Source organism: Streptomyces sp. NPDC005402 (genome assembly GCF_040606575.1).
In the GTDB taxonomy this organism is placed as follows: domain Bacteria; phylum Actinomycetota; class Actinomycetes; order Streptomycetales; family Streptomycetaceae; genus Streptomyces.
Window position 1 is genome coordinate 1 of record NZ_JBEXFB010000041.1, and the last position, 47603, is coordinate 47603.

The following is a 47603-nucleotide window of genomic DNA, read 5'->3' on the forward strand; positions in this document are numbered from 1 at the left end:
GATTCGAGGGCGGGCGGCAGGGCTTTGGGCTGGTCGTCGGTGGTCCGCTGAGCCACGGCTTGTGTCCCTTCGTCGGCCGGTTGATGGCAGCTTAGGCCAGCGCTTCGCGTGCGCGGCGGGCGAGTTCGGCGGCTCCAGGCACCTTGCGGCGCTGGTAGATGGAGAGGGTGGAGCGGAGTGAGGTGATCGCCTTGCGGGTGCGGTCGGAGGTCATGCCCTCCATGAGGGCCAGGGCCTGGGACCAGGCTGCTACGGCCTCGTCGGCGCGGGCCTGGGCGGCGAGGCTGTCGCCCAGGTCGGCGTAGGTGAGGGCGTGAACGCGCTTGTACTTCTCGGGGTCCCAACGGATCAGGGCGTCGCGGTGCTGCTGTTCGGTGCCGACGTGGTCGGCGAGGTCGGTGAGCGTGCGGGCGGTGTGGCTGGCGACGGTGCCGGCGGCGGGGCCGCTGACGCGGGAGTAACTGGGCTGGGGGCCGTCGTCGCGCAGCAGGGCGTCTTCGGCGGCGAGCAGGGCGCGGGCCGCTGCGGGATTCTCACCGACGGCCGCGTAGGCGCGAGCGTGGGTGATGTGGAGGAGGGCTTCGGTCTGCCCGTCGACGTTGCCGAGACCCCGCTGTAGAGCGCCTTCTACGAGGTCGACGCAGTGGTGGGGCTGCTTGAGGCTGAGTGCCTGGTGGGCGAGGGCACGCATCATCCAGGCAGCGTGGCCGTGCGGGTCGGCTTGGCAGGCGAGCTGGTAGCCGACCTGGTAGTAGCGCTGGGCGGCGCCTTCCTGGCCGAGGTCGTGGTGCTTCCAGCCTGCGAGGTAGGCGAGTTCGGCTACGGCGCCGAAGGCCGCTTGACGTAAGGCTTCGCTCGGGAAGCGCCCGCGGAGCATGGGGGCAGCGGTGTCGGCGAGATAGGCGGTGACGGTGGTCAGGCCGTGGCCGCCGCCAAGGCGTTCGTCTGCCGCGCTGAAGGCTGCGGTGATCTGCCGCACGACGTCCACGTCCTCCGCCCCGACCACGGAGGTGCCGGTGCGGGCGCGGAGCATGCGAGCGGTCGCCTCGTGGTCGTGGGCGAGGGGCATGGCAACGCCGGTGGTGGTGAAGGCGGCCACTGCGAGGAAGCGGCGGCGCTCGACATCGGCGCGGCCCAGGTCGGTTGCGGCCAGGACAGGATCGTGCTCGTTCGGCCCCTCGGCATCTGCTCCTCGGAGCCCGATCTCGGTCTGGGTGACGGTGCGGCCTGCCCGACGAGACAGCGCCTCGGCGAGGTACTGCCCGGTCCGGCCGGTCGGCTGGCGTGTGCCGTTCGCCCAGTGCGAGACGGCCGACTTGTTGGTCTGGAGGATCTCGCCGTTCTCGACCGCGATACGCCGGATGTCCTTCGCCAGCGCCTCGTACGTGCAGCCGATCGCCTCGATGACGTCACGCAGACGGGAGTTGGGACCCCTCGGCGCTGCTGCCACGATCGCCTCCACTCAGGAGATGTAAACCACGTATACCGCTTCAACTGCCTCTCACCGTACCCACTGTGCGTGACGGAGGGTTCACTAATCATTAGCCGCCCGGCCCCGGTCCGACACCGTGACCAGGCTCCCCCCTTCGGCCGGGCGGCCCCCGAAGTTCCGTACACCTACACCGGGTTCGGACATTCCTATGCCTGTGCCCGGCCGATCAGAGACGGAGACACGGTGACCACCATCGACACCGCGGCCATCACGGTCGTACTGCCCGAGGCGTTCGACGAGCGCTGGAGCCGCCTGCCCGGCATTCAGGTCAACGGCCAGCGCATCACCATCGCCCCGGCCGAGTACTTCTTCCGCTTCGAGTCCAACACCTGGCTCGTCGCCGACTGGGAGCTGGTCAAATCCCAGCTCCTGGACGTGGAGGAGACCACAGAGAGTGCGGTCGAGCAGCTGGCGCTGGACTTCATCAAGGCCCACGCCACCTCCACCTCGGACGCGGCCCGGGTGCTGTCCACCGCCTACGAGGTGTACGCCTACCTCTTCCGCGACGAGCACCTCGACACCCTGGGACTGCCGCAGATCACCGCCGAGCACCTGCGGATGCTGCGCGAGGCGGCCACGCTGATGGCGCTGAACAAGGTCGAGCTGGACGGGCACATCTCCAACGTCGGCCCGTGCTGGTTCTTCCCGGCCGCCACCTCCGTCGTCTTCGACCTGGACGACGAGATGGGCGGGACGCTCGACGAGGTCTACCACGGCGGCTGGTTCAACGAGCACCGCCGCATCGAGTCCATCAAAGCCCACGCCGCCCTCGGCGGTCGGCTCGTGCACGGCTGCCAGTCCGTGCCGGACCAGTCCGGTGGCGTCATCGCGCCCTACGGTGCGTCGATGACCGTCTTCCGCGACGACCTCGCGGCCTTCAAGTCCGGCTGGATCGAGCAGGTCTACGCCCACCGCGTGAGCCCTGGCGCGTAACACCACACCGCACGCCAGGCTCCGGGGCGGGCCGGCACCTCTCGCCCGCCCCGGTCGCCTTCAACCTCTCTGGAGCCCCCACGTGACCGCGAACCCCAGCGCCGAACTCCTCGACAACCTGCTCACCATGGCCGACCGGGCCACCGCCGTGCGCGCGGAGGTGCGCGTGTGGTCCATGTCCGGTGTCGAGCGCCTGACCTTCCCCGACGCCACCACCGCGATCTTCAAGTATGCGAAACGGCCCTTCGACAGTGAGGACCAGGCTCTTCGGCTGGCGCACACGCTCGGCGTTCCAGTGCCGCAGGTGCACGCCTCCGCCGTCCTCGATGGCTGGCTCGGCATGCTCATGGAGGACCTCGGCCCCGCCGTCCGTGACGCCGACGACCTCGACGGCACCGCCGCGGCCGTGGTCCTGCACGGCACGCGGACGGCTCCCGCCCTGCCCGTCCTTGACCAGGCCCGCCTCTGCACCCTGCCGAACCGGTCCCTGGAACACCTCGCGCTGCTGCGCAAGGCCGAGCGGTGGCAGGAGACGGACGACGTCGAGGACGCGCTCGATCGGATCGCCCAGGCCGCCGAGGCGCGCTCGGCCGGTACGACTGTCGCCCCGTTCGGCTGGGTGCACTCCGAGTTCCACCCCACCAGCCTCCACATCAGCCAACACGGCTGGCGGATGCTGGACTTCGCCCGCGCCTTTACCGGCCCCGGCCTGCTCGACCTCGCCAGCTGGCACGGCACCCTCGATACCCCCGATCCCCTGCGCCTGCGGGTCTTCCTGGAGCAGTACGTCACCGCCGGCGGCACCCCCGACGCCCTCACCCCGCGCGGCGGACTCACCGCCGAGAACTGGGCCCTGGGCTGGCACCGCATGTGGGCCGTCGAGTGGTTCATGGAACAGTCCGTCCGCTGGATCAACGACCCGGCCACCGACCCCGCCTACATCAAGGCCGTACGCCGCCATCTCACCGACGTCCTCCACCTCCTGGAGGTCTGACGTGCTCGCCCAGGCATCCCCCTGGTACGTCCACGCCCTCCAGCGCACCACGGCCAGCCCTGCCGAGCCGCTGTCGGTACCCGCGCGTATGGAATGGACCACGCGGCCCGGCAGCGGGCCCGGCGCCGAGATCCTCGGACCGGACCTGCGCCGCAAGCGGCTGCTGGAACTCGGCTGCGGCCCAGGCCACAACGCCGCCCATCTCGCCACCTGCTATGGCGCCCAGGTCACCGGCGTCGACCTCGTCGGCCTCCAGGTCCGCCGAGCCCGCTCCCACTACGGCCGCCTCAACAACCTGACCTTCGTAGCCGGACACGCTCTGCACTACCTGCAAGCCTGCGACGAACACTTCGACGCCATCTACTCCGTCTTCGGAGCCATCGGCCTGGTAGCCCCCGAGCTTCTGCTCCCGGCCATCGCCCAGCACCTCAAACCCGGGCGCACCCTCGCCTTCTCCGTCCTCCACCCCCAGCGCGGCGGCCTGCGTCCCACCACCGACGACCGGCCCCGCCGGGACTACGTCACCCTCCCTGACCGCACCCGACTACCCATCGCCCGCTGGGACTTCGACGCCATCCGCTGGGAGAAACACCTCGACCGCGCCGGCCTCTGGCTCACCTCGGCACAGGAGTTCCATGACGCCCGTCGCGGCCTCTGGCCCACCACCCTGCTGATCACCGCGCGCAAGCTCTGACCCCCACCCCACCCAGAGGGAGAACCCATGCGCCAGCCCTATTTGCTTCTCGACGTCGACGGCGTCCTCATACCCTTCCCCGCTGCCGATGGGAGCACCCCGGCCACCCACGACCGCCACAATGTCGTTCCTGCCGGCCGCAGCGCCGACAACCCGGTCACCATCTGGCTCAACCCCGCACACGGCCCCCTGCTCGTGCACGTGATCCGAACCGGCCTGGTCGCCCCCGCCTGGTGCACCAGCTGGCGCCAGGACGCCACCACGCTGATCGGGCCGCTCCTCGGTCTCCCGCCTCTGCCCTACGTCGATCTCCCACGTCCACAGATCACGACCAGCCACCCCAACGGCTATCTCTGGAAACGAGACCATGTCGATGTCTGGTTGGGCGACACACCTGTCGCTTGGGTCGACGATGACTTCACCGCCCTCGACCACGCCTGGGCAGCAGAGCGCACGGCGCGTGGAGTGGCGACTCTCCTGGTCCAGCCCGATCCCCACGTCGGGTTGTTGACCGAGCACCTGGCTGAGGTCATGGGATGGGTTGGTCGACTTTCCGACCTGCGAGCCAGCGATCCCTCTCCTGCGTCCGGAGCCGAAGCAGCCTGACGCGATCACAGAGCAGGACGTCAGCACCGGCCGACAGCCAAGTGCTTCATCTATCGATGCCGTCCGCGTTCCCCGGACTTGGAGGTCAGCGCCGTGACCGAGGGCTTGGACGTCATGGGCGCAAAGGATGCTCCGGTGGTGCTGCTTCGCTTTCGTGCCGCCTGTGCTCGCTTGTTCGGTTGGACGGCAATGCGCCAGTTGAGGACTTCGGCGGGCTGTTCGGCGGTGTCGAGTTCTCGCTGGGCAGCGACTTCGGCCAAGAGGCGCCGGGTGTTGTGACCGGTGGTCTCGGAGCGGGCGAGGGTTGTGGTCAGGGCCGGCCAGGCGGGGTCAGCGAGGATACGGTCGGCGTGGTCTGGGAGGGCTGCGCGCAGGTCCTGCTCGAAGCGGCGGACGGTGGAGGCGCGTGGGGCACGTCGGGTGAGATCCGCCAGTACCGGCTCGCTGGCCTGCTGGTAACCCGCCTGCAGATGGTGGAAGGCTTCCTCGGCTGCTGCCGCCTGCTGCTCATGGCCGCGTTGTTCGTGCCACTTGGCGGCTGCCCGCGCCAGATGGAGCGCGGCGAAGATCAGGGCTATGGCGAGTCCGCCCGGATCGTGTGTGGCGTAGGCGACTTCCTTGGCGGCTTCCCGCAGTGCGGTGGCGGCTTGGTGGTCGGCCCGGATCGCCGAGCGGCGGGCCCGGTCGAACACCCTTGCTGCAGCCTGCAGTTCGACCCGGTGCGAGCCGTGAGTGGTGCGGGCCAGGTTGTGGAGGGCGTCGCCGAAGGCATCCAGGTGGCCCTGGGCCACAGCATCGTCGTCCACATCGAGGGTGCCGTGGGCATGGTGGATGGCGCTTTCGGCGCGGTTCCACGGCTCGGCTGGGTCGGCCACCGGTCTAGGACGGTCGGCCAGGTCCTGGGAGGGGAGACGTTCGCACAGGCGGTTGTAGGACAGGTCGGGGGCGAGCTTCGAGCCGCCGTACCAGACCGGCTCGCCGCTGGTCGTGTCGCCGGGCGCGGCCAGGCTGTAGCCGGTCACCTCGCCGGTCTCGGGGCCGATGCGCGGCCTGACCTGGATGCCGAGGGAGCGCAGCACGGTGAAGTACTCGTCGATGCTGCGTACGGCGGCGGCGACCGCGTATGCCTGCTCGCGCAGCCACTCCCGTGCGGCCTGCTCCCGGCCCTGGCGCTCGGCCTTGGCCCGCTCGGCGCCGGTGGGGGTGCGCGGGGCGGTGAGATCGCCGGACTTCAGGCGGCGCAGCCCGAACTCGGCCTCGATCTTGCGGCATTCCCGCTGGGCCCGCCAGCCGTCCCGGTTCGTACGGGGGCGGCGGCCGTCGGCCCGAATGGTGGTCGCGAGGATGTGGATGTGGTCGTCGGCGTGCCGTACTGCGATCCACCGGCACGCCTTCTCGTCCCCCTCGGGGGCGATGCCCGTGGCAGCTACGACCCGGCGGCCGACTTCGGCCCATTCGCTGTCGGTGAGGTAGCGGTCGCCGGGCGCGGTGCGCACGGGGCAGTGCCACACGTGCTGCTGTGGCTTCTCACCGCCCAGTTCACGGGTGCGCAGGTCGACGTGATGGTCCAGGCGCCGAGTCAACTGGGTGTACGTAGCCTCGGGGTTGCGGCCGGGGTCCGGGGCGCCAGCCATGTCCCAGGCGGCCACGATGTGCGGATCGGTGTGCTCGTCGCGCCGCCCCTTGCCGAACAGGTAGTTGATCAGGCCGAGTGTGCTGGAGCCGGTGGAGACGTCAGGCACCATGCGGGATTCCCTCCGTCAGGAGCCGGTCGATGAGCTGGTAGCTGTTCTCGGCTGCCTGCTCGACGAGGGCCAGCACGGCCTCGGCGTGCTCGGGAACAGTTCCGCGGTGGATGGCCCCAGTGATCTGGTTGAGGTTGTTGCCGGTGCGGTTAAGCGCGACCGTGTGAACCTCGATGGCTTCGATCAGCGGGCGTATGGGATCGTCCTCCGGGCTACCGACCAGACCTGCCTTGCCCAGGGCGACGGCCAGAGCGGCGTCGCCGACGAACCCTGCGAACTTCTGGCCACGCCGCTCGGCTTCCTCGGTGATGATCCGGACCGCGGTCGGGGTGAAGCGGACGGTCTTCTCCTGGTCGCGCTTCTCGGTGGTGCGCTTGCGGTTCATCAGCGCGGGGAGCGTCGGGACTTCGGGTTCGCGCCAGGAGGGCTGCTCGATAGGCGGGGGTGTGTGGGCGGGCGCCTCGACGGGGGAGGGCGCGGGGTCGGCGACGGGTGTGGTCATCTCCTTTCCCGGCTCGTGCGCCCGCTGGCGCCCGGCCTCCTCCTCCGCCACCCCTGGGGCGGGGGCAAGCGCGGACGAAGCCTCGTTAGAGGCTCGTTCGCTCCAGCTTGCTGCTGTTCGTCGGGCCAGGCCGAACAGTCCCCTGCGGCGGCTGCTGTGGGCGCGGTTGTCGTGCATGGTGGTGCTCCGATGGCGTGTAGGCGGGGCGGCGTCGCGGTCCGTCGCGTCCGTCGCATGCCTGGTCAACACAGGTACGGACACGGGCGGAGGTACGGAGAGATCCGTATCGGCCAGGAAATCCGTCCCCGCGCTGACCTGCGCGGGGACGGATGCGACGGAGTGCGCCGGGCCCCGCGGAAGGTGGGTTAGCGGGCGCGCTTGGGTCCTGCGGCGCCGCCGGGCGGGCCGACAGGCAGGGTTCCCGTCGCAGTGGCGGGCGGCAGGCCCTTGGCCCGAGGTACGGGGGCACCCTTCTGCATGGGCGAGGTGGCCGGTTGGGCGGTGTCGGGGCAGTAGCGAGCCCAGGCATCGAGGAACCGGTTGCGCATGTACGCCTTGGCCTGCCTGCCCTCCTCGAAGCGGTAGTTGGCCGGGCTGATGTTGAAGTCCCGCAGCAGATTGGCCAGGTGGTAGGCGTTCAGGCCCTTGGTGCCGTACTCCGCCCAAGGCGCTTCCGCATCCACGGTGAGTTCATGGACCAGGTCATGCGTGCGTAGGGCCTCGGGGTTGTCCCGCTCAGCGAAGACGCGGCGGATGTCCCGCAGCAGCCGCGTCTTCAGGCTGCTCTGCTCGTCCTGGACGACCTCGTTGCGGGTCATCGCCACACAGGCTGCCCGAGCACTCGCGGGCCAATGACGACCGCCCATGTCGGCGACGATGACCAGGGGCTCCCAGGTGTCCGCGGCTCGGTCCTCGACCGGCATCGTCGGCACCAGGCGGGCAGCGGTGGCATGCAGTGGGGTCAGCCATGCAGCCAGCTTGTCCCGCAGCGCGTTCAGATCCGGTACGGCGTAGCGCGAGCGGAACGGGGTGACCTTCTCGCCCGGCTTGCGCTTTTGCATCCGCAGCACGACCGCCCGGTCCATGATCGTGTCGGGCAGGTCGCCGATCGCGGCCAGTGCTGCCATCGCGAAGGTCGGATACGGGGTCGGCTTGTGCTCCGGACCGGAGATGCGCCAGGCGGGCCGGTTGCGTTGGTGTCCGGCGTTCAGCAGGCCGCGCAACTCCTCGTTCTCTCCGGCCTTGGGGCCGAATATGGTGTCGGCCTCGTCCACCAGGATCGTGCGCGGGACCTTGCCGATGACCCGGAAGAGCACCGCCGTGGACATGTTCACCGTCATGATCGGCTTGTGGACAGTCTCGTGGAGCACGTCCAGGACGCGGGACTTGCCGCACCCCTTGGTCGGCCCGACCACCGCCAGGCGGGGAGCGTGCTGCAGCGCGGGCTGGATGTGGGTGGCCGCCACCCACAGCGTGACCGCGTTCAACGCCTCCTCGCTCGGCAGCACCACGTACTTGGCGATCGCCGCCCGCAACTCGTTCAGCAGCGCGGCACCGTCAGCAGCCGACGCGGTGTCGGAGCCTTTGTGGTCTCCGGCGCCCGACCCGTCATCGGGGACCGGGGCGTCATGCTGCACGGTCCCCTCCACGGGACCGTCGGTCCCCATCGACCGGCGGGGACCGCGATCACGGTCCCCATTGCGGTCCCCTGGTGCAACTTCCGTGTCTTGGGGGCCGGTCCCCGTTGTCACGTCGCTGGCCTGCACGTTTCCGCCGGATGCAGATATCGGGACGACGGCTTGCGGGGACGGGGGCCCGGGCACATCGCGGGGACGGTGCCCAGCCGTCGCGTCAGTGGGGCGTCGGTCCCCGCGGTGCCAGGGGATGCTCTGGCCGGGGACCGCGGCGGGAGGCCAGGCGGTGGTCAGGGATGTGTTCGTGGTGTTGGGGGACGTAGAGTCCTCCATAGACGTTCCTCTCCGGTGGGGGTAGGGCGGGCAAGGCCCCACCCCTCACCAGCTCGTTCGTTCAGGGATGGGCGATCAGTTGGGGAATCTCCGGCCCTCGGCGTTGGCGCGTCGAGGGCCGTTGTCGTGTTCGGGTCTTCCGGCAGCTCAGGAAGCCAGACCCCACTCGTCTCGGCCGTCGGCCAGCGTGCGCTCGTACCGGAGCAGCTCGGCCTCGGGGTACAGCACCCGCTTGCCGATCTTGATGCCGCGCGGGCCTTTGCCGATCTGGCGCCAGTAGCGGACGGTGCTCTCGGCCGTGCGGTAGCGCTCGGCGACCTCGGCGGTGGTCAGGTATCGCATGCTTTCCAATTCGACTAGGTGGCAATCCGTTCTGCATAAAGTGTGCTCGATGATCGCCAGTTAGCCAAATCGCATAGCGTGTGTTTCAATATGGATAGGGATGGTCATGCTGGAGGTGTGATGACAGGCGACAAGCGCGACGGCGGTGAAGTGCCGCTGCTCTACAGCGAAGGCAACATCGCCGGGCGGGTGGCACTGGAGCGTGAGGTCAGAGGGTGGAGTACGACCGAACTCGCAGACCGGGTGTCCAAGGCCGGCGTCAAGATGAACCAGACCGCGGTCTGGCGCATCGAGAACGGCACCCCTCGTCGCCGCATCAACGTCGACGAGGCGCTCGCCTTCGCCCGCGTCTTCGAACTGCCCCTCGAAGAGCTGATGTCCCCGCCCCTGGAGGGGCTGGACCTCGACAGTAGACGGCTCGTCCAGGAGGCCGTCGAGGCGTACTACGAGACCCGCGACGCCGAAGACCGCCTGCATCACGCCGTCGTAGGCATCGCCGAGCACGTCCAGGCCCGCCCCGACAGCTCACGGGCCATCCACGAACAGTGCCTTCGTCTCATGGGCGACGAGCGCGACGCCCGCACCCTCACCGACTACATCGAGGGCGGCGGCTACCACCGATAACCAACCAAGGGAGAAGCCACTTGGCGAACATCCAGAAGCGCCCCAACGGCAAATGGCGTGCCCGCTACCGCGACCTCGACGGCAAGGAGCACGCCCGCCACTTCGACCGCAAGCTCGACGCCCAGCGCTGGCTCGACGAGGTCACGACCAGCATCGTCATGGGTCAGTACGTCGACCCCCGCGCCGGACGGACCACGTTCGAGACGTACGCGAAGAAGTGGGAGGAGTCGCTCATCGCCAGCGAGGCGGGCGAGCGCATCACCGACAACGCGCTCCGGCTCCACCTGGTCCCGGCGCTCGGCTCCCGCGCCATGGCGGCGATACGCCGCAACGACCTCCAGGTGCTCTTCAAGAGCCTGTCGGAGCAGCTCGGGCCCGGAAGCGTGCGCAACGTCTACGACGTCCTCGTACGCCTCATGACCGCGGCCGTCGAGGACAAGGTCATCGCGTCCAGCCCGTGCCGCCGCATCACTCTCCCGCCCATGCCGGACGAGGAGGTCACCCCGCCCACGGTCGCGCAGGTCGAGGCCATGGCCCGCGTGATGCCGCCGTACATTCGCGCGGCGATCGTCATGCTCGCCGGATCAGGATTGCGCATAGGCGAGTTGCTCGGCCTCAAGATCTCGGACGTCGACTTCAAGGCCGGTACCATCCGCGTCGAGCGGCAGCGCCTCCAATCCGGGAAGATCGGGCCGCCGAAGACCGCCAAGTCCCGGCGTACCGTCCCGGTAGGCGAGGTCGTCACCGATGTGCTGCTCGCGCACCTCGCCGCACGCCCCTCCAAGGAGTGGCTGTTCACGATGGAGGAGGGCGAACCCCTCAATTATCGCCGCTGGAAGACGGAGTGGAACTGCGCCCGCAGGGCGCTCCAAGCAGCGGAGAACGACGCGGCCGAGCGCGAGGGTCGCAAGCCCGTCGAGCTGCCGCACATGGTGACGCACGACCTGCGCCACTTCTACGCCTCCGCCCTCATTGCCGGCGGGGCGAGCGTCAAGCAGGTCCAGATGGTCCTCGGTCACGCGTCCGCCGTCATCACGCTGCGGATCTACGCCCACCTGTGGCCCGGCGAAGAAGACCGCACCCGGACCGTCATGGACGCCGTGCTCGGCGGCCTGCGGACCGGGTGCGGACCGGAAGACCAAACGACCAAGGAAATCGCAGGTCAAACGGCATGATTAAAGATCAAGCCTTCTTGGTCTCCCAGAAGATCTTGTCGATCTGGGCGATGTAGTCCAGGGCCTTCTGACCGGTGGCCGGGTCGGTCGAGGCCTTGGCGGCCGAGAGGGCCTTGAGGGCGTCGTTGACCAGCTGGTGCAGCTCCGGGTACTTCTCGAAGTGCGGGGGCTTGAAGTAGTCGCTCCAGAGCACGGAAACGTGGTGCTTCGCGAGCTCGGCGCGCTGCTCCTTGATGACCGTGGCACGAGCCTGGAAGTGCGGGTCGTCGTTGGCGGCCATCTTCTCCTGCACGGCCTTCACCGACTCCGCCTCGATGCGGGCCTGGGCCGGGTCGTACACACCGCAGGGCAGGTCGCAGTGTGCGCTGACCTTGACCTTGGGGGCAAACAGGCGGGAAAGCATGGAGCGTTCCTTCCTCGTGATCGTCTTCTCAGGTGCGACATTACTCCCTGCGAGAGGCGAAAAGGCGGGTGCCCCCATGGGCTTAGGACAAAAGTCCGGGGTCAGACTGAGACTGGTGGATGAACGTACCGGGGAGGTGCCGGGGATGCCGGAGCTGTCGCAGGAGACCGAGCGGGAGAGGTCGTTGCTGCCCTTCGTGGGGATGGCCGAGGTGACCGGGCCGTCGATGGTGCCCACGCTCCAGCACGGCGACCAGCTGGTCGTGCACTGGGGGGCCAGGGTCGGCCCCGGCGACATCGTGGTCCTGCGGCATCCGTTCCAGCAGGACCTGCTCGTCGTCAAGCGGGCCGTGGAGCGGCGCGAGGGCGGCTGGTGGGTGCTCGGGGACAACGCGTTCGCGGGCGGCGACAGCACGGACTACGGCGTCGTACCGGAGGATCTCGTGCTCGGCAAGGCCCGGCTGCGGTACCGGCCCCTCAAGCCCGGTCAGCGCTCGCCGGTGGCCGCCGTGCGCTGGGCACTGTCCGCCGTGCGGCCCGTCTTCCCCGACCGGTCGGCCTCCAGGCGCTTGCGGGCCCGGTAGGCGGCCACGTTGGCGCGGGTGGCGCAGCGGTCCGAGCAGTAGCGCCGGGAGCGGTTGGTGGAGGTGTCGAGGTAGGCGTTGCGGCACGGGGCCGCCTCGCACAGGCCCAGCCGGTCCACGCCGTACTCGGTGAGGTGGAACGCCAGGCCCATCGCCGCGATGGCCGCGTACCCGGCGGTGGCGTTGGACGGGTGGTCCGCCAGGTGCATGTGCCACAGCGGGCGGCCGTCGTCGTCGCGGAAGTCGTGCCCGGAGATCTGCGGGCTCACCGGGAACTCCAGGAGCAGGGAGTTCAGCAGGTCCACGGCGAGGGTTTCGTCGCCGCCGTCCGCCGCCTCGAAGACCGACCGCAGCCGCGCCCGCACCGACCGGAACCGGGTGACATCGGCTTCGGTGGCCCGGCGAGCGCCCGTGCCGTTGCCGCCGAACAGGTCGCGGACGGCCTCCACCGAGGTCAGCGTGTCCTTGCCCCGGGCCGGGTCCTCGCTGTTGACCAGACGTACGGCGTAGTCCGAGTAATAGGCCAGTTCCACTTGTAGTCCTTACGGAGGCGTTCTATCGTCGTGGTGCGGTCGGGTAACAGCTGATCGTGCTTCCAGGGTATTACGACAGTAAGTGGACAGGGGGCTCCCATGACAACCCGTGTCGGAACCGACTGGCAGGCCTGGCAGGAGAGCTGGGACCGGCAGCAGGAGTGGTACATGCCGGACCGCGAGGAGCGGTTCCGCGTCATGCTGGACATGGTCGAGGCTCTCGTCGGTCCCCGGCCACGCGTGCTCGACCTCGCGTGCGGCACGGGAAGTATCACGGCCAGGCTGCTGGCCCGGTCCCCGGAGGCCACCAGCACCGGCGTGGACCTCGACCCCGCGCTCCTCGCCATCGCCGAGGGCACCTTCGCGGACGACGAGCGGGTCACCCTCGTGACGGCCGACCTCAAGGACCCGGACTGGCCCGCGAAACTGCCGTACGACTCCTACGACGCCGTCCTGACCGCCACGGCCCTGCACTGGCTGCACAGCGAACCCCTCGCGGCCCTCTACGGACAGATCGCGGAACTCGTCCGCGACGGGGGTGTCTTCATGAACGCCGACCACATGATCGACGAGAGCACACCCCGGATCAACGCGGCCGAACGCGCGCAACGTCACGCGCACATGGACCGGGCCAAGCGGGACGGCGCCCTCGACTGGGCGGCATGGTGGCAGGTCGCCGCAGAGGATCCCGTCCTCGCCGGGCCGACGGCGCGCCGCTTCGAGATCTACGGCGAACACGCCGACGGAGACATGCCGTCCGCCGCGTGGCACGCACGCGTGCTGCGCGAGAAGGGCTTCGGGGAGGCCCGGCCGGTGTGGTGCTCGCCCTCGGACACCCTGCTGCTCGCCCTCAAGTAGACGCCCACGCGAAAGGGGCGGTACGGGAAGCCCGTACCGCCCCTTCGTCGTCGTACCGCTAGAGGACCTTCGACAGGAACGCCTGGGTGCGCTCGTGCTGAGGGTTCGTCAGCACCTCGCGCGGGTCGCCGGACTCCACGACCACGCCGCCGTCCATGAAGACCAGGCTGTCGCCGACCTCGCGGGCGAAGCCCATCTCGTGGGTGACGACGACCATCGTCATGCCGGACTCGGCGAGGTCGCGCATGACGTCGAGGACGTCACCGACCAGCTCCGGGTCGAGGGCCGAGGTCGGCTCGTCGAAGAGCATCAGCTTCGGCTCCATCGCCAGGGCCCGCGCGATCGCCACCCGCTGCTGCTGGCCGCCGGAGAGCTGGGCGGGGTAGCTGCCCGCCTTGTCGGCCAGGCCCACCCGCTCCAGCAGCTCCCGTGCGCGCTCCCGGGCCTGGGTCCGGCTCTCGCCCTTGACCTGGACCGGAGCCTCCATGACGTTCTCGACGGCCGTCATGTGCGGGAACAGGTTGAACCGCTGGAACACCATGCCGATGTCCCGGCGCTGCAGCGCGACCTCGCTGTCCTTGAGCTCGTACAGCTTGTCGGCCTTCTGGCGGTAGCCGACCAGCTCGCCGTCGACGTACAACCGGCCGGCGTTGATCTTCTCCAGGTGGTTGATGCACCTGAGGAAGGTCGACTTGCCCGAGCCCGAGGGGCCGATGAGGCAGAAGACCTCGCCCTGCTTGACCTCCAGGTCGATGCCCTTGAGGACCTCGACCAGGCCGTAGGACTTGTGGACGCCCTCGGCCTTCACCATGGCGGTCATACCGAGCCCCTTTCACGGCTGAACGCCATCATGTTGACCCTGATCCGCTGCCACGGCGTCGGCGGGAGACTGCGGGACGAACCGCGGGCGAAACGGCGCTCCAGGTAGAACTGGAAGACGCTGAACACGCTGGTCATGACCAGGTACCAGATGGACGCCACGAACAGCATCTCCATCACGGCGTACGACGTCGAGCCGATCGTCGAGGTGGCGCGCAGCAGTTCGTTGTACGTCACCGCGTACACCAGCGACGAGGTCTTCAGCATGTTGATGAACTCGTTGCCGGTCGGCGGCACGATCACCCGCATCGCCTGCGGGATGACGATCCGGCGCAGCGTCCTGCCGTGGCTCATGCCGAGCGCGTGCGCGGCCTCCGTCTGGCCCTCGTCGACGGCCATCAGGCCGGCGCGGCAGATCTCCGCCATGTACGCGGCCTCGTTGAGGCCGAGGCCCAACAGGGCGCACATGAACGGGGTCATCACGTCCGTCATCTCGTCCTTGTAGATCGGACCGAGATTCAGCATCGGGAAGATCAGCGCCAGGTTGAACCACAGCAGCAGCTGGACGTAGACGGGGGTTCCGCGGAAGAACCAGATGTAGGCCCAGGCCACCCAGCTCGTCACCGGGTTCTTGGAGAGCCGCATCACGGCCAGCACGACGCCGAGGACCACGCCCACGATCATCGCGAGGACGCTGATCAGCAGGGTGCGGCTGGCGCCCGCGAGGACCGTGGAGTCGAACAGCTTGTCGCCGACCGCGCTCCACTGGATCTTCTCGGCGGTGGCGAACGCGTTGACCAGCAGGGCCACCAGTGCCAGCACGACGACGGCGCTGACGTAGCGGCCGTAGTGGCGGACCGGGATGGCCTTGATGGTCTCGGGCGCGAGGGAGGAACGCGGCGGGGTGTCCGCCGGCTCCTTGTCGATCTTGTCAGTCACCGTGACTGCCCTTCAGTGGTGCCGGGTCCGTCACTTGCCGCCGTTGACCGCGGCCGCGTCGATGGCACCGGTCTGGGCGCCCCACTTGTCCAGGACCTTCTTGTACGTGCCGTCCTTGATGATGGCGTTCACGGCCGCCTCCAGGGCGCTCGTGAGCTCCTTGTTGTCCTTGTCCACAGCGATACCGAACGGACCGGCGTCAACCTGCTCGCCGACGACCTCGAAGGCGTTGCCGCCGTCGGCCTTGCGGGCGATGTCCACGGCGACCGGGTAGTCGTTGACGCCCGCGACGGCGCCGCCCGACTTCACGCGGGTCTGCGCCTCTGTGTCGTTCTCGAAGGGCTCGATGTCGATCTTCTTCTTGCCGGCCTCCGTGCACTTCTTGGACTGGGCCTGGAGAGCCTGCTCATACGTCGTGCCGCGCTGCACGGCGGCCGTCTGCCCGCAGAGGTCCTCGATCGAGCCGATCTTCTTCGGGTTGCCCTTCTGGACGTAGATGGCGGTGCCGGCCGTGAAGTAGTCGACGAAGTCGACACCCGGGCCGAGCTTCTTGCCGTCCTCGTCCAGGCCTTCCTGGCGCGCCTTGGTGTCCGTGATGGAGGACATGGCGACGTCGTAGCGCCCGGAGTTCAGGGAGCTGATCAGGCCGTCGAAGGAGCCCGAGGTGAACTGGAACTCCACACCCAGCTGCTTGCCCAGCGCGGCCGCGATGTCGGGGTCGACGCCGACGATCTTGCCGCCCTCCTGGTACTCCATGGGGGCGTACTCGGCGTTGGTACCGACCTTGATGACGCCGGCCTTCTGGATCTTCGCGGGCAGCTTGTCGAACAGTGGAGCGCTGCTGGACGACGAGGATTCCTTGGTGCTGCCGCCGCTGTCCGTCTGGTCACCGCAGCCGGTGAGAATCAGGGCGCCGGCGACCGCGATCGCACCTACCGCGGCTGTCCTGGTGCGCGCGACGGTCGTACGACGGGTGGAGCTTGCGGTCATGGTGGGTTCCTCCGGCGGATGGGTGGAGTTGCCGATGGGCGGGGCGGCTGCCGATCGGTTCGGCAGCGCTGCCTTCATTCCATAGGTCGACGAGAGCACACGCCTTCGAGTGTCGCGACCTCGTGTGATGACGGCATCTTGCCATTCGGACTGGACCATTCAGGGGGCCGGTCATGTCAAAATCGCATAACGGGTGACCCCCGAACCGCACCATGTCCGTACATCACGACCGGACCATCTGCGGGAATCTGGCATTCCGGCCGGAAGATCTTCGGTGCGGGTCGCGGAGCGGGTGGCCCGGCCGGAGCGGCCCGCGATCACCCGAGTGGCTCTCCTGTGATCGTCAAGGGCCTGCCGATGGTTTGTCCGGATGGCGTTTCATGATTCATGTCACCGGTCTCCGGTGATCGATGATCGATTTCCGTTCCGGCATGTGACCTTGGACGTATTGGACTCGTCCTCGACGCCGGTCGTCCGGTAAGAAGGTTCTTTACACCCCTCATCCGGGGCTCAGGGCGCGTGTGCGGCGCGCCCGTCGTGTACCGGCCCGTACGCATCAGTGACCAGGGCCGTACGCGGTGCCCGCCCACTTCTCAACCAGGAGTGGCCACCCTCAAAAGCATGAAGACCTAAGGGGTAAGACAAAGTGGCAGCGGAGATCGTCAATCCTCGCAGCGACAGCAATACGGGACAGGACGGAGGGGCCGAGCCCCTCGATTCCTTCGACCCCGCGTTCGCGCTGCACCGCGGCGGCAAGATGGCTGTGCAGGCCACCGTGCCGATCCGCGACAAGGACGACCTGTCCCTGGCGTACACGCCCGGCGTGGCGAAGGTGTGCAGCGCCATCGCCGAGCAGCCGGACCTCGTCCACGACTACACGTGGAAGTCGTCGGTCGTCGCCGTCGTGACGGACGGTACGGCCGTGCTGGGGCTCGGTGACATCGGGCCCGAGGCCTCCCTCCCGGTGATGGAGGGCAAGGCGATCCTGTTCAAGCAGTTCGGCGGGGTGGACGCGGTTCCGCTCGCACTGGCCTGCACCGACGTCGACGAGATCATCGAGACCGTGGTCCGTCTCGCGCCGTCCTTCGGCGGCGTGAACCTCGAGGACATCTCGGCTCCCCGGTGCTTCGAGATCGAGCGGCGGCTCCAGGAGCGCCTCGACATTCCCGTGTTCCACGACGACCAGCACGGGACCGCGGTCGTGACGCTGGCCGCCCTGCGCAACGCCGCCCGGCTGAGCGGGCGGTCCATCGGAGATCTTCGTGCGGTGATCTCCGGTGCGGGCGCGGCGGGCGTGGCCATCGCCAAGATGCTCGTCGAGGCGGGCATCGGGGACGTCGCCGTCGCCGACCGCAAGGGTGTCGTGTCCGCCGACCGGGACGACCTCACGTCCGTGAAGCGGGAGGTCGCCGGGTTCACGAACAAGGCGGGCCTGTCGGGATCGCTGGAGGGTGCGCTGGCGGGCGCGGACGTCTTCATCGGCGTGTCCGGCGGTACGGTCGCGGAGTCCGCGGTCGCCTCCATGGCGGAGGGCGCCTTCGTGTTCGCGATGGCCAACCCGACCCCCGAGGTGCACCCCGAGGTCGCGCACAAGTACGCGGCCGTGGTGGCCACCGGGCGGTCCGACTTCCCGAACCAGATCAACAACGTGCTGGCGTTTCCGGGGATCTTCGCGGGGGCGCTGCAGGTGCGGGCCTCGCGGATCACGGAGGGCATGAAGATCGCGGCGGCGGAGGCGCTGGCGTCGGTGGTCGGTGACGATCTTGCGGCGGACTACGTGATTCCGTCCCCGTTCGACGAGCGGGTGGCTCCGGCGGTCACGGCGGCGGTTGCCGCGGCGGCTCGGGCGGAGGGTGTTGCTCGCCGCTGAGCTGTGTTCGGCGTGAGGCGGTCCCGTCCGGGTGGGGTTCCGGGCGGGGCCGTGTCTTTGCCGTGGGGGGCGGCTGATCGGGTTACTTGCGGCGGGTGTGTCTGCGGGTGTGTCTGCGGGTTCGGTGGGGGCGGGCGTTTTGCGCAGTTCCCCGCGCCCCTGGGTGCCTGCGGCGGCCTCCGGCGGTTGGGCGGGGGTTTCGGGCCGGGTTGTGGGGTGTCTGCGGGCGGGTGGGGGTGATCGCGCAGTTCCCCGCGCCCCTGGGTGCCTGCGGCGGCCTGGTTCGGCTTCGGTGGGGGCTTGTGTAGCGCGTTGGGTTCGGTGGGTGGGTCGGGGCCGGGGTGGGGGGTATCCGTCCTCGGTCCGGCGGCTCGGTTGCTTCAGTTGTGCTCGGTGACGGACGCCGGCCGCTGCGGGCGGACACCCCCCACCCCGTCCCCTTCTCGCCGTACGCGGCTGACGGCCCCTCATGGCGCACGGCGGGGAAATGAACGGTCCGTCATAGCGCAGGTACCTGCAACTCCCCAGGGGCGCGGGGAACTGCGCGACCGGCCCCCACTGTCCCGCGGCCGCCCGACTACCCCATCTGGCACCCCCTAGGCGCCCCGCCCAAGCCCAGCGCAGCGGCCCGGTGCTTTTGCAAGTGGGTATGTGTCACAACGCGTCCCGGTTCCCCTGTGCCGTCGGCGGACCCTATCGTCAAGGTCATGTTCGCTGTCTATGCCGCCCGGATCGACCGCGACAACCCGCTTTCGGGACTGGAGTCGGGGGAGCGCCCAGCCCCCGTAGCCCGCCCGGGTTGGAGCGTCGTCGACGTCAAGGCCGCTTCCCTCAATCACCATGACCTCTGGTCCCTGCGCGGCGTGGGCCTCGCGGAGGACAAGCTTCCGATGATCCTCGGCTGTGACGCCGCCGGTGTCGACGAGGACGGCAACGAGGTCGTCCTGCACTCCGTCATCGGGCAGAGCGGGCACGGGGTGGGTCCCAAGGAGCCGCGGTCCATCCTCACCGAGCGCTACCAGGGGACGTTCGCCGAGCAGGTGGCCGTGCCGACCTGGAACGTGCTGCCCAAGCCGAAGGAGCTGTCCTTCGCGGAGGCCGCCTGTCTGCCCACGGCCTGGCTGACGGCGTACCGGATGCTGTTCACGAATGCCGGGGTCCGGCCCGGTGACTCCGTGCTGGTGCAGGGCGCGGGCGGTGGTGTCGCCACGGCCGCGATCGTGCTCGGGAAGGCCGCGGGGCTGCGGGTCTTCGCCACGAGCCGGGACGAGGCCAAGCGGAAACGTGCCCTGGAGCTCGGGGCCGTGGAGGCGCTGGAGTCGGGCGCGCGGCTGCCGCAGCGGGTGGACGCCGTCATCGAGACGGTGGGTGCGGCCACGTGGTCGCACTCCGTGAAGTCGCTCAAGCCCGGCGGCACGCTGGTCATCTCCGGTGCCACGAGCGGCGACCGCCCCTCACACGCCGAACTGACCCGGATCTTCTTCCTGGAGCTCAAGGTCGTGGGCTCGACGATGGGCACCAAGGACGAGCTGGAGGACCTGCTCTCGTTCTGCGCGGCCACGGGTGTGCGGCCCGTCATCGACGAGGTGCTGCCCATGGACCGAGCCCGTGAGGGCTTCCAGCGGGTCGAGTCCGGTGAGCTGTTCGGGAAGATCGTGCTCAGCAACGGCTGATCCCCTCCTTTCCTCTTTCGTCAGCGGCCGGTCCGGGTGTGGACCGGCCGCTGACGTTTGTCAACCATGGTTGACTTATGGGTCTTGTCAACATAGGTTGACATCATGACCGAAGCAACGGATCTCGCCGAGCGCGCCGGTGATCGCGATCCCCGGGTCGGACTGCGCGCCGTCGCCGCACTGCGCAGGCTGCTGGAACAGCTGGAGTCGGTGCAGGTGCGCAGTGCGCGCAATCAGGGCTGGTCGTGGCAGGAGATCGCCGCGGAACTCGGAGTGAGCAGGCAGGCCGTGCACAAGAAGTACGGGAGGCATTGATGTTCGAGCGGTTCACGAAGGACGCCCGCGCGGTGGTCATGGGCGCGGTCGAACATGCCGAGGGGGCGGGGTCCGTGGACGCCGAGCACCTGCTGCTCGCCCTGCTGGACCAGGAGGCCGGCCGGGCCTCCTTCGCCCTGGCCGCTCTCGGGCTCGCCGACCGCGGGGACGCCGTACGGGAGGCGCTGGGTGAGGCGCGGCGGCGGGCCGGGCTGTCCCAGGCGGACACAGAGGCGCTGGCCGGGCTCGGTATCGACGTCTCGGAGATCGTCGCCCGGGTGGAGGAGGTGCACGGAGTCGGAGCGATGTCCGGCGACCGGAAGGACAAGGGGTGGTGGTCCGGGAGGCGCTCCTTCGGACGGGGCGCCAAGGAGATCCTGGAAAAGGCTCTCCGGATCGCGATGGCCCGACGGGACCGCCATATCGGCGACGAGCACATCCTGCTGGCCCTCACGGTCAGGCCGGGGGTGTCCGGGGAGGTGCTCGCCGATCACGGGGTGACCTACGAGTCGGTCGTGCGCGTCCTCTACGGCGGGGGAGAGGCGAAGGCCGGCTGAGCGGGACGACGGGGATCCGTGTGACGGGTGCTCCGGGTGTCCGAGGGCCGTCCGCTCCGGCAGTACGGCCCGATCCGGTCGGGCCGGAAAGCTGTCGTACTGCCGGAGTCCGGTCGGTTCACGCTCTCGGTGTCCGCAGGAGTGCCCCTATGTGCGCCGCTGCCGTCGACAGGTGGCGGCGGGCGTCCCGGAACTGGTCCGCCGTGACGCCGTGGTCACGGGCCGCGTCACGGATGTCGTCGCGGAAGCGGTCGAGCAGGCGGTCCAGGTCGCGGGCCGGATCCCCGGTCGGGTCCTCATGGGCCCACGAGGGCTCGTACTCGGCGGGGAAGTCCTCCGGGGTGTGCGAGTACTGGGGGCCGGGTGACATCCCCTCGGCCTTCTCGGACCTCGCGCCGCCCCGGCCGAAACCGAAGTCCTTCCCGAACTCCTTGCCGTAGTCCTTACCGAACTCACCGAACTCCTTGGCCAGTTCGGTCAGCCCCTCGCGCACTCCGGTCGGCCAGTCGCCCCGCGCGAAGTGGTCCTGCACCTGCTCCTGCACCCGCCGGGCGATCCGCTGCACCTCCTCCTGTGCCTGCTCCCGGGCCCGGTCCTGGGCCTCCTTGGCCTGACGGCGGGCCCGCTGGGCCTCCTCCCGGGCGCGGCGGCTCTCGTCCTTGGCGCGCCGGGCCTGCTCCTTCCACTCCTGCTTGACGCGGCGCATCTCCTCCCTGGCGGCGCGCCACGCCTCCTTGTCGGCGTACTCCGTGAAGTCCCCGAAGGGACCCTCCGGTTCGCTCTTCCCGCCGCCGCCCCGGCGGGCCTCGGTGGCGGCGGCCCGCACCTCGCGCCGCAGATCACCCGCCGCGCCCCGCACATCTGCCCGGATCTCGGCGGCGAGCTCGGCGACCGACTCGCGGATCTCCAGCTCCAGGTCGGCCAGTTCACCGCTGCGGTCGGCCAGCTCGGCGCGGCCCGCGTCCGTGATGGCGTACACCTTGCGGCCGCCCTCGGTGGTGTGGGTGACCAGGCCCTCCGCCTCCAGCTTGGCCAGCCGGGGGTAGACGGTGCCCGCGGAGGGGGCGTACAGGCCCTGGAAACGCTCCTCCAGGAGCCGGATCACCTCGTAGCCGTGGCGCGGGGCCTCGTCCAGCAGCTTCAGCAGGTAGAGACGGAGGCGGCCGTGGGCGAAGACGGGGGGCATGTCAGAGCACCTTCTTGTCGGTCGTGCCGTCGGCCGGGCCGCGGGTCGGATCGTCGGTGGGGCCGTCCGTGGAGCCGTCCGTGGGGTGGGGGCCGTCGGCCGGGCCGGAAAGGGAATTGTCCCCCGAGGCGCCGCGCTCGCCGTCCACCGGGTCGGCCGCGTCGGCCGGTCCGGTGCCCGTGTCACCGTCCTTCACGAAGGGATCCGTCTCCCATGGCTCCTCCTCGTCCTCCCGGGGTGGGCGGCGCAGGAGGGCGATGGAGCCGGAGACGGTGGTCGCGCGGAGCTTGCCGGTGCCGGCTCCGAGGCGGCCCGTGACTTTGTGGGCGCCCCACTGGCCGTGCACGCGCAGGCCGTCGAAGGCGTTGGAGATCGTCCCGCTCGCGGTGTTGGCCTCCACCTCCGCGTCCGCGGGCTGGGGGAGCCGGATGGCGATCTCGCCCGAGACACTGGTCAGCCGGACGTCGGTGGGGCCCTCCGGGTCGAGGTCGACGATCATCGAGCCGCTGACCGAGTCGGCCCGCACGGACGGGCCGGAGCCCTCCACGACGGTGAGATCCCCGGAGACCGAGTTGAAGCGCAGGTCGCCGGTGACGGCCTGGGCCTCCAGGTTCCCCGAGACGGTGTCGGCGCGGACGGGGCCGGAGAGGCCGACGAGAGTCGTGTCGCCGTTGATCCCCTTCACCACGGACGGGCCGCGCACCCCCGACACGACGGCCGCGGCGCTGACCACCCCCACCTCGACGCGGGTGTCGGCCGGTACGGCCAGTGAGACGACCGCGCTGCGCCGCCAGCCCTTGCGATCGAGCCACTTGAGGAAGCCCTTCCAGGGCAGGTCCTCGTAGGCCACCGTGAGGGTGTCGCCCTCCAGCGTGACGACCAGGGGCGGGCCCTCGATCTCGGAGACCTCCAGGCGGGTGGAACCTTCGTCGATGCCCACGACGTTGACTGTTCCGTTGACGATGCGGACGTGCAGATCGCTCAGAGGGACGTCGAATTCGAGCTTGTTGGGCTCAGCGACGAACCACTCGGACTTGGGCATGGTGCGGACCTCCCCGTAGTAACGCGCCATATCGCGTCTCTTGTCATTCACGATATATCGTGGCGAATGAAAGTCAAGACACTCTTTCTGGGGACCTCCGACGCTGCGAATATGACCAATCGCGGCATATCGCCCTAGCGTGTGACCATGTCGACGGAAGCCACCTCCCGTACCGGTCGCACCGGCCCCGCCCCTGGTGCCCTGCTGCTCTGCCGGGCCGAGCCGGATTCCGTCGCCTCCGCCGCCCAGCTGCTGCGTGAGCGGATGCTGCTCACGCGCGCGGGGGAGGGGTGGAGCGTCCTCGTGCCGGAAGGCAGGCCGTGGCTGGACGGTGCGGAGCCGGTCGACCGTGTCTTGACCGGATGGGCCACCGCCCTGGCCGTGGGCGCTCCCTGGCCCGTCCTCGCCCTGTGGTGGGACGCCGACCGCGCCGGCTACACCCTCGCCTCCGGCTTCCGTCGCCCGGTCGGCTACATCTGGCTCACCAACGGCACCCCGGCCGGCGAGGACGAGGCGATGCGCACCTTCGCGGCCCGCCTGGCCCTCGACCCGGTCCTGGACGTCCAGTCCCTCGACCGGCTCACGAAAGTCGACCCCGCCTCCGACGCCCGCGCCCGCCTGCGCGGCCTGCTCGCGGTCCTCACGCGCGTGGGCCTGGACCTCCCCGCCGGCCTCGCTCCCGGCGAACCGGCCGACCGCCTCCGCGACGCGGTCCGGGACCTGCCGGACACCCGCGCGGTCGAGGGGGAGGGGCAGCAGGAAACGGTCCGCGGCGAACTCGAAGTGGTCGCGGGCCGCCGGCTGACGCCCTGGCTCCCCTGGTCCGGAGACCCGAAGGCCTACGCCCTCGCCCTGGCCCAGCTGGCGGCCGGCCTCCCCCTGGCCGCCTGGGGCCTACGACACCGCAGCGCCGGCTGGCTCACGGCGGGAGCGCTGCTGCTGGCGCACGGGGCGTTCGGGCTGTCGTACGGCTTGACGCACCCGCGCGACTGAACACGAGCGGGCGCAGCACAGGGGGCGCTCCGGGGAGTGCCCTGCACGGCGTTGGCTCTCTTCGGCGGTGGCTGGCTCACGGGGCGGGAGCGCTGCTGCTGGCGTACGGCTTGACGCGTCCGCGTGAGTGACCCCGAGCGGGCGCAGCACAGGGGTGCCCCGAGGAGTGCCCCGTACGGTGTTGGCTCTCTTCGTCGGTGGCTGGTTCACAGCGGGGGCGCTGCTGCTGGCGCAGGGCGCGCTCGGGCTGTCGTATGGCTGACGCATCCGTGCGACTGAACACGTGCGGACGCGGCGCAGGGGGGTGTCCCGAGCAGTGCGCGCGGCAGACACATGAAGGGCGTCGGCGGCAGCGAGGGGCGGACGCACAAAGGGCGCCCCCGAAGGAGCGCCCCACACCCCATGGGCCCTACTCGTCGTCCTCGTCGTCCAGCCGGGCCAGCCACGTGGCCAGCCGCTCCACCGGTACCTCGAAGTCGGGATTGAGGTCGACGAAGGTCCGCAGCTGCTCGGCGAGCCACTCGAAGCTGACCTCCTCCTCGCCGCGCCGCTTCTCCAGTTCCTCGATGCCACGGTCCGTGAAGTACATGCCGTCAAGGATAAGTGCGCCGAAACGGCCGGGCCGCACCCCTCCGAAGAGGGATGCGGCCCGGTCACGTACTGCCCGCGCAAGCGGTTACGCCTCGAACACCTCACGCACCAGCTGCTCCTGCTCCGCCTGGTGCCGCTTGGCGGAACCGACGGCCGGGGAGGAGCTGTGCGGGCGGGAGATCCGCCGCAGGCGCTCGCCGTGCGGGACCTCCGCGCCGACCGCCAGGTCCAGGTGGTCGATCAGGTTGAGGGCGATGAAGGGCCACGCGCCCTGGTTCGCCGGCTCCTCCTGCGCCCACAGGTACTTCTCGGCGTTCGGGTACTTGGCGATCTCCGCCTGGAGCTCGGTACCCGGGAGCGGGTACAGGCGCTCGATGCGGATGATCGCCGTGTCCGTGATGCCGCGCTTCTGACGCTCGGCCTCGAGGTCGTAGTACAGCTTGCCCGCCACGAAGACGACCTTGCGGACCGCGGCGGCGTCCACGGACGTGTCGCCGATGACCGGGCGGAACTGACCCGACGTGAACTCCTCCGTCTTCGACGCGGCGGCCTTCAGGCGCAGCATCGACTTCGGGGTGAAGACCACCAGCGGCTTGTGGTGCGGGTTGTGCACCTGCCACCGCAGGAGGTGGAAGTAGTTCGACGGCAGGGTCGGCATCGCGACCGTCATGTTGTTCTGGGCGCAGAGCTGCAGGAAGCGCTCCACCCGGGCCGAGGAGTGGTCCGGGCCCTGGCCCTCGTAGCCGTGCGGGAGCAGCAGGGTGACGCCGGACGTCTGGCCCCACTTCTGCTCCGCCGCCGAGATGTACTCGTCGACGATCGTCTGCGCGCCGTTGACGAAGTCGCCGAACTGCGCCTCCCACAGCACGAGCGCGTCGGGGCGGGCCAGCGAGTAGCCGTACTCGAAGCCCATGACCGCGTACTCGGACAGCAGGGAGTTGTAGACGTTGTAGCGGGCCTGGTCCTCGTTGAGGTACTGGAGCGGGGTGTGCTCCTCGCCCGTCTCACGGTCGATGAGGACCGCGTGGCGCTGGCCGAAGGTGCCGCGCTGGGAGTCCTGGCCGGACAGGCGGACCGGGGTGCCCTCCAGGAGCAGGGAACCGACGGCCAGCGTCTCGCCCATGCCCCAGTCGATCGTGCCGTCCTCGACCATCGACGCCCGGCGCTGCAGCTGCGGCAGCAGACGCGGGTGGACGTGGAAGGTGTCGGGGATGTTGACCTGGGACTCGGCGATCCGCTTCACGACCTCCGCGGAGATCGCGGTGTTCACGGCGACCGGGAACTCGGCCTGCGGGTCGGAGACGGGACCGGCGGCCGACTGGGCCGTGACGGCCTCGCGGACCTCGGTGAAGACCTTCTCCAGCTGGCCCTGGTAGTCCTGCAGCGCCTGCTCGGCCTCTTCCAGGGTGATGTCGCCGCGACCGATGAGGGACTCGGTGTACAGCTTGCGCACCGAGCGCTTCTTGTCGATCAGGTCGTACATCAGCGGCTGGGTGAACGCCGGGTTGTCCGACTCGTTGTGACCGCGGCGGCGGTAGCAGATGAGGTCGATCACCACGTCCTTGTTGAACGCCTGGCGGAACTCGAAGGCCAGCCGCGCGACGCGGACCACGGCCTCCGGGTCGTCGCCGTTCACGTGGAAGATCGGGGCCTCGATCATGCGGGCCACGTCCGTCGCGTACATGGAGGAACGCGAGGACTCCGGGGCGGCCGTGAAGCCGACCTGGTTGTTGATGACGATGTGGACCGTGCCGCCGGTGCGGTAGCCCCGCAGCTGCGACATGTTCAGGGTCTCGGCCACCACGCCCTGGCCCGCGAAGGCCGCGTCACCGTGCAGGGCGACCGGCAGGACCGTGAAGTCCGTGCCGCCCTTGTTGATGATGTCCTGCTTGGCGCGGACGATGCCCTCGATGACCGGGTCGACCGTCTCCAGGTGGGAGGGGTTCGCGGCCAGCGAGACCTTGATCTGCTCGCCGTCCAGGCCGGTGAAGGTGCCCTCGGCGCCCAGGTGGTACTTCACGTCGCCGGAGCCGTGCATCGACTTCGGGTCGAGGTTGCCCTCGAACTCGCGGAAGATCTGCGCGTACGACTTGCCGACGATGTTCGCCAGGACGTTCAGCCGGCCGCGGTGGGCCATGCCGATGACGACCTCGTCCAGGCGGGACTCGGCGGCCGAGTCCAGCACCGCGTCGAGCAGCGGGATGACGGACTCGCCGCCCTCCAGGGAGAAGCGCTTCTGGCCGACGTACTTCGTCTGCAGGAAGGTCTCGAAGGCCTCCGCGGCGTTCAGCCGGCGCAGGATGCGCAGCTGCTCCTCGCGCTCCGGCTTGGTGTGCGAGCGCTCGATGCGGTCCTGGATCCACCTGCGCTGCTTGGGGTCCTGGATGTGCATGAACTCGACGCCGGTGGTGCGGCAGTACGAGTCGCGCAGCACGCCGAGGATGTCGCGCAGCTTCATCAGGGACTTGCCGGCGAAGCCGCCGACCGCGAACTCCCGCTCCAGGTCCCACAGGGTGAGGCCGTGCTCGGTGATGTCCAGGTCGGGGTGCTTGCGCTGGCGGTACTCCAGCGGGTCGGTGTCGGCCATGACGTGGCCGCGGACCCGGTAGGAGTGGATCAGCTCGAAGACGCGGGCGGCCTTGGTGACGTCGTCGTCGTGCGAGGCGTCGATGTCCTTGAGCCAGCGGACCGGCTCGTAGGGGATGCGCAGCGCCTCGAAGATCTCGTCGTAGAAGCCGTTCTCGCCGAGGAGGTAGTTCGCGACGACGCGCAGGAACTCGCCGGACGCGGCGCCCTGGATCACCCGGTGGTCGTAGGTCGACGTGAGCGTCATGACCTTCGAGATGCCGAGCTTGTTCAGGGTGTCCTGGCTGGTGCCCTGGAACTCCGCCGGGTAGTCCATCGAGCCGACGCCCATGATGACCGACTGGCCGGGCATCAGACGCGGGACCGAGTGGACGGTGCCGAGGCCGCCCGGGTTCGTCAGGGAGACCGTGACGCCCGAGAAGTCGTCCATCGTCAGCTTGCCGTCACGGGCGCGGCGGACGATGTCCTCGTAGGCCTGCCAGAACTCGAAGAAGTTCAGCGTCTCGGCCTTCTTGATGCCCGCGACGACGAGCTGGCGGTCGCCGTTGGGCTTCACCAGGTCGATGGCGAGGCCGAAGTTGACGTGCGCGGGCTTGACGAGGGTGGGCTTCCCGTCCTTCTCCGCGTAGTGCCAGTTCATCGACGGCATGGCCTTGATGGCCTGCACCATCGCGTACCCGATGAGGTGCGTGAAGGAGATCTTCCCGCCCCGGGCGCGCTTGAGGTGGTTGTTGATGACGATGCGGTTGTCGAAGAGCAGCTTCACCGGGACCGCGCGCACGGACGTGGCCGTGGGCAGCTCCAGGGAGGCGTTCATGTTCTTCGCGACCGCGGCGGCCGGGCCGCGCAGGGTGACCATCTCGGGGCCCTCCGCGGAGGCACCCCCGGCGGCCGGCTTCGCGGCGGGCTTCGCAGCGGCCGGCTTCGCGGCCGGAGCGGCCTGAGCCGGAGCGGCGGCCTTGGCCGGCGCGGGAGCCGCGGCGGCCGGCTGGGCGGCCGGAGCAGCCGCCGGGGCCTGCGCGGGAGCCTGGGCCGGGGCGCTGGGTGCCGGGACGGCGGACGGAGCGGTGGTGGTCTCCGCGGCCCCCGCGGCCGCGGTACCCGCCGCAGCCGGAGCGGCGGCCCCCGACTTGTAGTCGGCGAAGAAGTCCCACCAGGCACGGTCTACCGAATTCGGGTCCTGGAGGTACTGCTGATAGATCTCGTCGACGAGCCACTCGTTCGGCCCGAACGCGGCAGCGGGGTTCTTGCCCGCTTGGTCTGCGTCGGTCGAGATGCTGGAGTTACTGGGGGACTGTGGCGACACGGCGGCAACCGCCCTCTTCCGCTTCACAAGGTGATGGACAGCGGAAATAAAGGCTACGCCCCCCAGACGGTGAAGGTCAGGCCGGGCCCGTCCATCGTCGTGTAAGTCACATCAAAGAGCGGGTTTCGGGGGTGAAAATGGCGGGAAACAAGCGGGGTTCCGGTAGGTGAACCCGACCGCGGGAAACGCCGAGCGGGGCTCTGCGCGACTGCGGCGCGGCCCTCTGCCTGATCACACGTGTCCGTCAGCGCGGAACAGAGATGGATCTTGTGGCTCCGCTTCGCACTTTACGTCAACTTGGCAGAGATGGAAGGCCCGGCAGGGTGACAAGAATCCTGCAGCCCCGCTCGGATTCGGCCACTCCGATCCGGCCGCCGTGCAGATCCACCGCCCAGCGGGCGATCGCGAGCCCGAGCCCGGTGCCGCCGTCGCTGCCCGGACCGTGCGGCCGCATGACCTGACCGCGGTTGAAGCGCTCGAAGACGCGGTGCCACTCCGAGCGCGGAATGCCGGGGCCCTCGTCGAGAACCTCCAGCAGCAGCGACTCGGGCAGCGCCCCGCGCCGCGCCTTGACCGTCACCCGTCCGTGTGCCGGGCTGTGCTTGACGGCGTTGTCGATCAGGTTGGCGACGACCTGGTGGATGCGCTCCGGGTCGGCGTGCGCGGTGAGCTCCGGCGGGGACACGTCCAGGTGCAGATGGACGTCGTTGCGGGTGTGACTGCCGGACCCGGACGCGATGCCCGCGCGCGCGGTGGCGACCATGTTGGCCTCCTTCAGCACGCCCGACAGGTACGGCCACACCTCGAAACGGCGCTTCTTCAGCGGTACGACGCCGTTGTCCAGGCGGGACAGGTCCAGCAGCGTCTCCACCAGCCGGCCGAGCCGCTCGGTCTGCTTCAGGGCCGTGCGCATGGTCTCGGGGTCGGCCTGGGTGACCCCGTCGACGATGTTCTCCAGCACGGCGCGCAGGCCCGCGATGGGCGTGCGCAGCTCGTGGGAGACATTTGCCACAAGTTCCTTGCGCTGGCGTTCCTGGGCCTCCAGGTCGTCCGCCATGCGGTTGATGGTCTGGGCCAGGTCGCCCAGCTCGTCCCGGCGGTTCTCGCGGACCCTGCGGGTGTAGTCGCCGTGCGAGATGGACCGGGCGACCGCGTTCATGTCGTCCAGGGGCGCGGTGAGCGAATGGGCCACGAACTGCGTAATGAGCAGTGTGGCGATCATCGAGAAGACCGTGATGAAGCGCAGCTCGGTGGCTGTGCGCATCGCGATCATCATCAGCCCGGTGGTGATGAGGACCGCGATGACGACCAGCGCGCCCAGCTTGGTCTTGATCGAGAACGGGCTCACACCGCCCCACGGTTCCCTGGCGCTTCTCCGGCCGGCCGGACCCTCGCTCATGGCGTCGGCGTCTCCAGCGCGTAGCCCACGCCGTGCACCGTGCGGATCCGCTCGGCGCCGATCTTCCGGCGCAGTGCCTTGATGTGGCTGTCGACGGTCCGGGTGCCGGAGGCGTCCGCCCAGTCCCACACCTCGGCCAGCAGCTGCTCACGGGAGAGCACCGCGCGCGGGGTGTTGGCCAGGCACACGAGCAGGTCGAACTCGGTCGGAGTGAGGTGGACGTCCTCGCTCCGCACCCGCACCCGGCGCTGCGCGTGGTCGATCTCCAGCTCGCCGAGCCGCAGGATGCCGCTTCTGGGCGTCGCGGCGGCCAGCGCGGCCCGCTCGACGCGGCGCAGCAGCACGTGCACACGCGCGGCCAGCTCACGCATCGAGAAGGGCTTGGTCATGTAGTCGTCGGCACCGACGCCGAGCCCGACCAGCATGTCGGTCTCGTCGTCACGGGCCGTCAACATCATCACCGGCACCGGACGGGCGGCCTGCACACGGCGGCAGACCTCCAGACCGTCGAAGCCGGGCAGCATGATGTCGAGGATCAGCAGGTCCGGCTGCCAGGCCTCGGCCGTGTCGACCGCCGACGGACCGTCGACCGCCGTTTGCACGAGGAATCCCTCGGCGCGCAGGCGGGTCGCGATGGCGTCGACGATCGTCGGATCGTCCTCGACGACCAGGACCCGGCGCTGTGCGCCCGGGGTAGCCGTCGAACCGTTGTGGGAGGTGTGTGTCTGCTCCATCGCCCGCCCCTGGGGAGTGCTTTCCGGAACCATGTGGGGTGATTCCTTGTCTGCGCATGACTGCGATTGACGCTTGAATGATCGGCGTAGGGGAGCAGAGTACGGGGAGACATCACCCCTTTGCTATCCAGGTCGGACGCCGAGATGCACGACGTCGGGTACGCCCCGGGCAACCGGGATCTCCTCGGTACGTACCTGTTGGAACCCGGCATTTGCTAGGGATTGCTCAAATTCCGCAGAAGGTTTCGCCGACCACACGGCCAGTACCCCGCCCGGCTTCAACACCCTTGCGCAACTTGTGAGTCCGGTACGCGCGTAGAGCCCGTGGTTGCCGTCCGTGACCGTCCAGTCGGGCCCGTTGTCGATGTCGAGGCACAGCGCGTCGAAAGTGGCGCATGTCTCATTGACGAATCCGACTAGATCCGTTTCCAGAATGTTCGTCCGGGGATCGGTGAGCGCCTCGGCCGAGAGTGCCGAGAGCGGGCCCGCGCGGTGCCAGTCGATGATCGCCGGTTCCCGCTCGACGACCGTGATCCGGCCCCAACGCGGGTTCGCGGCCGCGTGTGCGAGCGAGAAGCCGACGCCGAGGCCGCCGATGAGGACGTGCGGTGCGGGGCGGTCGTCGAGCGCGGAGAGCGCCGCGTCGACGAGCATCCGCTCCGAGCGTCCGTCGGAGGTGTCCATCAGGAAGCAGCCGTTGGCGATGATCTGGAGCAACTCGCCGTGGCGCCGCAGGACTACCTCTCCGTACGGGCCCTCGCGACGGTCCAGGACTTCGGGAATGTCGTACGAGGTGGGCACCGGCCCATTTTGGCAGCTTCGGCGTCCGGTCCGGGGCTCCTTGAGAAGTCCCTGTGAATCGGGGCCCGGGTGGCGCAGGTCACAGACAAGGGGCGGGTGGGGCGCGAAGGGTGGGGTGCGACGGAAGGAGCAGCTCACCTTGGAACGGACCGTGCCCCCAGCCCCTTCCGACGCACCCCCACCGGAAGCACCTGTCTCCGACGCGTGTGTTCCGGACGTGGCCGGACTGCTCGACGGGATGCCCCGGCAGCGGGCACGGTGCGCGACGGGTGCCGCCGGGACACCGGTGACACCACCGGCAACGGCCGCCCCGGACACCCGACTTCGCGTCCCCCGGCTCCAGCGGCTGCTCCCCACACCCACCGGGACACCCGTCACCTTCGTCTACGGTGCCGTCCTGGCCGTCGTCTCACTGGGCACCGCGCATCTGGACCCCGCCCTCGTGCACACCCTGCACCAGGGCTCCAGCACCGATGTCGCGCACCTGGTGCGGACGCCCGTGCTGGTGCTGGTGGCCAGCGCGTTCTGGATCGCCGGCGGGATCCTCTCGCCGTACGCCCTCGCCCTGTTGTTCGTCCTCACCGCGCTGGAACGGCGGATCGGCGGCGCGCGCACGGCCGGTGTCTTCCTGCTCGGGCATGTCGGGGCGACCCTCGCCACGGAGGTACCCACAGGCCTCGCGGTCCTGGTCGGGCATCTGCCCGCCAGCTCGCTGCACCGACTCGACTACGGCGTCAGCTTCGGCGTGGCCGCGAGCCTCGGCGCGCTGGCGGGACTGCTCCGGCCGTGGCTGCGCTGGCCGTTGCTCGCCCTGTTCGGCTGGCTGCTGGTGACCGACCTGATCGCGTTCACCGACCCGCTGACCGACTGGGGCCATCCGATCGCCCTGACGATCGGTGTCGCGACCTGGCCGCTGGTCCGGCGCGGGCATCGGGCCCGGCAGCTCCTCCCGGCCGGTTAGCCGGCCGGTGGGGTCCAGACGTACGGCGTGATCGTGGTCACCGCGTGGAAGCCGAGCCGGCGCAGGATGGGCGCGCTGTCGTCCGACGCGTCCACGTGCAGACAGGTGACCCCGCGGGAGACGGCGAGAGCGGCGCGTACGGCGACCAGGGCACGGTAGATGCCCCTGCCCCGCCACTCGGCGAGCGTGGCACCGCCCCACAGGCTCGCGAACTCCGTGCCCGCGCGGAACACCAGCCAGGCGGCGCACACCACTTCGCCGTCCGCCTCGGCCACGTACACCGCGATGTCGTCCGGCGCGGTGGCGACCCGGCCGATCAGATCGTCGGCGAGCCAGCTCCGGTCCTGGCCCCACACCACCGACTCCATCGCGGCGATCCGGCGCATGTCCGCGTCCGCCGTGACCCGGCGCACGGTGACGCCGTCCGGCACCGTGGGCTCTCCCACGGCCATCCCGGCGGCCCGGGCGACCAGTACCGTCTCCCGCTCCTCGGGCACGAAACCGGCCGCGCGGAGTCGTGCGGTGAGGTCGGCCGGGGTGTCGTGGGAGCGGGTCTTCCACTCGACGGCCTCGCCGCGCGCCGCGAAGAAGTCACGCTGCCGCACGATGAGTTCGTCCAGCGCCTCACCCTCCACGCCGAGGTCACGCGGCCCGCTCACGAACCCGCGGAACTGGCCGACGATCCGCAGCAGCGGTCCGTCCTGCTCGCGCGTCACCCCGGTGGGCAGGGTGGGGGGAGCGCCGCGCATCTGGTCGTCGTAGGCGGAGAGGAGCGGCGCTGTGTCCGTCGTGGTCATGGTCGTTGGTTCCCCTGGTCTTCTCGGTGGTCGTCGCCCCGCACGCGGGCGTGGAGTCGCTGGTGCTGCCGGCCGTCCGCGGGGAGGAGGGCGTGGCGCACGGTGCCCTCCAGCCGGAGGCGGCCTTCTGCCCGGTGCGGAGGAGGTTTCGCCGTGACGGCGTGGCTGAGGGTGATGCAGTGTGGTCCGGGGAGGCCCGGCGCCCGGTGGGTCGGGCGGCGGCCCGCGTCCGGTACCCCGTAGGTGATCCCGGCGTGACCGCGCCGCAGATCCGGGTTGATCCCGGCATCGGGGCCGGGACGGTGTCCGGCCCGGCCATGGCCCGTATCGCACCCGTCTCCGGCCGCTCCCGCGTCTGTCCGGCGCGGCCGCGGGCCTCGTCCTCGGTGGGCGTGGGCAGCGGGTGCCGCCGCAGCGTGGCTCGCGGTCACCGGGGCGTCGGCGGCCAGGGCGCGCCACGGGCGCGGTGCCGGCCGTCGGGAAGATCCGGCGTCGGCCGGGCGTTGTCCGCCGTGCGGCCGGCGGGAACCACCGGAGGTATCGGGGTGATCACCGGCGCAGCATGACAGAGGCCGTCCCCGGCCGCCTCCGGGTTTCCCGCGGGCGGTGACAGACGGTCACGCGCCGTCCGGTCCCACGAACTTCGCACTGGTGAGCGGAGCTTCCACATGCCAGCCCAGAGACTCGTACAGTGCCCGTCCCGCCGGAGTTCCGGCGAGGACGCCGGTCTCCGCCCCCGTGCGCGCCGCCACGGCCTGGAGGGTGCGCATGACGAGGCTGCCGAGCCCTCGGCGCTGATGAGCTGCCACGGTCTCGATCTGGTCGAAGACGGCGGTGGCGCCGGTCGGGGCGACCTGGCCGCGGGCCGCGAGGGAACCGTCGGGCGCGGCGACGAGCACGCGCGTGACGCCACCGGTGGACCAGGTGCGCAGCCGGTATCCGGCGGGGGCGGCAGGCCGTTCCTGCCGCGCGGTCAGCGGGACCGTCATCAGATACCCGGGCTCCGGATCCACCCACCAGCCCTCGCCGAGCCAGCCCCCGACCACCGACGGGTCCTGGAACACCTTCAGCCACACCCCGGCCCCCGTCACCCCGGCCGCGACCTTGCGCACGAGCTCCTCGTCCACGCCGTCGCCCAGCGCGTCGAAGACGTGCCGCGACACCTGCGCGACCTGCCCCACGTCGACGGTGAAACCCCACGGCTCCCGCTCCGGTGGCGCCGCCCCGCGGGACACGACCCAGCCGGACACCCACGCCTGTACGACTCCGTCCACGGTACCCCCAGTAATAGCCGTTTGCGGTATGTGTCTATTACTGGGTGACCCTAGGCCCCGAAGGTCCGATTCCGGCAGCCGTGATCGCCGACAGCGAACAGGCAAGCGGATGGGGAACATTCGAAAGCTCATGTGCATTGAGTCGGCATAGCTCAACTTGACTGCCGAAGGGGAGATCATGGCTTCGACGTCCACACCGCTCACTCTGCCTGTGCTGCCGCTCGACGACGAGGTCGTGCTGCCCGGAATGGTGGTCCCGCTCGACCTGAACGACGCCGACGTCCGCGCCGCGGTGGAGGCCGCCCAGGCCGCCGCCCGCTCGGAACCCGGAAAGCCGAAGGTGCTCCTGGTGCCACGCATCGACGGCACCTACGCGAGCACCGGTGTGCTCGGCACCGTCGAGCAGGTCGGCCGGCTGGCCGACGGCGACCCGGGCGCGCTCATCCGCGGCCGGAGCAGGGTGAAGATCGGTGCGGGGACCACCGGCCCGGGCGCCGCCCTGTGGGTCGAGGGGACCACGGTCGACCAGGCCGTCCCCGACCCGCTGCCCGGCCACGTCACCGAACTGGTCAAGGAATACAAGGCCCTCGCCACCACCTGGCTGCGCAAGCGCGGCGCCTGGCAGGTCGTGGACCGGGTGCAGGCCATCGACGACGTGTCCGCCCTCGCCGACAACTCCGGTTACTCGCCCTTCCTGACCACCGAGCAGAAGGTCGAACTGCTGGAGACCGCCGACCCGGTCACCCGCCTCAAGCTCGCCACCCAGCAGCTGCGCGACCACCTCGCCGAACAGGACGTCGCCGAGACCATCGCGAAGGACGTCCAGGAGGGCGTCGACAAGCAGCAGCGGGAGTTCCTGCTCCGCCGTCAGCTGGAAGCCGTACGCAAGGAACTGCGCGAACTCAACGGCGAGCAGGAGGGCGAGGAGTCCGACGACTACCGCGCCCGCGTGGAGGCGGCCGACCTGCCCGAGAAGGTGCGGGAAGCCGCCCTCAAGGAGGTCGACAAGCTGGAGCGGTCCAGTGACCAGTCCCCGGAGGGGCCCTGGATCCGCACCTGGCTGGACACCGTCCTCGAACTGCCGTGGAACGAACGGACCGAGGACGCGTACGACATCCAGGGCGCCAAGGCGGTCCTCGACGCCGAGCACGCGGGCCTGGAGGACGTGAAGGAGCGGATCACCGAGTACCTGGCGGTGCGCAAGCGCCGCAACGACCGCGGTCTCGGGGTCGTCGGCGGCCGGCGCGGCGGTGCCGTGCTGGCGCTCGTCGGGCCTCCCGGTGTCGGCAAGACCTCGCTCGGCGAGTCGGTCGCGCACGCCATGGGCCGCAAGTTCGTCCGCGTCGCCCTCGGTGGCGTACGGGACGAGGCGGAGATCCGCGGCCACCGGCGGACGTACGTCGGCGCGCTGCCCGGCCGGATCGTCAGGGCGATCAAGGAGGCCGGGTCGATGAACCCGGTGGTCCTGCTCGACGAGATCGACAAGGTGGGCTCCGACTTCCGCGGCGACCCCGCGGCCGCCCTCCTGGAGGTCCTGGACCCGGCGCAGAACCACACGTTCCGCGACCACTACCTGGAGGTCGAACTCGACCTGTCCGACGTGGTGTTCCTCGCGACGGCGAACGTCCTGGAGGCCATCCCGGAGGCCCTGCTCGACCGTATGGAGCTGGTCCGCCTCGACGGCTACACCGAGGACGAGAAGATCGTCATCGCCCGTGACCACCTGCTCCCGCGCCAGCTGGAGCGGGCGGGGCTCGCCAAGGACGAGGTCGTCATCGACGAGAGCGCGCTGCGCAAGCTCGCCGGCGAGTACACGCGCGAGGCGGGCGTCCGCACCCTGGAGCGGTCCGTCGCGAGGCTGCTGCGCAAGGTGGCGGCCCAGCACGAACTCGGCGAGCGGGAACTGCCGTTCACCGTCACCGACGAGGAACTGCGCGGTCTGATCGGACGTCCGCACCACGTGCCCGAGTCGGCCCAGGACCCCGCGGAACGCCGTACGGCGGTCCCCGGTGTCGCCACCGGCCTCGCGGTCACCGGAGCGGGCGGGGACGTGCTCTTCGTCGAGGCGTCGCTGGCCGACCCGGAGACGGGTGCGGCGGGTCTGACGCTGACCGGCCAGCTGGGTGACGTGATGAAGGAGAGCGCGCAGATCGCCCTGTCCTTCCTCCGCTCGCACGGCGCCGAGCTCGAACTGCCGGTCGGCGATCTGAAGGACCGGGGCGTGCACATCCACTTCCCGGCGGGCGCGGTCCCGAAGGACGGCCCGAGCGCGGGCGTCACCATGACGACGGCGCTGGCCTCGCTGCTCTCCGGCCGCCTGGTCCGCACGGACGTGGCGATGACGGGCGAGGTCTCGCTGACCGGCCGGGTCCTCCCGATCGGCGGCGTGAAGCAGAAGCTGCTCGCCGCGCACCGCGCCGGGGTGACGACCGTGATCATCCCCAAGCGCAACGAGGCCGACCTGGACGACGTCCCGGCGGAGGTGCTGGACAAGCTCGACGTCCACGCCGTCACCGACGTTCGCCAGGTCCTGGAGCTGGCGCTGTCCCCGGCGACCAACGGGGCGGCACCGGAGGTTCCGGTGGCGGCGTGACGCCGTAGTCCGCCGGCGGGCTTTGCCCGCGGCTGCCGGAAGAGGTGAAGGCCCGGGTTCTCGTGAGGGAGGCCCGGGCCTTCGCCGTACGTCGGGGCAGGTCAGCCGTAGGCGAGTGCCTGCACCCGGTCGAGCGTTCCGTTGAAGCGGTCGTGGTCACCGACCGTCGGGCCGGAGGAGGTGTACTGCCACATGGTGTACGTGCTCCAGCCGGCCGGGAGGGTGCCGGCCGTCGAGGCGTACCGGGCGATCCACAGCGGGTTGGCGGAGAAGCCGCCGTAGTTGCCGGTGCACTGGTTCCACCACGTGGTCGCGGTGTAGATGACGGCCTGACGGCCGGTGCGCGCCTTGTACTGGTTCAGGAAGTCGCGGATCCAGGTGACCATCGCGCTCGGCGACTTGTCGAAGCAGGCGTCGCCGTACGGGTTCCACTCGATGTCGAGCACGCCGGGCAGCGTCCTGCCGTCCTTGGACCAGGCGCCGCCGTGGTCGACGAAGTAGTCGGCCTGCGTTGCGCCGCTCGTGGTGTCCGGGGTGGCGAAGTGGTAGGCCCCGCGGATCATCCCGACGCCGTAGGAGCCGGTGTACTGCTGGGAGTAGTGGGGGTTCGTGTAGTACGTCCCCTCGCTCGCCTTGGTGTACGCCCACCGGACGCTGCTGTTCCACAGGGTCGGCCAGGCGACGTTGCCCTGGTAGCTGGCGACGTCGACCCCCTCCGTCTGGGTGGCGCGGGTGTCGGCGGGCAGACCGCCCTGGCCGTCATGCGCTACGACGCCCATTCCCATGTGGGCGGAGCCGCGGGCCGGGGTGGCGGTGGCCTCGGGGGATTCCGCGGCCGAGGCGGGGGCCGCGTGGAGCAGGGAGAACGCGGTGAGCAGGAGTCCGACGAGGAAGAGGCGTCGGGGACGTATCGGTCCGGGTCTGTGCACGGGCATGGCGTGCCTCCGAAGGCTCGGTGATGCTCGGTGGGGGACAGGGGGAGACCATGTTGGACTGACGTGAACATGCCAGCCGCCGCTCGGTGGAGACGCTCCGTACGGGGACGAGGCGGTGGGAAGAGGGACCGGCGACTGCCATTGGTCCAGCCCTGCGAAATACTTACGGAGCTGCGGTGATGTCGCAATTTGGCGGAAACCTTCACGACCGGGAAATTCAAGGCAGGGGCTGACGTGCACGAAGAGGGAAACGGCGGTGGTGGCCGGGGCGCGGCCGACGCGGCGCCGAGCGGTGTTGATCAGCCCGGATTCCTGGCGTTGGAACGCGAGTTGACCGTCCTGCTGCGCCGCGCCCGGGCCAACCAGGGTGAGATGGCCCGCGAGGTCCATCCCGACCTGGAGTCGGCGGCTTACGGACTGCTCGTCCGTCTGGATGAATGCGGCCGCCAGCGCGCCACCGAACTGGCCGGCTACATCGGTGTCGGCAAGGCCACGATGTCCCGCCAGCTGCGCGCCCTGGAGGACCTGGGCCTCGTCGCCCGCGAACCCGACCCGGCGGACGGCCGGGCCTGGCTGGTCGACCTCACGGAAGAGGGCCGCTCCCGGGTACAGAGGGTCCGCGACGCACGCCGGGCCCGGTACGCGGGCCGCCTGGCGCACTGGGATCCGGGAGAGGTCACCGAACTGGCCCGACTGCTGCACCAGCTGAACCGGGGCATGGAGAAGTAGGCGACCCCCAGGACGGCGACGTTCCGCCGGACGAGGTCGTGGTGGTGCAGCGCACTGCGACCCAGGACGGCGTTTCGCCGGACGAGGTCGTGGTGGTGCAGCGCACTGCGCGGGCGTGCGGTCCGGTCGGGCGGATGTCGTGGTGGCGCCGGGTCGGCGCTGCCGAGCGCGCCGGGCGGGCGGCTGCTCCGTTCGGGCGCGTGTTGCGGTGGGGTGAGGTCGACGCTGTTGGGCAAGCCGCTGGGCGGCCCGTACCGACGGGTGCCTGTCGCGGCGGTGCCGGGTCGATGCGTCGCAGGTAGCGCGTCGGGCGGGTGTTGGGGTGGTGTCGGGTGGCGCGGCCGAGCGCGTCGGGGTGGTGGCTGGCCTGCTGCGGCCGGGTGCTCGTCGTGCCGGTGCCGGTGCCGGTGCCGGTGCAGGTGCCGGGTCGATGCGTCGAGAGCGGGCGCGTGGTCCGGCCGGGGGGAGGGTGGTGCGGCCTGGTGCACCGGGTTGCGGTCGTTGCGGCTGGGTGCCCGTCGTACTGGTGCCGTGCCGACGCGTCAAGCAAGCCGGGCAGGCGGCTGCTCCGGCCGGGTGTTGGGGTGGTGTCGGCCGAGCGCGTCGGGTGATGGCCAGCTGCGGCTGGGCGGGGTGTTGCGGCGCTGCCGAGCGCGCTGCGCAGGCGAGCGGTCCGGTCGAGCCCCGGTTGTGGTGGAGCCCGGTGGGCGTTCTCGAGCGCGTCGGGTGGCGGTCTGCGGCCGGGCGCCCGCTGTGCCGGTGCCCGATGTCGTAGCGCGTCGTGTGGGGGTCGGCTTCGACTGGGTGCCCGCGGTGGCGGTGTGTGGTCGGGGTCGGAGGTCATGCCGTGGGGGTCCGCTTCGGCCGGGCCTCCGCCTGGCCGGTGTCCGCTCGATGTCGTAGCGCGTCGTGTGGGGGTCGGCTTCGACTGGGTGCCCGCGGTGGCGGTGTGTGGTCGGGGTCGGAGGTCATGCCGTGAGGGTCCGCTTCGGCCGGGCCTCCGCCTGGCCGGTGTCCGCTCGATGTCGTAGCGCGTCGTGTGGGCGTCGGCTTTCGACTGGGTGCCCGCGGTGGCGGTGCGCGGTCGGGGCCGGAGGTCACGCCGGCGGGGTCGGCTCCGGCCGGGCCTTCGCTGTGCCGGTGTCCGCTCGATACCGTGGTCCGCCGCTCGGGCGTCCGCTCCGGCTGAGCCCCCGTCGGGCCCGTGCCCGCCCCCGTCGGGCCCGTGCCCGGTCCGGCCGAGCCCCCGCCGGGCCCCTCCCGGTCCGGGGCCGGTGACCGCGTCGCGCGGGCGTCCGTTCCGGTGGCCGCCCTCGACCGGTCGCGGCTCGGGGCGACCGGTCGAGGGCCGGGTGTGTGTCGCCGTGCGGCCGACGCGGGCAGGGGCACGTACCGCGCCGCTCGCCCGTCAGAGCTCCGCGTACACCACCGACGCGTCGTCGTGGGTCTTGCCGCGCCCCAGGTACGTGCGGGGCTCCGCGTCCGCCCGCTCCAGGGCCCGGACGCGGTCCACCAGCGCCTGCGCGCCCTCCTTCCGTACGAAGGTGAAGCAGTCCCCCCAGCCGCCCTCGTGGAACTTCTCCACCCACCGGGCCGCCCCGTCCGTCAGGGCCAGCAGGCCACGCACCGACGACCGCGGCAGCACACCCGTCACCGCGCGCCCCGCCACCGAGGGATCCGCCGCCGCCGTGAAGAAGCCGCCCTCCTTGTTGCGGAGGTTGGCGTCGACCAGCGCGTCCGTGGCCAGCGCGGAACGCGGGAGACGTGACAACCGGTCGTCCAGCACCGGCGTGACCACCCCGTCGGTCGCCTCCACCAGCAGTGCCGAGTCCGACAGGACCAGGTACTCGACCGTCTCCGGGGACCACCGCGCCATCACCACCGTCGCCTGCGGCGTACGTGGGTGAGAAAGGTCACAACCTTCACCATGTGTCTCAGCTGTGCGCGCGATCGCCCGGGACAGCACCTCGACCGCCGGAACATCCATGAGCGAAACGGCCAGTTCGGTCAGCGCCCCGCCGAGGTGGGCCGTGAACCAGGGGACGGAATGCAGACAGCCCGTCGGACCGGCCGGCGGCGTGACACCGTCGAGGGCGACCAGCACGCCGCCCCGTCCGGAGGCGGGGAGCGCGACGCTCGCGAAGTCCTCGTTGGGCCGCTGGACATCGCCGGGTTCCGAGACAAGTTCCGTACGCATTCAGCCAGTCTGCACGAGCCCTTCACAAGCTCCGTCAAAGCATGGCAACGGTCGCGGAATTGACGCAGTTGCGCAGGTCAGACGCCAGGTTTGGGGTGGAATGGCTGACTCCGGGCAAGCGTGGTGGCGAATACTGCCATCGGTCTCCGCCGACGTCCAACCGGCCTGCCGCACACGGGTTGTGCGTGTGCCGCAGGAACTTGCCCGCCAACTCCCCTCCGGGGTTCACTCCTTCGGGTGGCGGCTCTGGCGATGCGCGACCACCGCCCACCGGCGCTGGGAGGGTCGGGAACCGTACCCCGGTGTGCACACCAGTTGACGGAGCGTCACCCCGGGCCCATGGGTATCACGAGTTCAGGAATGCGAGCAGCGGTGCAGAAGACGCGGCCTCGTCGCACAGGCAAGCAGACGGCCTCCGGCAACGGCGCGGAGCGCACACCCGCCACGCCCGGCGCCCCCGAGACTCCTGTCGGCAAGGGCCGCCCCACCCACGTCCGCACGCGGCTGATTCTCGCCGTCGCCGTCGTGGCCGCCGCGATCGCCGGGGCCGGCGCCCCCTCCCTCGTCACCGCCTCCGGCGAACTCCAGGACTCCCAGGACCTGGTGACACTCGCCGAGCAGACCCAGGACGCCCTCGACCTCGCCCACGCGCTCGCCGACGAACGCGACGAGGTCACCCCCTACATCGCGGCCGGGCGCCCCAGGTCGAAGGCGCCCGGCGAGCAGTCGAGCGCCCGCGTCGACCGCCAGGTCGAGGAACTGCGCGCCGACAGCGACCTGTCCACCACTCTGCGCGCCGACCTCGACGACATCGCCGCCGTACGACGCTCCGCCCTCACCGGCAAGAACACCGCGCTCCAGGCGCACACCGCCTACTCCGCCGCCATCACCGAACTCCACCGGCTCGCCGAGGAACTGGCCGAGAGGATGCCGGCCCGCGCGGGCGCCGGCGCCTACTCCCTCGCCGAGCTGGACTCCGCCGTACAGCAGGCTGCCGCCACCCGCGGACTGCTGCTCGCGGCGCTCAGCGTGCCGACGACGACCCAGAGCGTCTACGACCCGATCACCGGCCTGACGAACACCGAGAAGGTCGCCTCGAAGGCCGACGCCGCCCAGCGCGACGCGCTCAGCGCCGCCGCCCAGCAGGCCCGGCTGCGCTCCGACGCGGCCCTCGCCGACTTCCTGGACTCCGCGCCCGCCGCCGCCAAGGCGAGCTACGACTCCACGGTCACCGGCTCCGAGGTCAACTCCGCCGACAAGTACCTCGCCGCCCTCACCGACCAGCCCACCCTCACCGACGGCGAACTCGGCACCGGCACCAGCAAGCTCGACGCGGCCCTCTCCGCCCGCGTCGACCTCATGCGCGGCGCCGAGTCCGCGCTCTTCGACCGCCGGGTCAAGGAGCTCGCCCAGCTGCGCGACGACGACGTCACCGCGCTGGAGCTGCGCGTCGCGATCCTCGGCGCCCTGATGCTCCTGGCCGTCGGCATCGCCACCGCCATGGCCCGCACCCTCACCCGCCCCCTCTCGGTGCTGCGCCGCGGCTCCGCCCGGCTCGCCGGGGCCGAGGACCCCACCACCGAGGAAGCGGTCTCCTTCACCGGCCGCAACGACGAGTTCGCCCAGGTCGTCCGCTCCGTCAACGCCCTGCACGCGCACGCCGTCGCGCTCGCCGAGCGGATAGCCACCCTGGAATCCGACCGCAAGCACCTGGTCGGCCAGCGGCAGAAGATGGCGGACGCCCGCGAGCAGCTCAAAAGCGAACTCGCCGATTCCACCGCCCAGTTGGAGCGACTGCGCACCACCATCGGCGCCACCTTCGTCAACCTGGCGCTGCGCACCCTCGGCCTCGTCGAGCGCCAACTCGGCGTCATCGAGGGCCTGGAGGAGCGCGAGCAGGACCCGGAGCGCCTCGCGACCCTCTTCAAGCTCGACCACTTCGCCACGGTCATGCGCCGCCACAGCGAGAACCTCCTCGTCCTGGCCGGTACGGAACACGTGCAGCAGAGCGCCGGGCCGGTACCCCTCGTCGACGTGGTCCGCGCCGCGGTCAGCGAGATCGAGCGCTACGAGCGCGTCCGCATCGCCGCGCTGCCCCCGCACGCCCACGTGGCCGGCTTCGCCGCGGACGACCTCTCGCACCTGCTGGCCGAACTGATGGAGAACGCCACCTCGTTCTCCCCGCCCGACCTGCCCGTCGAGGTCTCCGGCTGGCTCCTGGAGAGCGGCGAGGTCATGCTCTCCGTCCAGGACGAGGGCATCGGCATGACCGCCGAGCGGATGGCCACCCTCAACTCCCGCCTCGCCGACTTCGATCCCGAGGCCGCCTACGAGTCGTACGACGAGGGCGACGAGGGTCTGGGCCTCGGCCTGTACGTCGTGGCCCGCCTCGCGCACCGGCACGGCGTCCGCGTGCAGCTGCGCGAGCAGAAGCAGGGCGGTGTGGCCGCGGTGGTGGTCCTCCCGAAGACCCTGCTCACCGCCGCGCCCACGTCCGCCGTACCGGCCTCCGGCACCGGCCCGGTCACCGGCGCGACCCACTCCTTCTCCCTCCCCGGCGCCGACGCGGAGGTCAACTCCAACGTCCTGAACGGCCGTTCGCAGGGCGGTGACCCCCTGGTCGCCATGGCCGAGAAGGCCGTACGCCACGCGGAGGCGGAGTCCCCGGCCGAGACGACGACGGAATCCCTGGCCGAGACGACGACGGAATCCCCGGCCGAGACGACGATGGAACTCCTGGCCCCGGTCCCGGCACGGGAAGAGCCGGACCCGGCTCAGGATGAGCACGAGCCGGTGCGGCCGGACCCCGTACCGGACGAGCCGTCCGCACCCGCACCCGCACCCTCGGCCGCACCCGCGGCCGACGGCGAGGCCGAGACCGAGCACACCCGCGCCGACGAGGAGCCCCTCACCGACAAGGGCCTCCCCAAGCGCACCCCCAAGATCACCGCTCCCACCGCCCCGGCCCCGCGCCGGCGCAACGCGTCCGTGGACGCCGACGCCCTCCGCCGCAGGCTGGGCGGCTTCCGCCGGGGGGCGGAGGCCGGCTACCGCGACGTGGAGGCGGAGATCAAGGAACAGACCGGCGAGACCAAGCTGCCGACCGCAGAACAACGCACCGCATCCGAAGAAGCCACGGGGGGCACAGCCGAGGAGGCAAGCAGTTGACCGCGCCCAGTACCTTCGGACTGAGTCGTGAAGCCCGCAATCTCCACTTCCTGCTGACCAACCTCGTCGAGGAGGTCCCCGGCGTCCAGTCCGTCGCCGTGGTCTCCTCCGACGGCCTGCTCCTGCTCTCCTCCGACGCCGACCGGAACGCGGAGGCGCGGGAGGCCCGTGAGGGGAAACCCTCCGGCCCGCGCGGCTCGTCCGCCGACCTCGCGACCATCGTCTCCGGCATCGGCAGCCTCACCCTCGGCGCCGCGAAGCTCATGGACTTCGGCGCGACCAGACACACCATGATCGCGATGGACGACGGCAGCCTGTTCGTGATGTCGATCAGCGACGGTTCGCTGCTCGGTGTGCACGGCTCCGCGGACTGCGACATGAGCGTGGTGGCCTACCACATGGCCCTGTTCGTCGGCCGCGCCGGCCACGTCCTGACCCCCGAACTCCGCAGCGAGCTACGCCAGTCGCTGGAGAACGACGTGACAGGGAGCGCCCGATGACGAACAGGCCCGAGCTCCCGGTCCGCGGCGGCGACCGCAAGGCCGCCCGGGTCCGCCCGTACTCGCTCACCGGCGGCCGGACCCGCTTCGGCCACGTCCTCCTCGTCGAGACGTTCGTGGCGGCGCTGGAAGCCCCGGAGGAGCGCAAGGAGCTCACCAACGGCTCGCTGAAGTCGGTCATGCCGGAGCTGCGGGCCATCGTCGAACTGTGCCGCCGGATGCGCACGGTGGCCGAGATCGCCGCGCTGCTGAAGATGCCGCTCGGCGTGGTCCGGGTGCTCCTCAGCGACCTCGCGGACCAGGGAAAGATCCGTGTGTACGGCACCGGGACCGGTCACGGTACGGGCCGTCCCGACCGCGCTCTGCTGGAAAGGGTGCTGAGTGGACTCCGTCGTCTCTGACGCCGCCGCTGCCTCCTCCCGTGGCCACGGCTTTGGCGTCCCCCCGTTCGTCGATGTCGAGACCGACGACAACCTGAAGTCCTGGCAGACGGACCGCACGCGGGCCCCCATCGCCACGAAGATAGTCGTGGCCGGCGGCTTCGGCGTCGGCAAGACCACCCTCGTCGGTACCGTCTCGGAGATCGAGCCCCTCCAGACGGAGGCGCTGATGACCGAGGCCAGCGAGCAGGTCGACGACCTCTCCGGCACCCCGGAGAAGGTCACCACCACCGTGGCCATGGACTACGGCCGCATCACGCTCGACGACGACCTGGTCCTGTACCTCTTCGGCACCCCGGGCCAGGAGCGGTTCTGGTTCATGTGGGACGACCTGGTGCGCGGCGCGATCGGCGCGGTCGTCCTCGCGGACACCAGACGGTTGAAGGACTGCTTCCCGGCGCTGGACTACTTCGACGGCTGCGGGATGCCCTACGTCGTCGCGGTCAACCACTTCGACGGCAGTGACCGCTTCGAACCGGAGGATGTGCGGGAGGCCTTGACGATCCCCGCGCACATACCTGTCATGATCATGGACGCGCGGCGGAAGATCTCGGTGATCGAGACCCTTCTGTCCCTCGTCGGCCACGCACTGGACGTCACCCCCGAGTAGCCCTGGTTAGGAGCCATCACCCGCATGCGGAAGATACTCGTCGTCGGAGCCGGCCAGTCCGGACTCCAGCTCGCCCTCGGCCTCCAGTCGCACGGGTACGAGGTCACCCTGATGTCCAACCGGACGGCGGACGAGATCCGTTCCGGCCGGGTCATGTCGACGCAGTGCATGTTCCACACGGCACTCCAGCACGAGCGCGATCTCCAGCTGAACTTCTGGGAGTCCCAGGCCCCGAAGATCGAGGGACTCGGCGTCTCGGTGGCGGCCCCCGGCTCGTTCGACCCGGGGCCCTCGCAGCGCGCGATCGACTGGCTGGGCAGGCTCGACGGGTACGCGCAGTCGGTCGACCAGCGCGTGAAGATGGCCGGCTGGATGGAGACGTTCGCCCAGCGCGGCGGCCAGCTCGTCATCCACGGCGCGGCCGTCGGCGACCTCGACTACTTCTCCCGTACGTACGACCTCGTGCTGGTCTCGGCCGGCAAGGGCGAGCTGGTGTCGATGTTCGCCCGTGACCCGGAGCGCTCCCCTTACCGCGAACCGCAGCGCGCCCTCGCCGTCTCCTACGTCCACGGCCTGGGCCCGCGTCCCGAGCACCCGGACACCGAGGCCGTCCGCTGCAACCTCGTCCCCGGTGTCGGCGAGCTGTTCGTCATGCCGACGCTCACCACCTCCGGGCGCGCCGACATCCTCTTCTGGGAGGGCATACCCGGCGGCCCGCTCGACGTCTTCAACGGCGTGAAGGACCCGGCGGAACACCTCTCCCTGACCCTGGAACTCATGGAGAAGTTCCTGCCCTGGGAGTACGCGCGCGCCACGAACGTCGAACTCACCGACGCCGGTGGCACGCTGGCCGGCCGCTACGCGCCCACCGTGCGCAACCCGATAGGCCGCCTGCCCGGTGGGGGACTGGTCCTGGGCGTGGCCGACGTCGTCGTCGCCAACGACCCGATCACCGGGCAGGGCTCCAACTCCGCGTCCAAGTGCGCGGCCGCCTACCTCGCGTCGATCCTCGACCAGGGCGAGAAGGAGTTCGACGAGGAGTGGATGCGGGCGACCTTCGAGCGGTACTGGGCCACCGCCCAGCACGTCACCAAGTGGACGAACGCGATGCTCGCGCCTCCGCCGGAGCACATCCTGAACCTGATCGGCGCGGCCGGGCAGCTGCAGCCGGTCGCGGATCGGTTCGCCAACGGCTTCGACGACCCCGCCGACTTCGAGAACTTCTTCTATGAGCCGGAGAAGACCGCTGCCTACCTCGCCTCGGTCACCGGAGCCTGACGGGCCTCTGACCTGCGGCTCGGCCGTCGTTGCCTGTCGTCATCTGTCGGCGTTGGCCACCCCCGGACGGCCCACAGACGGCCCGGCTCGGGGCCCGATCTGCCGCTATCGATAGCGGCAAGGGGTGCTAACGATAGCGGCACCGCTAGCGGCCAAAACCCGAGGTGACCAGCACGTTAGCGGATAGCGGCTGTCTGGTCAGACCCCGGAATCGCGCCGTACGGTGCCTCTGAGAGGGGCACCGCCGGATCGCTATCAGGCCCGGCCACACCACTGGGCCGTCGCGGGGACGGGGCAGCGGGAGCTCCCGCCGCTACTGGGTAGTGGGGTCCCCAGTAGAACCCCCCACTACGGCTCTTGAGCCGCGCTACTGGGGTCCTCTCCTGGGTAGTGGGGTGTGCCCCACTACCCAGGAGAGCTGTCCAGCGGCAGGCAGTGTGCCGCTGGACATGCTTGTCGCGTCGCTTGTCGTCTGGCTTGTCGCTTGTCTTGTCTTGTCGCTTGTCGGGTCGCAGGTCAGACGTGGTTTCGGTGCCCAGCAGGCCTGCGGGCGCCCTTGTCCTGCGGGCGACAAGCGACAAGACAAGCGGGTGCCGGCAGGGCGTGGCCCCCTCGTTGGGGAAGAGCAAGAAGGAGCGGCCTACGGCCGCGCAACCCTCGGCAGCTCGCTACGCTCGCGCGGCGACGCCTTCGGGGCCAATGGGCAGGATGTATCGGCGCAAGGTCCCCCCTCGGCAGTGCTGTAGTTGCGCCGCCACAGTGACAGCCGCACCAGTCTCGGCGACGCCTGAATTCTGACCCTCTGACGGCGGATCAAAAGTGACCCTCTGGGTGGTCTTCGCCTGAACCTGATCTTGATCGGAAGGTCA

The 47603-nt window shown here is 70.4% G+C and carries 42 protein-coding genes; 21 read left to right on the plus strand and 21 right to left on the minus strand.

What is annotated here, in order from left to right:
- Window positions 1-91: 91 nt before the first annotated feature.
- Complete coding sequence (locus ABZT02_RS42760; RefSeq protein ID WP_356028092.1) at window positions 92-1462, minus strand: tetratricopeptide repeat protein; 1371 nt, start codon at window positions 1460-1462, stop codon at window positions 92-94.
- A gap of 213 nt (window positions 1463-1675) precedes the next feature.
- Between ABZT02_RS42760 and ABZT02_RS42765 the strand changes: the two genes are divergently transcribed.
- The 4 genes from ABZT02_RS42765 (at window position 1676) to ABZT02_RS42780 (ending at window position 4719) form a co-directional block, all read left to right on the plus strand.
- The gene (locus ABZT02_RS42765; protein WP_356028094.1) at window positions 1676-2425 is read left to right on the plus strand and encodes a hypothetical protein; all 750 of its coding nucleotides are present in this window, start codon (window positions 1676-1678) and stop codon (window positions 2423-2425) included.
- 82 nt (window positions 2426-2507) lie between these two features.
- Window positions 2508-3419, plus strand: coding sequence for an aminoglycoside phosphotransferase family protein (locus ABZT02_RS42770; protein WP_356028097.1), 912 nt, complete (start codon window positions 2508-2510; stop codon window positions 3417-3419).
- 1 nt (window position 3420) lies between these two features.
- Complete coding sequence (locus ABZT02_RS42775; protein WP_356028100.1) at window positions 3421-4113, plus strand: class I SAM-dependent methyltransferase; 693 nt, start codon at window positions 3421-3423, stop codon at window positions 4111-4113.
- Window positions 4114-4140: 27 nt separating this feature from the next.
- Window positions 4141-4719: a hypothetical protein gene (locus ABZT02_RS42780; protein WP_356028102.1), complete on the plus strand. Its 579-nt coding sequence runs from the start codon at window positions 4141-4143 to the stop codon at window positions 4717-4719.
- Window positions 4720-4769: 50 nt separating this feature from the next.
- On the opposite strand, the gene ABZT02_RS42785 is transcribed toward ABZT02_RS42780, so the two are convergent.
- The 4 genes from ABZT02_RS42785 to ABZT02_RS42800 form a co-directional block, all read right to left on the minus strand.
- Entirely contained in the window at window positions 4770-6464 is a 1695-nt protein-coding gene (locus ABZT02_RS42785; RefSeq protein WP_356028105.1) for a mobilization protein, read from the minus strand.
- A complete protein-coding gene (locus ABZT02_RS42790) occupies window positions 6454-6966 on the minus strand; it encodes a hypothetical protein (protein WP_356028107.1) in 513 nt (170 codons plus the stop codon). The genes ABZT02_RS42785 and ABZT02_RS42790 overlap by 11 nt, the downstream gene beginning before the upstream one ends.
- Window positions 6967-7331: 365 nt before the next feature.
- Complete coding sequence (locus ABZT02_RS42795) at window positions 7332-8603, minus strand: DUF3631 domain-containing protein (protein WP_356028110.1); 1272 nt, start codon at window positions 8601-8603, stop codon at window positions 7332-7334.
- 477 nt (window positions 8604-9080) lie between these two features.
- The gene (locus ABZT02_RS42800) at window positions 9081-9275 is read right to left on the minus strand and encodes a helix-turn-helix domain-containing protein (protein ID WP_356028112.1); all 195 of its coding nucleotides are present in this window, start codon (window positions 9273-9275) and stop codon (window positions 9081-9083) included.
- 120 nt (window positions 9276-9395) lie between these two features.
- Between ABZT02_RS42800 and ABZT02_RS42805 the strand changes: the two genes are divergently transcribed.
- Both ABZT02_RS42805 and ABZT02_RS42810 read left to right on the plus strand, forming a co-directional pair.
- Window positions 9396-9899, plus strand: coding sequence for a helix-turn-helix transcriptional regulator (locus ABZT02_RS42805; protein ID WP_356028115.1), 504 nt, complete (start codon window positions 9396-9398; stop codon window positions 9897-9899).
- Between the two features lie 20 nt (window positions 9900-9919).
- Window positions 9920-11074, plus strand: a complete 1155-nt coding sequence (locus ABZT02_RS42810; protein WP_356028117.1) for a site-specific integrase — start codon at window positions 9920-9922, stop codon at window positions 11072-11074.
- Between the two features lie 7 nt (window positions 11075-11081).
- Here ABZT02_RS42810 and sodN read toward each other — a convergent pair whose 3' ends face one another.
- Window positions 11082-11477 (minus strand): superoxide dismutase, Ni, encoded by a 396-nt coding sequence (sodN, locus tag ABZT02_RS42815; protein ID WP_020123534.1) that lies wholly within the window; start codon window positions 11475-11477, stop codon window positions 11082-11084.
- Window positions 11478-11622: 145 nt separating this feature from the next.
- Between sodN and sodX the strand changes: the two genes are divergently transcribed.
- Entirely contained in the window at window positions 11623-12060 is a 438-nt protein-coding gene (gene sodX, locus ABZT02_RS42820) for a nickel-type superoxide dismutase maturation protease (protein WP_356028187.1), read from the plus strand.
- Here sodX and ABZT02_RS42825 read toward each other — a convergent pair.
- Window positions 11964-12593, minus strand: a complete 630-nt coding sequence (locus ABZT02_RS42825) for a CGNR zinc finger domain-containing protein (protein WP_356028120.1) — start codon at window positions 12591-12593, stop codon at window positions 11964-11966. The two genes, sodX and ABZT02_RS42825, sit on opposite strands and share 97 nt — an antisense overlap.
- Window positions 12594-12692: 99 nt before the next feature.
- Between ABZT02_RS42825 and ABZT02_RS42830 the strand changes: the two genes are divergently transcribed.
- Entirely contained in the window at window positions 12693-13451 is a 759-nt protein-coding gene (locus tag ABZT02_RS42830) for a class I SAM-dependent methyltransferase (RefSeq protein WP_356028124.1), read from the plus strand.
- Window positions 13452-13509: 58 nt separating this feature from the next.
- Here the strand turns inward: ABZT02_RS42830 and ABZT02_RS42835 are convergent, their stop codons facing one another.
- The 3 genes from ABZT02_RS42835 to ABZT02_RS42845 are packed head-to-tail and all read right to left on the minus strand — an operon-like array spanning window position 13510 to window position 16199.
- Entirely contained in the window at window positions 13510-14271 is a 762-nt protein-coding gene (locus ABZT02_RS42835) for an amino acid ABC transporter ATP-binding protein (protein WP_356028126.1), read from the minus strand.
- Window positions 14268-15209 (minus strand): amino acid ABC transporter permease, encoded by a 942-nt coding sequence (locus ABZT02_RS42840; protein WP_356028129.1) that lies wholly within the window; start codon window positions 15207-15209, stop codon window positions 14268-14270. Before ABZT02_RS42840 ends, ABZT02_RS42835 begins: the two co-directional genes overlap by 4 nt.
- 30 nt (window positions 15210-15239) lie before the next feature.
- Complete coding sequence (locus tag ABZT02_RS42845; protein ID WP_356028132.1) at window positions 15240-16199, minus strand: ABC transporter substrate-binding protein; 960 nt, start codon at window positions 16197-16199, stop codon at window positions 15240-15242.
- 646 nt (window positions 16200-16845) lie between these two features.
- Here ABZT02_RS42845 and ABZT02_RS42850 point away from each other — a divergent pair.
- From ABZT02_RS42850 to ABZT02_RS42865, 4 genes are all read left to right on the plus strand, one after another.
- A complete protein-coding gene (locus tag ABZT02_RS42850) occupies window positions 16846-18069 on the plus strand; it encodes an NADP-dependent malic enzyme (RefSeq protein ID WP_356028133.1) in 1224 nt (407 codons plus the stop codon).
- A gap of 707 nt (window positions 18070-18776) precedes the next feature.
- A complete protein-coding gene (locus ABZT02_RS42855) occupies window positions 18777-19742 on the plus strand; it encodes a zinc-binding dehydrogenase (protein ID WP_356028135.1) in 966 nt (321 codons plus the stop codon).
- 105 nt (window positions 19743-19847) lie between these two features.
- Window positions 19848-20057: an HTH domain-containing protein gene (locus tag ABZT02_RS42860; RefSeq protein WP_007384656.1), complete on the plus strand. Its 210-nt coding sequence runs from the start codon at window positions 19848-19850 to the stop codon at window positions 20055-20057.
- Complete coding sequence (locus ABZT02_RS42865) at window positions 20057-20614, plus strand: Clp protease N-terminal domain-containing protein (protein ID WP_356028138.1); 558 nt, start codon at window positions 20057-20059, stop codon at window positions 20612-20614. Before ABZT02_RS42860 ends, ABZT02_RS42865 begins: the two co-directional genes overlap by 1 nt.
- 118 nt (window positions 20615-20732) lie before the next feature.
- On the opposite strand, the gene ABZT02_RS42870 is transcribed toward ABZT02_RS42865, so the two are convergent.
- Complete coding sequence (locus ABZT02_RS42870; protein WP_356028141.1) at window positions 20733-21800, minus strand: helix-turn-helix transcriptional regulator; 1068 nt, start codon at window positions 21798-21800, stop codon at window positions 20733-20735.
- Window position 21801: 1 nt separating this feature from the next.
- Window positions 21802-22842, minus strand: a complete 1041-nt coding sequence (locus ABZT02_RS42875; protein WP_356028144.1) for a DUF4097 family beta strand repeat-containing protein — start codon at window positions 22840-22842, stop codon at window positions 21802-21804.
- 147 nt (window positions 22843-22989) lie between these two features.
- Between ABZT02_RS42875 and ABZT02_RS42880 the strand changes: the two genes are divergently transcribed.
- Window positions 22990-23835, plus strand: a complete 846-nt coding sequence (locus ABZT02_RS42880; protein WP_356028147.1) for a hypothetical protein — start codon at window positions 22990-22992, stop codon at window positions 23833-23835.
- Window positions 23836-24244: 409 nt separating this feature from the next.
- Here the strand turns inward: ABZT02_RS42880 and ABZT02_RS42885 are convergent, their stop codons facing one another.
- The 5 genes from ABZT02_RS42885 to ABZT02_RS42905 all read right to left on the minus strand — a co-directional run bounded on the left by ABZT02_RS42885 (window position 24245) and on the right by ABZT02_RS42905 (window position 31252).
- Window positions 24245-24424, minus strand: a complete 180-nt coding sequence (locus tag ABZT02_RS42885) for a DUF6104 family protein (RefSeq protein ID WP_018544467.1) — start codon at window positions 24422-24424, stop codon at window positions 24245-24247.
- Between the two features lie 87 nt (window positions 24425-24511).
- Window positions 24512-28318 carry a multifunctional oxoglutarate decarboxylase/oxoglutarate dehydrogenase thiamine pyrophosphate-binding subunit/dihydrolipoyllysine-residue succinyltransferase subunit gene (locus ABZT02_RS42890; protein WP_356028150.1) on the minus strand — a complete coding sequence of 1269 codons (3807 nt, stop codon included), beginning with the start codon at window positions 28316-28318 and terminating at the stop codon, window positions 24512-24514.
- Window positions 28319-28610: 292 nt separating this feature from the next.
- Window positions 28611-29717, minus strand: coding sequence for an ATP-binding protein (locus ABZT02_RS42895; RefSeq protein WP_356028152.1), 1107 nt, complete (start codon window positions 29715-29717; stop codon window positions 28611-28613).
- On the minus strand, window positions 29714-30451 hold the full coding sequence (locus ABZT02_RS42900; protein ID WP_031038660.1) for a response regulator transcription factor: 738 nt from the start codon (window positions 30449-30451) through the stop codon (window positions 29714-29716). The genes ABZT02_RS42895 and ABZT02_RS42900 overlap by 4 nt, the downstream gene beginning before the upstream one ends.
- 123 nt (window positions 30452-30574) lie before the next feature.
- Complete coding sequence (locus tag ABZT02_RS42905) at window positions 30575-31252, minus strand: spermidine synthase (protein ID WP_356028155.1); 678 nt, start codon at window positions 31250-31252, stop codon at window positions 30575-30577.
- Between ABZT02_RS42905 and ABZT02_RS42910 the strand changes: the two genes are divergently transcribed.
- Window positions 31233-32213, plus strand: coding sequence for a rhomboid-like protein (locus tag ABZT02_RS42910; protein WP_356028157.1), 981 nt, complete (start codon window positions 31233-31235; stop codon window positions 32211-32213). The genes ABZT02_RS42905 and ABZT02_RS42910 overlap by 20 nt on opposite strands.
- On the opposite strand, the gene ABZT02_RS42915 is transcribed toward ABZT02_RS42910, so the two are convergent.
- Complete coding sequence (locus ABZT02_RS42915; RefSeq protein ID WP_356028160.1) at window positions 32210-33010, minus strand: GNAT family N-acetyltransferase; 801 nt, start codon at window positions 33008-33010, stop codon at window positions 32210-32212. The two genes, ABZT02_RS42910 and ABZT02_RS42915, sit on opposite strands and share 4 nt — an antisense overlap.
- A gap of 617 nt (window positions 33011-33627) precedes the next feature.
- A complete protein-coding gene (locus ABZT02_RS42920) occupies window positions 33628-34284 on the minus strand; it encodes a GNAT family N-acetyltransferase (RefSeq protein ID WP_356028162.1) in 657 nt (218 codons plus the stop codon).
- A 178-nt stretch (window positions 34285-34462) separates the two neighbouring features.
- On the opposite strand from ABZT02_RS42920, the gene lon reads away from it, so the two are divergent.
- Complete coding sequence (gene lon / locus ABZT02_RS42925; protein ID WP_356028164.1) at window positions 34463-36877, plus strand: endopeptidase La; 2415 nt, start codon at window positions 34463-34465, stop codon at window positions 36875-36877.
- A 101-nt stretch (window positions 36878-36978) separates the two neighbouring features.
- Here lon and ABZT02_RS42930 read toward each other — a convergent pair whose 3' ends face one another.
- Window positions 36979-37812: a lysozyme gene (locus tag ABZT02_RS42930; RefSeq protein ID WP_356028167.1), complete on the minus strand. Its 834-nt coding sequence runs from the start codon at window positions 37810-37812 to the stop codon at window positions 36979-36981.
- A gap of 234 nt (window positions 37813-38046) precedes the next feature.
- On the opposite strand from ABZT02_RS42930, the gene ABZT02_RS42935 reads away from it, so the two are divergent.
- Window positions 38047-38541, plus strand: coding sequence for a MarR family transcriptional regulator (locus ABZT02_RS42935; protein ID WP_356028170.1), 495 nt, complete (start codon window positions 38047-38049; stop codon window positions 38539-38541).
- Between the two features lie 1408 nt (window positions 38542-39949).
- Here the strand turns inward: ABZT02_RS42935 and ABZT02_RS42940 are convergent.
- Window positions 39950-40738: a hypothetical protein gene (locus ABZT02_RS42940; RefSeq protein ID WP_356028172.1), complete on the minus strand. Its 789-nt coding sequence runs from the start codon at window positions 40736-40738 to the stop codon at window positions 39950-39952.
- A 372-nt stretch (window positions 40739-41110) separates the two neighbouring features.
- Here ABZT02_RS42940 and ABZT02_RS42945 point away from each other — a divergent pair, with 372 nt between their 5' ends.
- Genes ABZT02_RS42945 through ABZT02_RS42965 form a run of 5 tightly spaced genes read left to right on the plus strand, consistent with a single transcriptional unit; the run spans window position 41111 to window position 46734 of the window.
- The gene (locus ABZT02_RS42945; RefSeq protein ID WP_356028175.1) at window positions 41111-43906 is read left to right on the plus strand and encodes a nitrate- and nitrite sensing domain-containing protein; all 2796 of its coding nucleotides are present in this window, start codon (window positions 41111-41113) and stop codon (window positions 43904-43906) included.
- Window positions 43903-44406, plus strand: a complete 504-nt coding sequence (locus ABZT02_RS42950) for a roadblock/LC7 domain-containing protein (RefSeq protein ID WP_356028177.1) — start codon at window positions 43903-43905, stop codon at window positions 44404-44406. The genes ABZT02_RS42945 and ABZT02_RS42950 overlap by 4 nt, the downstream gene beginning before the upstream one ends.
- Entirely contained in the window at window positions 44403-44807 is a 405-nt protein-coding gene (locus ABZT02_RS42955) for a DUF742 domain-containing protein (protein ID WP_356028179.1), read from the plus strand. Before ABZT02_RS42950 ends, ABZT02_RS42955 begins: the two co-directional genes overlap by 4 nt.
- The gene (locus ABZT02_RS42960; RefSeq protein WP_356028182.1) at window positions 44788-45456 is read left to right on the plus strand and encodes an ATP/GTP-binding protein; all 669 of its coding nucleotides are present in this window, start codon (window positions 44788-44790) and stop codon (window positions 45454-45456) included. Before ABZT02_RS42955 ends, ABZT02_RS42960 begins: the two co-directional genes overlap by 20 nt.
- 24 nt (window positions 45457-45480) lie before the next feature.
- Window positions 45481-46734, plus strand: a complete 1254-nt coding sequence (locus ABZT02_RS42965) for a styrene monooxygenase/indole monooxygenase family protein (protein ID WP_356028184.1) — start codon at window positions 45481-45483, stop codon at window positions 46732-46734.
- Window positions 46735-47603 lie beyond the last annotated feature (869 nt).

Bases quoted from the DNA above. Each gene is read 5' to 3' on its own strand.
- ABZT02_RS42780 (WP_356028102.1), top strand. From the start codon at position 4,141: ATGCGCCAGCCCTATTTGCTTCTCGACGTCGACGGCGTCCTCATACCC.
- ABZT02_RS42785 (WP_356028105.1), bottom strand. From the start codon at position 6,464: ATGGTGCCTGACGTCTCCACCGGCTCCAGCACACTCGGCCTGATCAAC.
- ABZT02_RS42790 (WP_356028107.1), bottom strand. From the start codon at position 6,966: ATGACCACACCCGTCGCCGACCCCGCGCCCTCCCCCGTCGAGGCGCCC.
- ABZT02_RS42800 (WP_356028112.1), bottom strand. From the start codon at position 9,275: ATGCGATACCTGACCACCGCCGAGGTCGCCGAGCGCTACCGCACGGCC.
- ABZT02_RS42805 (WP_356028115.1), top strand. From the start codon at position 9,396: ATGACAGGCGACAAGCGCGACGGCGGTGAAGTGCCGCTGCTCTACAGC.
- sodN (WP_020123534.1), bottom strand. From the start codon at position 11,477: ATGCTTTCCCGCCTGTTTGCCCCCAAGGTCAAGGTCAGCGCACACTGC.
- sodX (WP_356028187.1), top strand. From the start codon at position 11,623: ATGCCGGAGCTGTCGCAGGAGACCGAGCGGGAGAGGTCGTTGCTGCCC.
- ABZT02_RS42830 (WP_356028124.1), top strand. From the start codon at position 12,693: ATGACAACCCGTGTCGGAACCGACTGGCAGGCCTGGCAGGAGAGCTGG.
- ABZT02_RS42835 (WP_356028126.1), bottom strand. From the start codon at position 14,271: ATGACCGCCATGGTGAAGGCCGAGGGCGTCCACAAGTCCTACGGCCTG.
- ABZT02_RS42845 (WP_356028132.1), bottom strand. From the start codon at position 16,199: ATGACCGCAAGCTCCACCCGTCGTACGACCGTCGCGCGCACCAGGACA.
- ABZT02_RS42855 (WP_356028135.1), top strand. From the start codon at position 18,777: ATGTTCGCTGTCTATGCCGCCCGGATCGACCGCGACAACCCGCTTTCG.
- ABZT02_RS42860 (WP_007384656.1), top strand. From the start codon at position 19,848: ATGACCGAAGCAACGGATCTCGCCGAGCGCGCCGGTGATCGCGATCCC.
- ABZT02_RS42865 (WP_356028138.1), top strand. From the start codon at position 20,057: ATGTTCGAGCGGTTCACGAAGGACGCCCGCGCGGTGGTCATGGGCGCG.
- ABZT02_RS42870 (WP_356028141.1), bottom strand. From the start codon at position 21,800: ATGCCCCCCGTCTTCGCCCACGGCCGCCTCCGTCTCTACCTGCTGAAG.
- ABZT02_RS42875 (WP_356028144.1), bottom strand. From the start codon at position 22,842: ATGCCCAAGTCCGAGTGGTTCGTCGCTGAGCCCAACAAGCTCGAATTC.
- ABZT02_RS42880 (WP_356028147.1), top strand. From the start codon at position 22,990: ATGTCGACGGAAGCCACCTCCCGTACCGGTCGCACCGGCCCCGCCCCT.
- ABZT02_RS42885 (WP_018544467.1), bottom strand. From the start codon at position 24,424: ATGTACTTCACGGACCGTGGCATCGAGGAACTGGAGAAGCGGCGCGGC.
- ABZT02_RS42895 (WP_356028152.1), bottom strand. From the start codon at position 29,717: ATGAGCGAGGGTCCGGCCGGCCGGAGAAGCGCCAGGGAACCGTGGGGC.
- ABZT02_RS42900 (WP_031038660.1), bottom strand. From the start codon at position 30,451: ATGGAGCAGACACACACCTCCCACAACGGTTCGACGGCTACCCCGGGC.
- ABZT02_RS42910 (WP_356028157.1), top strand. From the start codon at position 31,233: ATGTCGTACGAGGTGGGCACCGGCCCATTTTGGCAGCTTCGGCGTCCG.
- ABZT02_RS42915 (WP_356028160.1), bottom strand. From the start codon at position 33,010: ATGACCACGACGGACACAGCGCCGCTCCTCTCCGCCTACGACGACCAG.
- lon (WP_356028164.1), top strand. From the start codon at position 34,463: ATGGCTTCGACGTCCACACCGCTCACTCTGCCTGTGCTGCCGCTCGAC.
- ABZT02_RS42930 (WP_356028167.1), bottom strand. From the start codon at position 37,812: ATGCCCGTGCACAGACCCGGACCGATACGTCCCCGACGCCTCTTCCTC.
- ABZT02_RS42940 (WP_356028172.1), bottom strand. From the start codon at position 40,738: ATGCGTACGGAACTTGTCTCGGAACCCGGCGATGTCCAGCGGCCCAAC.
- ABZT02_RS42955 (WP_356028179.1), top strand. From the start codon at position 44,403: ATGACGAACAGGCCCGAGCTCCCGGTCCGCGGCGGCGACCGCAAGGCC.
- ABZT02_RS42965 (WP_356028184.1), top strand. From the start codon at position 45,481: ATGCGGAAGATACTCGTCGTCGGAGCCGGCCAGTCCGGACTCCAGCTC.